The 55384-nt window shown below is 55.5% G+C and carries 53 protein-coding genes and 1 pseudogene; 32 read left to right on the top strand and 22 right to left on the bottom strand.

Annotation, left to right across the window (positions count from 1 at the left end; all coding sequences use genetic code 11):
• The 10 genes from G403_RS0116965 to G403_RS0116925 all read right to left on the bottom strand — a co-directional run.
• A partial coding sequence (locus G403_RS0116965) for a helix-turn-helix domain-containing protein (RefSeq protein ID WP_027854830.1) occupies positions 1-267 on the bottom strand: 267 nt, incomplete at its 3' end.
• Between the two features lie 40 nt (positions 268-307).
• On the bottom strand, positions 308-550 hold the full coding sequence (locus tag G403_RS0116960) for a hypothetical protein (protein ID WP_027855038.1): 243 nt from the start codon (positions 548-550) through the stop codon (positions 308-310).
• An 8-nt stretch (positions 551-558) separates the two neighbouring features.
• Positions 559-915, bottom strand: coding sequence for a hypothetical protein (locus G403_RS0116955; protein WP_027855037.1), 357 nt, complete (start codon positions 913-915; stop codon positions 559-561).
• A gap of 1 nt (position 916) precedes the next feature.
• Entirely contained in the window at positions 917-1912 is a 996-nt protein-coding gene (locus G403_RS0116950; RefSeq protein WP_027855036.1) for a hypothetical protein, read from the bottom strand.
• A gap of 52 nt (positions 1913-1964) precedes the next feature.
• Positions 1965-2213, bottom strand: coding sequence for a hypothetical protein (locus tag G403_RS25345; protein ID WP_156899729.1), 249 nt, complete (start codon positions 2211-2213; stop codon positions 1965-1967).
• Complete coding sequence (locus G403_RS0116945) at positions 2210-2467, bottom strand: hypothetical protein (protein ID WP_027855035.1); 258 nt, start codon at positions 2465-2467, stop codon at positions 2210-2212. Before G403_RS0116945 ends, G403_RS25345 begins: the two co-directional genes overlap by 4 nt.
• An 87-nt stretch (positions 2468-2554) precedes the next feature.
• Entirely contained in the window at positions 2555-2809 is a 255-nt protein-coding gene (locus tag G403_RS0116940; RefSeq protein ID WP_027855034.1) for a hypothetical protein, read from the bottom strand.
• Positions 2809-3159 carry a hypothetical protein gene (locus G403_RS0116935; RefSeq protein WP_027855033.1) on the bottom strand — a complete coding sequence of 117 codons (351 nt, stop codon included), beginning with the start codon at positions 3157-3159 and terminating at the stop codon, positions 2809-2811. Before G403_RS0116935 ends, G403_RS0116940 begins: the two co-directional genes overlap by 1 nt.
• Positions 3160-3210: 51 nt before the next feature.
• Positions 3211-3474, bottom strand: coding sequence for a hypothetical protein (locus G403_RS0116930; RefSeq protein ID WP_027855032.1), 264 nt, complete (start codon positions 3472-3474; stop codon positions 3211-3213).
• Positions 3471-3956: a hypothetical protein gene (locus G403_RS0116925; protein ID WP_027855031.1), complete on the bottom strand. Its 486-nt coding sequence runs from the start codon at positions 3954-3956 to the stop codon at positions 3471-3473. Before G403_RS0116925 ends, G403_RS0116930 begins: the two co-directional genes overlap by 4 nt.
• Before the next feature lie 625 nt (positions 3957-4581).
• Here G403_RS0116925 and G403_RS23760 point away from each other — a divergent pair.
• The 3 genes from G403_RS23760 to G403_RS0116910 are packed head-to-tail and all read left to right on the top strand — an operon-like array spanning position 4582 to position 11415.
• Positions 4582-8283, top strand: a complete 3702-nt coding sequence (locus G403_RS23760) for a PAS domain-containing hybrid sensor histidine kinase/response regulator (protein ID WP_036234310.1) — start codon at positions 4582-4584, stop codon at positions 8281-8283.
• Positions 8280-9194, top strand: coding sequence for a GGDEF domain-containing protein (locus tag G403_RS0116915; RefSeq protein WP_027855030.1), 915 nt, complete (start codon positions 8280-8282; stop codon positions 9192-9194). Before G403_RS23760 ends, G403_RS0116915 begins: the two co-directional genes overlap by 4 nt.
• Entirely contained in the window at positions 9175-11415 is a 2241-nt protein-coding gene (locus G403_RS0116910) for a two-component system response regulator (RefSeq protein WP_051299197.1), read from the top strand. Before G403_RS0116915 ends, G403_RS0116910 begins: the two co-directional genes overlap by 20 nt.
• Here the strand turns inward: G403_RS0116910 and G403_RS0116905 are convergent.
• Both G403_RS0116905 and G403_RS0116900 read right to left on the bottom strand, forming a co-directional pair.
• Positions 11412-12254, bottom strand: coding sequence for an inositol monophosphatase family protein (locus tag G403_RS0116905; protein WP_027855028.1), 843 nt, complete (start codon positions 12252-12254; stop codon positions 11412-11414). The genes G403_RS0116910 and G403_RS0116905 overlap by 4 nt on opposite strands.
• Positions 12255-12302: 48 nt before the next feature.
• Positions 12303-13697, bottom strand: coding sequence for a glutamine synthetase family protein (locus G403_RS0116900; RefSeq protein WP_051299195.1), 1395 nt, complete (start codon positions 13695-13697; stop codon positions 12303-12305).
• A 216-nt stretch (positions 13698-13913) separates the two neighbouring features.
• Between G403_RS0116900 and G403_RS0116895 the strand changes: the two genes are divergently transcribed.
• The 4 genes from G403_RS0116895 (at position 13914) to G403_RS0116880 (ending at position 19924) form a co-directional block, all read left to right on the top strand.
• The gene (locus tag G403_RS0116895; protein WP_027855026.1) at positions 13914-15260 is read left to right on the top strand and encodes a glutamine synthetase family protein; all 1347 of its coding nucleotides are present in this window, start codon (positions 13914-13916) and stop codon (positions 15258-15260) included.
• Positions 15261-15289: 29 nt separating this feature from the next.
• Positions 15290-16582: an NAD(P)/FAD-dependent oxidoreductase gene (locus G403_RS0116890; protein ID WP_051299189.1), complete on the top strand. Its 1293-nt coding sequence runs from the start codon at positions 15290-15292 to the stop codon at positions 16580-16582.
• Between the two features lie 258 nt (positions 16583-16840).
• Positions 16841-18988: a methyl-accepting chemotaxis protein gene (locus G403_RS0116885; RefSeq protein WP_027855024.1), complete on the top strand. Its 2148-nt coding sequence runs from the start codon at positions 16841-16843 to the stop codon at positions 18986-18988.
• Positions 18989-19075: 87 nt separating this feature from the next.
• Positions 19076-19924 carry an urease accessory protein UreD gene (locus G403_RS0116880; protein ID WP_027855023.1) on the top strand — a complete coding sequence of 283 codons (849 nt, stop codon included), beginning with the start codon at positions 19076-19078 and terminating at the stop codon, positions 19922-19924.
• Here G403_RS0116880 and G403_RS23755 read toward each other — a convergent pair.
• The 3 genes from G403_RS23755 to puuE form a co-directional block, all read right to left on the bottom strand.
• Positions 19869-22559, bottom strand: coding sequence for a glycosyltransferase (locus G403_RS23755; protein WP_036234307.1), 2691 nt, complete (start codon positions 22557-22559; stop codon positions 19869-19871). The two genes, G403_RS0116880 and G403_RS23755, sit on opposite strands and share 56 nt — an antisense overlap.
• A gap of 83 nt (positions 22560-22642) precedes the next feature.
• Positions 22643-26056: an ammonium transporter gene (gene amt, locus G403_RS0116870; RefSeq protein ID WP_027855022.1), complete on the bottom strand. Its 3414-nt coding sequence runs from the start codon at positions 26054-26056 to the stop codon at positions 22643-22645.
• 279 nt (positions 26057-26335) lie between these two features.
• The gene (gene puuE, locus G403_RS0116865; RefSeq protein ID WP_027855021.1) at positions 26336-27265 is read right to left on the bottom strand and encodes an allantoinase PuuE; all 930 of its coding nucleotides are present in this window, start codon (positions 27263-27265) and stop codon (positions 26336-26338) included.
• Positions 27266-27389: 124 nt separating this feature from the next.
• Here puuE and G403_RS0116860 point away from each other — a divergent pair, with 124 nt between their 5' ends.
• The 12 genes from G403_RS0116860 (at position 27390) to G403_RS0116805 (ending at position 42346) form a co-directional block, all read left to right on the top strand.
• Entirely contained in the window at positions 27390-28241 is an 852-nt protein-coding gene (locus tag G403_RS0116860; protein WP_245578384.1) for a MurR/RpiR family transcriptional regulator, read from the top strand.
• A gap of 179 nt (positions 28242-28420) precedes the next feature.
• Positions 28421-29431 carry an allantoicase gene (gene alc / locus G403_RS0116855; protein ID WP_245578383.1) on the top strand — a complete coding sequence of 337 codons (1011 nt, stop codon included), beginning with the start codon at positions 28421-28423 and terminating at the stop codon, positions 29429-29431.
• A gap of 116 nt (positions 29432-29547) precedes the next feature.
• Entirely contained in the window at positions 29548-29850 is a 303-nt protein-coding gene (ureA, locus tag G403_RS0116850) for an urease subunit gamma (protein ID WP_027855018.1), read from the top strand.
• Positions 29851-29861: 11 nt separating this feature from the next.
• Positions 29862-30167, top strand: a complete 306-nt coding sequence (locus G403_RS0116845) for an urease subunit beta (protein WP_027855017.1) — start codon at positions 29862-29864, stop codon at positions 30165-30167.
• A 24-nt stretch (positions 30168-30191) separates the two neighbouring features.
• Positions 30192-31895, top strand: a complete 1704-nt coding sequence (ureC, locus tag G403_RS0116840; RefSeq protein ID WP_027855016.1) for an urease subunit alpha — start codon at positions 30192-30194, stop codon at positions 31893-31895.
• Positions 31896-31910: 15 nt separating this feature from the next.
• Entirely contained in the window at positions 31911-32378 is a 468-nt protein-coding gene (ureE, locus tag G403_RS0116835) for an urease accessory protein UreE (RefSeq protein WP_027855015.1), read from the top strand.
• Between the two features lie 14 nt (positions 32379-32392).
• Entirely contained in the window at positions 32393-32629 is a 237-nt protein-coding gene (locus G403_RS23750) for a HupE/UreJ family protein (protein WP_036234304.1), read from the top strand.
• 3 nt (positions 32630-32632) lie between these two features.
• Positions 32633-33298 carry an urease accessory protein UreF gene (locus tag G403_RS0116825; protein WP_027855014.1) on the top strand — a complete coding sequence of 222 codons (666 nt, stop codon included), beginning with the start codon at positions 32633-32635 and terminating at the stop codon, positions 33296-33298.
• Between the two features lie 15 nt (positions 33299-33313).
• A complete protein-coding gene (gene ureG / locus G403_RS0116820; protein WP_027855013.1) occupies positions 33314-33934 on the top strand; it encodes an urease accessory protein UreG in 621 nt (206 codons plus the stop codon).
• 312 nt (positions 33935-34246) lie between these two features.
• Positions 34247-36619, top strand: coding sequence for a putative bifunctional diguanylate cyclase/phosphodiesterase (locus G403_RS24650; RefSeq protein ID WP_051299187.1), 2373 nt, complete (start codon positions 34247-34249; stop codon positions 36617-36619).
• 208 nt (positions 36620-36827) lie between these two features.
• The gene (locus G403_RS0116810) at positions 36828-38546 is read left to right on the top strand and encodes an autotransporter assembly complex protein TamA (protein WP_084404087.1); all 1719 of its coding nucleotides are present in this window, start codon (positions 36828-36830) and stop codon (positions 38544-38546) included.
• The gene (locus G403_RS0116805; RefSeq protein ID WP_027855011.1) at positions 38543-42346 is read left to right on the top strand and encodes a translocation/assembly module TamB domain-containing protein; all 3804 of its coding nucleotides are present in this window, start codon (positions 38543-38545) and stop codon (positions 42344-42346) included. Before G403_RS0116810 ends, G403_RS0116805 begins: the two co-directional genes overlap by 4 nt.
• Before the next feature lie 12 nt (positions 42347-42358).
• On the opposite strand, the gene rimO is transcribed toward G403_RS0116805, so the two are convergent.
• Positions 42359-43672, bottom strand: a complete 1314-nt coding sequence (gene rimO / locus G403_RS0116800) for a 30S ribosomal protein S12 methylthiotransferase RimO (protein WP_027855010.1) — start codon at positions 43670-43672, stop codon at positions 42359-42361.
• Between the two features lie 145 nt (positions 43673-43817).
• Between rimO and G403_RS24645 the strand changes: the two genes are divergently transcribed.
• From G403_RS24645 to G403_RS0116780, 4 genes are all read left to right on the top strand, one after another.
• Entirely contained in the window at positions 43818-44480 is a 663-nt protein-coding gene (locus G403_RS24645; RefSeq protein WP_051299186.1) for a DNA-binding protein, read from the top strand.
• Positions 44481-44512: 32 nt separating this feature from the next.
• Positions 44513-44959: a hypothetical protein gene (locus G403_RS0116790; RefSeq protein WP_027855009.1), complete on the top strand. Its 447-nt coding sequence runs from the start codon at positions 44513-44515 to the stop codon at positions 44957-44959.
• 62 nt (positions 44960-45021) lie between these two features.
• A complete protein-coding gene (locus G403_RS0116785) occupies positions 45022-45693 on the top strand; it encodes a LuxR C-terminal-related transcriptional regulator (protein ID WP_027855008.1) in 672 nt (223 codons plus the stop codon).
• Between the two features lie 21 nt (positions 45694-45714).
• A complete protein-coding gene (locus G403_RS0116780; protein ID WP_027855007.1) occupies positions 45715-46002 on the top strand; it encodes a hypothetical protein in 288 nt (95 codons plus the stop codon).
• A gap of 193 nt (positions 46003-46195) precedes the next feature.
• Here G403_RS0116780 and G403_RS0116775 read toward each other — a convergent pair whose 3' ends face one another.
• The gene (locus G403_RS0116775) at positions 46196-46570 is read right to left on the bottom strand and encodes a hypothetical protein (protein ID WP_027855006.1); all 375 of its coding nucleotides are present in this window, start codon (positions 46568-46570) and stop codon (positions 46196-46198) included.
• 226 nt (positions 46571-46796) lie between these two features.
• Positions 46797-47069: a hypothetical protein gene (locus G403_RS0116770; RefSeq protein ID WP_027855005.1), complete on the bottom strand. Its 273-nt coding sequence runs from the start codon at positions 47067-47069 to the stop codon at positions 46797-46799.
• A 425-nt stretch (positions 47070-47494) separates the two neighbouring features.
• Here G403_RS0116770 and G403_RS0116765 point away from each other — a divergent pair, with 425 nt between their 5' ends.
• The 8 genes from G403_RS0116765 to G403_RS0116710 all read left to right on the top strand — a co-directional run bounded on the left by G403_RS0116765 (position 47495) and on the right by G403_RS0116710 (position 52938).
• Complete coding sequence (locus G403_RS0116765) at positions 47495-47692, top strand: hypothetical protein (RefSeq protein WP_027855004.1); 198 nt, start codon at positions 47495-47497, stop codon at positions 47690-47692.
• 76 nt (positions 47693-47768) lie between these two features.
• Positions 47769-48809 (top strand): phage/plasmid replication protein, II/X family, encoded by a 1041-nt coding sequence (locus G403_RS0116760; protein WP_027855003.1) that lies wholly within the window; start codon positions 47769-47771, stop codon positions 48807-48809.
• A 15-nt stretch (positions 48810-48824) separates the two neighbouring features.
• Entirely contained in the window at positions 48825-49172 is a 348-nt protein-coding gene (locus G403_RS0116755; protein ID WP_027855002.1) for a hypothetical protein, read from the top strand.
• Positions 49173-49497: 325 nt separating this feature from the next.
• Positions 49498-49746: a major coat protein gene (locus G403_RS0116740; protein ID WP_027855000.1), complete on the top strand. Its 249-nt coding sequence runs from the start codon at positions 49498-49500 to the stop codon at positions 49744-49746.
• A gap of 10 nt (positions 49747-49756) precedes the next feature.
• Positions 49757-51103 carry a hypothetical protein gene (locus G403_RS0116735; protein ID WP_027854999.1) on the top strand — a complete coding sequence of 449 codons (1347 nt, stop codon included), beginning with the start codon at positions 49757-49759 and terminating at the stop codon, positions 51101-51103.
• Between the two features lie 12 nt (positions 51104-51115).
• A complete protein-coding gene (locus G403_RS0116730) occupies positions 51116-51436 on the top strand; it encodes a DUF5455 family protein (protein WP_027854998.1) in 321 nt (106 codons plus the stop codon).
• A gap of 139 nt (positions 51437-51575) precedes the next feature.
• Positions 51576-52466, top strand: a complete 891-nt coding sequence (locus G403_RS24640) for a zonular occludens toxin domain-containing protein (protein WP_051299180.1) — start codon at positions 51576-51578, stop codon at positions 52464-52466.
• Between the two features lie 229 nt (positions 52467-52695).
• Complete coding sequence (locus tag G403_RS0116710) at positions 52696-52938, top strand: hypothetical protein (protein WP_027854997.1); 243 nt, start codon at positions 52696-52698, stop codon at positions 52936-52938.
• Here the strand turns inward: G403_RS0116710 and G403_RS0116705 are convergent.
• The 4 genes from G403_RS0116705 to G403_RS0116690 form a co-directional block, all read right to left on the bottom strand.
• Positions 52928-53254, bottom strand: a complete 327-nt coding sequence (locus tag G403_RS0116705; protein WP_027854996.1) for a hypothetical protein — start codon at positions 53252-53254, stop codon at positions 52928-52930. The two genes, G403_RS0116710 and G403_RS0116705, sit on opposite strands and share 11 nt — an antisense overlap.
• 302 nt (positions 53255-53556) lie before the next feature.
• Entirely contained in the window at positions 53557-53868 is a 312-nt protein-coding gene (locus G403_RS0116700; protein WP_027854995.1) for a hypothetical protein, read from the bottom strand.
• Between the two features lie 360 nt (positions 53869-54228).
• Positions 54229-54462 carry a hypothetical protein gene (locus G403_RS0116695; RefSeq protein ID WP_027854994.1) on the bottom strand — a complete coding sequence of 78 codons (234 nt, stop codon included), beginning with the start codon at positions 54460-54462 and terminating at the stop codon, positions 54229-54231.
• 217 nt (positions 54463-54679) lie between these two features.
• On the bottom strand, positions 54680-55048 hold the full coding sequence (locus G403_RS0116690; protein ID WP_027854993.1) for a nucleotide pyrophosphohydrolase: 369 nt from the start codon (positions 55046-55048) through the stop codon (positions 54680-54682).
• A gap of 87 nt (positions 55049-55135) precedes the next feature.
• On the opposite strand from G403_RS0116690, the pseudogene G403_RS25490 reads away from it, so the two are divergent.
• Positions 55136-55384, top strand: a pseudogene (locus tag G403_RS25490) (IS110 family transposase); the annotation flags it as partial.

Below are 55384 nucleotides of genomic sequence, written 5' to 3'. Positions count from 1 at the left end.
CGGCGTAAAGGTCGTTATCCAGATATACAGCTCCCGGATCTGAGCACCGCTCAGTTTCTTGGGACGACCGGAAATCTGCTTGGCCTTGAGCGCGTCAAAGCCACCCTCGCGGTAGGCAGCCAGCCATTCATAGATTCGTGCTCGGCTCATCCCCAGCGCTTTGATGACGACTTCTGGACTCTCGCCATCCATGACCCGTTGAACGGCGCGAACGCGAATGGCTTCTAATGTTTTGTGATCAAGTTTACGACCGTCATCGTGGCGCATGTGTGTAAATATCCGATAAGCTTGGCGAACGGAGCCTACATTATAAATGATGTTCGCTTACTTTCGAACCCATTAGTACAAACTGACTGACCGGAATATTTCCTTTGTCAGTCGTATCAACCGAAGTTCGCATCATGGCTGCAACTTTGGAGAACACGTAGCTAACCAGTACCCGAAAGAACAGCCGGTCATCATTTTCAACGCGTTCACAGAGTACATCTACCAACTGCTCTGATAGCGGGTGAAAGGTCGGATTTTCGAGGTCACGCTGTAAATACTTCATTCAGCACCTCACGCTACTTGCTGGGTGGTATCTTCTGACATCGCAACATCATGGGCTTCAGGTAGATCCTCCCGCTGGAGTTCACCATTCCAGATACGCGCCAATGCACGATGAGACTTCTGAGTACCCATCAGGCTATTGATCTCGTTTACCAGATCTTGAGCTGAACGGCGCTCAGCATGGGAATGCGTTTTATTGTGATACAACCAAGCTGCATGGCGGTGCACGATAATATCGTAGTGCCACTGGGTCAGTTTGGTAGTATCCCGGTGCGTAGGAGAACGGCGTTTACGCTTAGGCGTTTCAGCCACTGGCTCAGCACTTGGGAAAATCATCGACAGAATTTTCTTGATCAGTTTGATCATGTCACAGCTCCTCAATTTCTAGTTCGCCACTTTTCAGGTATTCGTCTTTTTGTTTGCAGACAGGGAAAGCTGAACAATACTTACAAGCAGTCACTTTACCTTTAACTTCAACAACAACCCCGGTATACCCATCTTCCGCTAAACGGATATTGGCTTCTCCCTGAGTATCAAAGTTTTTAGTGGACCGGCTCATCTTGTCCTTGTTTTTGTAGTACTTCCAAACTGGGGATTTACGCCATAGATCCTCATCCGTACAGCGTGGGATTAATTCATCCGGTGCTGTTTGATATTGAGTGATCTGGCTCAGTTTGGTACGAATCCAGGCTTCAGTTGCAGCAGGGCTATCTAAAGGCAAAACATGCTCGAGTGTCCGATTTTGCGGATACCCTTTAGCACGTTCAATAGAAGCACGCTGGCGGCTCCAGTCAGTAAAAATAAACTGAATAGCCATACGGTCTTGAGTAATAATATCGGGATTGAGCCAGCGGTATATACTACCCTGCTTGATGTATTTTGCATCATTCGAATTACTCATGTAGGTGAAAACGCCGGTAGATTTAAAATCTTCCAGGCGTCCATCCGCTACAAAATCGAATTTTCCGGATACTACATAGCCATCAATATGACGCTCAGCACGGCGTTCCAGATACACAGGAATAATATCGCCGACTGCTTCTTCAGGGGTTGGATTGACTCGGACTTTATCCACGACTTTCTGTGGATAGCCCAGGGCAATTAAGCCCTCTTTATAACGCTTGAGCCAGGACTGCTCAATTTGCCCGTGAATAGCTGATCCCATTCGGGAAGGTACCAGTGAGGCAATATCAGGAATCGCATCCTGAGGCGGTACACGGGCGCTCAGAACGATCTGGCGAACGGGTTTGAGGAGTGTGGTAGCCGAGATATGGTTACTACGCTGATCATAGTCATAATCATCAGTTGTTAACCATAGCGCGACAGACAGGGGGATCCCTGTCAAATTGGTATAAGCGGTCATGGAATTTCTCCGGTGGTTTGTTAACAGACCGGGATGACCGCCGGAGGCGGGGTTATTCTGTTTCGACTGAGTCAGTCAAAAGAAACTCAATACGGTTTTCAGGGGTGGCGGGAACTACCCAGTCTATACTTAAACAGTACCGGTAATTTTCACCTTCTTTGCTGAAAAATGGAGCATGTGTTCCATCATCATCGCTTAGTTTTACCAGTGACCCTTTAGGTATTGATGGATAAATACCAATAATAGCAATAACAAGAAACAAATCACCTACTTTGTACCCACGTTCTTCACAAGGAGTCATATAATGCCTCTCATTAGTAGTACTTCCACTTTTTCTTTTTTCGTTAGTTGACGTACATACTTAGCTTCCGTGGTAAGCGATAAGTTATCCTCTAATTTCTGCACTATGACGCACAGCGTTTCCGGTTCTGCACCACCTGCAGGTATAGAAAACAAACGTTTAATACTACCTACCCTTTGGTAAAAGGTTTTATATTCTCCCCAGATTACATCATCTATTACAACAAGATCATCTGGCTTTAGATCAGTTCCCATAATGGACCTCTTATACGGTAGCGCAGCCGGTGATTTACTTTTTTAGGAATGAACCCCGGCTGGTTCACTTGTTGATAACAAGCCCCTTTACGAGGTGTGTCCACCTTTTGTTTTTTCTTGCTCATTGAGGATCTCCAAAGTACCAGTCAGCAGGTATTCAAGGCGCTCTTCTTTGGTGAGGGGACGGACCCGGTAGGGGCGTACATAATCCAGGAACTCAGGTTCCCCTGCCGGGTGAATCCAGAGATCGTTTCCAGCAAATCCACTGAACACCAGGATCCGCTTACTGCGGGACCAGACGCCTTCATCCAGTGCCAGTAGCAGGTCACCTGGTTCAAGCATCACTCCACCTCAATGTCATAGTGGAGTTCAAAGGCCGGTATAGACTCCGTAATGAACCAACCAATAGCATTTACGTAACGGCGGCCCTGGGCGATGTAACCATAGGCATGGTCCTCACCATCCATCAGAGTCCAGATCGCCATAGGATCTACTATGTGCTCTTTCAGATACCGGTCCAGATCGACGGTGAGCATTAGGCAGGAGCCCCGACCGTAGTCGTAGCCCATACCGAGGGTGTAGGGATTAGGGATGGGTTTGAAGCGCTCAGCCCACAGATCTTCTGTCAGCTTGGGTTCTTCAACCAGGGTGCCATTCTCAATGGCAATGTCGATTTCGTTGGAATAATCCATGATGGGCTCCTGTAGTGGGTATGACCACCCAACAGGGCGGAGCCCTGCTCATCAGATATGGTGATCGTAATCCCAGGGTTTGAGTCGGTGGAACCGCTCATCAGCGGCTGTGAAGAGTGCTTCAGCCCGTACATTTTTGTACTTGGCATAGGCTTTAGCTGCGGACTTGTAACTGTCTACAGCTTCATTGAAATGAATACGAGCATCGGCCGCTCGCTTTTTTACCATCAGGAGTAGGGTGTCTACTTTCTTGGCTTTCACTAACTCTGATCGGAACTGGCTCAGGTACTGCTCTTTAAGCTCAGTTGGTGTCATAGTTGTTTCCCGTCTGTAATCTCTTCATACCGTTGCTGAATAGACTTGATATTACTCACCAGATCAAGAGGAGAGTTGATATTTAAAGACTTCTTGATGCGCCTTAGGGCTGCACTGTCTTGGATGCTATCCGGCAACCCAGCATCAGATAGGGCCACTCTATCCATACCTACAATGAGCTTAGTGATAGCCCTGTTGCTTGAGCCAATCTTGATAATGCGGATGAGGTCAGCTTTCTGGAGTTCAACACGGTACTTACCTACCTTACGCGTAGGCCAACCAATCGTTTCACCTATCACCTCATCACTGATATCTGACGCATCAGCAAAGAACCCAGTTCTATAGTGATCGTAAAGGTAGTAAGCTGTCTCATTGATACGAGACAGTACAGCCCGTTTTTCTACTGGATCAACGTGATGGCTAACCTTACGGGTAACACGTTCACGGACAGTAAGTAGGTTGGATTCCCGTATCAACTTCATAGATTTCCTCTGGTGTGCCTACTGTATTTTCTCAAAATTCTAACACTAAAGTGTGTTCACAAGGTATTACTACAACCCTATACAGGGTTCACAGCACCCATGTATAACACACTTTAGTGTCAGTCATTTTTTGACTTTTTCTTTTAAAATCAGCATCTTAATAAAAACCGGTCCCTATATATTATAAATTTATAGGGGATTTATCAGATGGGAAAAGACACCCGGATGGGTGTTCTAGTGAAATAGGACATAAAGCCTACCCGACGGCTGAACGCAGTCCGCCGCGACCGGGAGCGCAGCGAAGCGAGCACCCGCAAGCGCAAGGCGAGACGGAGGTGAAGCCGGAGGGGTATAGTCACAAAATAGAGAGATGAGTGGTCATCAAATTCTTCCATTTTTTGGCATGATTTTTTATCACCCTCTCAAACTATTACAGCACCAGTACAGCAACTTGCCTGCAGGCCACGGAATACGCGGTAGTTCGATTCCGGTCCGGGGCACCATTTCCTGGTTATCCGTTCATTCCTGGTCCTTTAGTCAAAATCGAAGACCTAAACGCTTGTCGCTTAGTTGCTACGCAACTAGTATTCAGAGGACCTCCTCCTGTCGCGACAAGCTGCGCTGAATGAAGATAAAACGATCCCTCCGCTACGAATATCTGCTGCTACCTGTTGCTCTGTTATTGCTACTCGTTTTTTACTGGATCAGTGATCAAAGGAAATCCCAGATCGTTGATTCCCTCGTTAATGAGCACGCCCTGTCGCTGAATATCCAGAGTGAGTTGATCGGGCTTGAGCTGGAAGAGACGATGGCTCACCTGGCGGGCTTAAAGCGTTCAGCCGCACTGGTGCGCGCGGAGATCGACCTGATCGACCTGCAGACCGCGTTTGTCTATTTTCTGCGTAACAATCCCCGGTATTTTCAAGCACGCCTGATCGATGAAAACGGCTACGAGCGCCTCCGGGTAGACCGTCTTGAAAATGGGCTGCTGCATCGTGTTGGCGCGGGTGCCCTGGCCGATAAATCGCGTCGCTACTACAGTCAGAAAATTCTCTCGCTGGAGCCGGGCTCAATCTATATTTCCCGCTTCGATCTGAACGTGGAGGCGGGGCAGGTAGAGCGGCCTTTTAAACCGACCCTGCGTGTGGCAATCCGGCTGCGTCCCGCAGAGGCCGGCGGAAGTGGCGGTTTCCTTATCCTGAACATGAAAGGTGATCGCATCCTGGGGCATGTACAGGAGGCCAAACACTCCCGCTATCCGGCCTGGCTGGTCAATCCCCGGGGAGACTGGCTGGTAGCGCCGGAGGGCGGAGAGGCCTGGGCGTTCATGTTTGGTCGTGAATCCGGACTCAAAGATTATCTGGGAGCCCGCAGTGAGCAGCTGTACGACGGTGTTAGCCAGTCTCTGGTAGGCCCCGAAGGCACTTACTGGTTGAGTCAGCGTGTTGAGTTGCCCGATTCGTTGCAGACATCATTTTATCCTGAAGAGCGCTGGTACCTGGTGACCGGCATAACGCAAAGTGAGCTTTCGGCGGCGGTAACATCGCAGGATGAACTGGGCTTTGCCGTGTACGCCTTCCTGGTGGGCTTGCTCTCGTTGATTGGCTTCCTGGTGTTACGGCGCCATCGCAGAATGTCAGAAGAGATCCATGAGCGTGAGCTTGAGGCGAAGGTTCGCCATGCCAACAACATCGAGCTTCATCATGAGGTGGAGCGTCAAACGGCGGAGATTAACAAGGTCCTGGCATTCATCCGTTCGATAACCGACCACCTGCCTATAGTGATCGCACACTGGGATGAGAGCTTCTGTTGTCGCTTTATCAATCGAGAGTCGGAAGCCTGGTTTGGCATACCCAGTGGTAAGGCCGTCGGCAAGCATCTGTCGGAGTTTGTGGGCAATACTCTGTTTGCATCACGGCAGGAATTTTATCAGCGCGTCCTGAATGGTTTGGAAACCCGCTCACAGGTCTGGTTTCAGCGTAGTGATGGAAAGCGCTGTCTGGTCGATACACTCTACATCCCGTTTGATGTCAGTGGCGAAGAGCGCGGCTTCATCTCCGTGGCTCAGGACGTGACTGAACAGCATGAATCGGAGCAGGCGCTGATTGAGCTGAACGCCGCACTGGATCAACGCAGGGAGGAGGCGGAGCAGGCGACAAAAGCCAAAAGTGCGTTTCTGGCCAACATGAGCCATGAGATCCGTACGCCGATGAATGCGATCATCGGCATGCTGACGATTCTCCGTGAAAGCTCACTTACGGACCAGCAAAAGTCCTTTGTTGAAAAAACCTATCAGGCGTCCGATGCGCTCCTTCATCTGCTCAACGATATCCTTGATTTGTCCCGCCTGGAAGCCAATGGAGTCAAGGTGGAAAGGGTGGATTTCAGCGTCGAGGAGCTGCTTCAGCGTACCGTGGATCTATTCTCCGTCAGCGCCGACAACAAGGGGCTGGAGCTGTCCGTCGAGGTGGACCCCCGAGTGCCTCAGCGCCTGATCAGCGATCCGCTGCGTGTGGGCCAGATACTCTCCAATCTGCTGGGGAATGCGATCAAGTTTACCGGTGAAGGATCGGTTCACCTGAGTATTCATGAAATATCAAGTACGGACGCTACGACGGAACTGGCTTTTGTGGTTTCCGATACCGGTGTGGGTATTCCGCAGAACCGTCTGGTACAGGTGTTCGATAGTTTCAGTCAGGCCGATGACAGTACCACGCGCCATTTTGGCGGCAGCGGATTGGGGCTGACCATCTGTCGCCACCTGACCCACCTGTTGGGCGGGACCCTTGACGTAGAAAGCGAGCTGGGGAAAGGCTCGCAATTCACCCTGAAGTTAAGTTGTGACCTGACACCCGGTGTGCGTCGGTATGATGAGCTGGAGCTCTCCTCGGTGGAACTGCTGCTGGTGACGGAGTCCAAGACGTTGGTCCGGAGTGTAGAACGTTATGCCCATGCCTGGCATATCAACAGCGTGCCGATTGACTCACCACGGATGCTCGAAGAGCAGGTGAGTCAGCAGACTGTCAGTAACTACCGGGTGATTATCATCGATACCGATCTGTTCGCGGATCCTGACTGGAATGGGCCGGCCAGCCGTTGTCTGAGTCAATGCCGGGACGTAGAGCGCCTTGGTGTGGTGATGGTTGTGCCCGCCAGTTCCAGCGAGGACGACCTCAAGGTCTACGTGCAGGATGGGGCTACGCTGATAACACGGCCTCTAACCCCGTCCAGACTGTATGATGCCATCGTCAGTTTGCGCTCGGGGCTCGCTCAGGCACAACCAGCCGGGGCACCGATGCAACGAGGCTCATCACTGCCGCCTTTGTCGGGTGTCCGTATTCTGGTGGTGGATGATCTGGCGTTGAACCGTGATGTGGCCACCCAGCTGCTTAGCCGCATCGGCGCAAGTTTTCATGCTGTGGATAGTGGTGAAGCTGCCGTGGAGTCCGTTCAAACCCAGCGTTATCAAGCGGTGCTGATGGATGTACATATGCCCGGTATCTCCGGTCATGAGGCAGCGAGGAGAATTCGTGAGCTGGATATCGTCCAACCCAGAATCATTGCTCTGTCGGCATCGGTTCTGGATGAGGATAAACAGGAGGCCGCCGATGCCGGTATGGATGCCTACCTGACCAAGCCACTGTTACTGCGAGAGCTGCATAAAACCCTGATTGAGCTCTGTACACCGGAAGCGGGGCCCGAACCGGAGCCGATTGAGGCTGCGCAGAAGATTGAGGCCGAAAAAACGGAGGACGGACTGCCCGGCTTTATCGATCTGAACCGGGCCATGAGTCAGCTCGGGGGCGACCGGCAGCTACTTGAGCGGTGTCTGGATGCGTTCAGCAAAAGTTTTTCCGGCTTGAGCCGGGATCTGGACAGGCTTCGAGCCGAGGATGATGCGAATCAAGCGTGTGCACGTGTGCATCAGTTGAAAGGCGCTGCGGGGAATATAGCGGACACGTCTCTGGCTGAGGCTGCATCCCAGCTGGAAGCTTCGCTCAAGCAGGGGGAGTGGTCCGGGTTCGAGCAGTTACAGACACTGCTTCGAGAGCACTTGATGCGTTTGACGCCGCGTGACGAGGGACCGGTTCTACACGCCGTTAATCCGCTCGAAGACAGGAGCGCTCTGACTCAGTGGTTGGAAGAGATCGATCAAATACTTGAGGCCCATCGTGTTGTTCCCGATGACAAACTGCATGCAGTGCTAAACTCCCTGAAAGCATTGCGAATGGAAAACCGTGCACGACGCCTGCAGGATGCAGTTGATATGTTCGACTATCCCAGAGCCCAAGCCGAGATCAAAGAGATTCTGGAACAGTTGCGATGACCTATGACCACATGGATGCCACCATACTGGTAATTGAGGATGACCCGGCCAGCCTGAGAGCGATCACCGGAATTTTCGGCCAGAGCTACAACCTTCTGATTGCCACATCCGGCCGGGACGCGATTAAGCTGCTGCAACAGCCGGTGGATCTGATCCTGCTTGATCTTTATCTCGAGGATATGCGCGGTATCGACATCCTGGAGCATCTCAGGGCCGTCGGCGAGTTGGGTGAGGTGCCGGTAATCTGTGTGACTGGTTCCGACAGCACGGCGGATGTGGAGGCGGCCTTCAAGGCGGGCGCCACCGATTACATGCTAAAGCCCTACAATCAGGTCATCTTGCGCTCAAAGGTCAAAACCTTTCTCGACCTCAAGCGCAAAACGGAGCTGCTGAAAGCGGAGTCGTTTACCGACCACCTGACCAATATCGCCAACCGTCGGATGTTCCAGCGTCAGCTGGATCTGGAGTGGCGGCGGATGGCACGCGACGCCAAGCCACTGTCCATGATGCTGGTGGATATGGATCATTTTAAGTCGATCAACGATACGCTCGGGCATCAGGCGGGCGATGAATGTATAAAGCGGGTGGCAGGCCTGCTCCAGAACAACCTGCAGCGCGCCTCGGACCTGGTTGCGCGGTTTGGCGGTGATGAGTTTGTGATCCTTCTGCCCGGATCCGATCTCGGTGAGACCTTGCTGGTGGCGGAGGGGTTGCGTCGTAAAGCCGAGCATACATGCAGCGACTGCCCGGACTCCGGCCCTCAATGTCAGACCGTCACGATTACGCTGGGGTGTGCCTCGGTCGTCCCCCATGTGCAAAGCAGTCCCGAGGAGCTGATCGCCGAGGCTGATCGGCAGCTCTATGCGGCGAAGGAAGAGGGAGGGCGGAACTGTGTCAGACCCCTTCACTGAGCTGGATTTGGACGTGATCGACAGGTCTTCGCCGAGCAGCCTGCCCATGTACCGGGTTCTGGTTGTCGACGATGAACCCAATAACCTCCGTATTATCAGTGAAGCACTGAGTACCGATTATGACGTGATTGTCGCCAACGATGGTCCGTCCGCTTTGCGCATCCTGGAATCCGGGGAGCAGCCCCAGCTGATTATCCTGGATGTCATGATGCCTGCCATGAACGGGTTTGACCTCTGTTGTCGCATCAAGCAGATGCCTGGTTTCAGGCGAACACCGGTTATTTTTATTACCGCGCTGAATGATGTGGAATCGGAAGAGAAAGGATTTCAGGTCGGCGCGGTCGATTATATTCACAAGCCGTTTCGCGCCTCACTGGTTCGTGCCCGTGTTCGTACCCACCTGTCGTTTCAGGGCATGCTGGATCGGTTGCTGGAGCTTAACGAGGAACTGCAGACAAGGCTGAAAGAGCTCGATCAAGTCAACCAGACCCTGGAAAAGCAATCCCGGGAACTGCTGGTGACGCGCTCCTCGAAAAACCTGTTTGAACGCGTATTCATGAGCACCTCCGAGGGGATTCTGCTGACCGATGCCGATGCCAGGGTAATCGCCGTCAACCGTTCGTTTAGCCGTATCACAGGCTATAGCGAATCCGAGGCGTTGGGGCGCAACCCTCGGTTTTTAAAATCAGGCATGCACGATGACGCGTTTTACAAGACCATGTGGCGCTGTATACACGAAGAGGGGCACTGGACCGGCGAGATTTACAACCGCCGTAAGGACGGTGAATGCTACCCGGAGCTGCGCACGATCAGCGCTGTACACGATGATACCGGTGAGATTACCAATTATCTGGCCGTTTTCAGCGACATCACCAGCCTCAAACAGACCCAGGAGCAGGTCGATTTTCTAACCTGGCACGATCCGGTGACGCGTCTGCCTAACCGAATGCTCCTGCTTGATCGCCTCGACAATCTGCTCCGGTATTGTCATCGATCCGGCGATATAACCGCGCTGATGGTCGTTGATCTCAATAAATTTAAAGCGATCAACGAGAGCCACGGTTATCTCGTCGGGGACCAAATTGTGCGGGAGCTGGCCGCGCGACTCAAAACCTGCGTGGCTGAAGATGACACCCTGGCGCGCCTGGGAGCAGACGAATTCGGCCTGGCCCTGGCGCCGCATACCCGTTCACTGGACGATGCATCCCGGTGCGCCGACGAGGTTGTCCGCCGTATACAGCAGGCGATGATGACGCCCTTCACAATTGAAGGGGCAGGCACAATACTGCTTGAGTGCACGGTGGGTATCGTCATGATTCCGTCACCGGAAGTGGACAGTGCGGCGCTGGCGCTTCAGCATGCCGATACCGCTCACCACCTGGCCAAGACGGAGGGTGAGCCGGTGCTGTTTTTTGAGGACTCCATGGGCCGTTCGGTCCGTCAGCGCTTTCGTCTGGAGAGCGACCTGAGCCGTGCCATCGAGGGCGAGGAGTTACGCCTGTTTGCCCAGCCGCAGATCGATCCGAACGGCCACTGCCAGGGGCTGGAGGTACTGGTGCGCTGGGACCATCCCCAGGAGGGGCTGTTGCCGCCCGGGCGTTTCATTCCGATCGCCGAACAATCCAGTTTGATCGTTGGCCTGGAGCGCTGGGTGCTGAGGCAGTCTGTGGCGCTGATAGCGAAGCTGGAACAGCAGGGGCTGGCGATCCGCGTGTCCGTTAATATCTGTCCACGCCACTTCCGCGAAGCGGATTTCGAAGCCTTTGTCGGTGATCTTATCGATGCGCACGGGATCCCTTCAGGACGGCTGACGCTGGAGGTGACCGAGGGGCTGATGATCGAAAACACCGACCTGGTTATCGAAAAGATGAAGCGTGTTGTTGAGCGCGGCGCCGGTTTCTCGGTGGATGATTTTGGTACCGGTTACTCGTCGCTGGCTTATCTGAGAAAGCTTCCCATCGAGGAGGTGAAAATCGACCGCGCGTTCGTCATGCACGCTCCGGATGATCCCATGGATGCGGAGATCGTAGCCACGATTAATAACCTGGGCGAGTTTCTCGGCCTGCGGGTGGTTGCCGAAGGGGTTGAAACCGAGCGCCACGCCGCGCTGTTAACCGGGCGCTTTCCGGGAATGCACCTGCAGGGTTACCACTTCGGTTACCCGGAACCGGCGGAGGCATTGCTGAAACGACTGGTCAGCGGTGAGCAGAAGTCACACTAAGTGGCTTCGTAGAGACAGCCGCCAAACTGGTGTCGAATCGCGTCCAGAGTGGCATCGCTGTTGGCTGCGACCAGAAAGCCATCGCTGACCAGTGGTGAGTAGGGGCGGCCATCAAGAAAACCGGCTTTGCCGCCGGCCTCCTCCAGTGCCAGCACTCCGGCGGCATGATCCCAGGGTTTGGCGCTGGCGTTGATGTAGAAATCCACGTTGCCCTGGACCAGCATACGGTACTCGTGGCAGGCGCAGCGCAGTGTATGGGCGCGTCCGAAGGTGAGCATGGCGCTAGCGGCTTCCTGGCGGCAATGGGCCGGAAAACTGAACGGCGTCATAAAGCCGGTCAGTTCGGTCAGTGGTTTGGTCTCGCTCACCGTCATGGCCACCGGGCGGGTGTCGGGGGTGCAGAACCAGGAGCCACCGCCGCGCCGCGCCAGTATCCAGTCGTCCATGACCGGGTCATATAAGAGTCCGAGGATCGTCTGTTCCTGATGCATCACCGCGAGTAACACGCCATGAGTCGCCAGGCCGTTGGCATAGTTCCAGGTGCCATCCACCGGGTCGATCAGCACCGCGTATTCGGCACCGACAAGGTGTTCCAGAATCTTCGGATCACTCGCCACCGCTTCTTCACCCACGACTCTGGCCGCGGGCAAGATACGGTTTACCCCGGCCGTTATAGCGGCCTCGGCGGCTAAATCCGCCTCGGTAACCAGGTCGTGGACTGAGGACTTTACGCGCACCGCCTGCTCGGGCAAGCGGCGGAAACGGGGTGTTATCTCTGCCTGCGCAACCTGTCGGACCAGATCAACAAGGGCATTTTCCTGCTGCTGCGTAATAGCCATCCGTCTCCTCGTAAGCATGGGTGTGCGGTGACGCGTGTTTGCCGGGCGCTAGACCGTATGCAGATACCAGGTGTACTCCAGATCGGAGATGGTCTGTTCAAACTGGGTCAGCTCATGCTCTTTACAGGCGATGAATACATTCAGGAAGTCGTTACCCAGGTATTCGCGCATCATGCCCGAGCTTTCCAACTCGCGCAGTGCATCGCGCAAGTTGCCCGGTAGCACCAGTTCCTGCTGATCGTATGCATTGCCCTCAACGGGGGGAGGGGGTTCAATCTTGTGTGTTATCCCGAAGTGCATGGACGCCAGCATCGCCGCCATCAGCAGGTAGGGGTTGGCATCGGTTCCCGCCAGGCGGTGTTCGATCCGGGTCGCCTCGGGTTCGCCCCCGGGTATGCGCAGTGCGGTCGTTCTGTTTTCCACACCCCAGCAGGGCCAGGTCGGCACATAGAACCCCTGGCTGAAGCGCCGGTAAGAGTTGATGTTGGGGCAGAGGATCGCCAAGTAGTCCTCCATCGCCTCAATCAGCCCGCCAATCGCCCAGCGCATGATGTCGTTGGGTTGCTCGGTGTCCGGGTCCAGCGCGAAAACATTCTTGCCCTGAGCATCAACCAGGCTGATATGCAGGTGCATGCCGTTACCGGCCTGATCCGCGTAGGGTTTGGCCATGAAGGTGGTATCCATCTCATGGTCGTAGGCGACGCTCTTGATCACCCGGCGCAGCAGCGTGGCGTTGTCGCAGGAGCGCAGCGGGCAGTCCACGTGCTGCAGGTTGATCTCAAACTGCCCCGGCGCGGATTCGGCAACGATCGTATCGGCCGGCAGGTTCTGTGCTCTGGCCGCGTCGATGACATCGGTCAGGAAGTCCGCGTACTCATCGAGCTCGTCGATGGAGTAGACCTGCACACTTTCCGGACGCTTGCCGGAAATAGGCGATTTGGGAGGCTGCGGTCGACCGGCGATGTTTTCCTGATCAATCAGGTAAAACTCCAGCTCAAATGCGGTAACCGGCGTCAGTTCAAGCTCTTCAAACCGTTTCAGTACACTTTTAAGGACGGTGCGAGGGTCGGCATAGAACGGCGTCTGCTCATCCTCGTACATGCTCATCAAAAGCTGCGCGATAGGCCGTTTCTGCCAAGGTTCCATGGTCAGGGTGCCAGGAACCGGGTAGCAGGTGTGATCCGCCTCGCCAATCTCCAGCCCGAGACCGGTGCTTTCCACCGTTTCGCCGAGAATGTCGAGGCCGTAAAGCGAGGCGGGTAAAGCGACACCGCGCTCGAATACCTTTTTAAGTGCGGAGCGATCGATCCGCTTGCCTCGTACGATGCCGTTCATGTCGGCAATCAGAAGATCGATAAACTGCAGATCGGGATGTTGATCCAGGAATTGGCCGGCTTCGGCCGGGTCGGGTAGCTCCAACCACCCTTTGATATGTTCGTTCATTGTCCACCACCAGAAAGCTACAGAGTCTCGCAGACTCTGTCCCCTTGGAGTGAAATCCAACCCCGGGTCAAAGTCAACAATTACAGCGGCTTTAGGCCGTTACTTGTCTCTTCCGCCGATTGCTTAGCACTGACTTTGGTTGTAACGTCATGCGCAATAGCCGAACGCCGCGTGGCGCGGTTGGGCGGCGTCTGAAGCAATACACAGGGGGATTCAATGCAGCGTCTGGCTACCTGGCTCAAGGAAAACAGAGTCACCGAGGTGGAGTGTGTGGTCAGCGATCTGACCGGAATCGTGCGTGGCAAAATAACGCCCGTGGACAAGTTTCTGTACGAGCGCGGGATGCATCTGCCGGAGAGCGTTTTGCTGCAGACGGTGACCGGTGACTGGATCGATGACGATATCTACTACTCGCTGCTTGATCCGGCGGATATCGATATGGTGTGCCAGCCGGACCCGGATGCGGTTTTCCTGCTGCCCTGGACTCAGGAGCCCACCGCTCAGGTGATCCATGATACCTACGACCGGGATGGCAACCCCATTGAACTGTCGCCCCGCAACGTCCTGAAACGGGTTCTGGCACTCTATGATCAGCAGGGTTGGAAGCCGGTTGTGGCTCCGGAGATGGAGTTTTACCTGACCAAACGCAGCGATGATCCGGATGTGCCATTACAACCGCCGATAGGCCGCTCAGGACGCCCGGAGACCGGGCGCCAGTCGTTCTCTATCGAAGCGGCCAATGAGTTCGATCCGCTGTTCGAGGATATGTACGACTGGTGTGAATATCAGGGGCTGGAGATCGATACCCTGATCCACGAAGAGGGGACCGCGCAGATGGAGATCAACTTCCTCCATGGCGACCCACTGATGCTGGCCGACCATGTGCAGGTGTTTAAACGCACCATGCGCGAGGCCGCGATGAAGCACAATGTGCTGGCTACGTTTATGGCTAAGCCGATCACCAATGAGCCGGGCAGTGCCATGCACCTGCATCAGAGTATTTTGGATGTAAACACCGGGCGCAATATCTTCAGTGATGAAAACGGTGAGATGAGCCAGCTGTTCCGCTATCACATCGGCGGTATGCAACGTTACATCCCGGAACTTCTGCCGTTGCTGGCGCCCAACGTCAACTCGTTCAGACGCTTTCTGCCCGACACCTCGGCACCGGTCAATGTGGAGTGGGGCCATGCCAACCGGACCTGTGGCCTGCGGATCCCTGAATCCGATGCGGACAACAGGCGCCTGGAAAACCGCCTTGCAGGCGCCGATGCCAATGCGTATCTGGCCATCGCAGCCAGCCTGTTGTGTGGCTATATCGGCATGATGGAAAAGGTGGTTCCTTCCGCACCTTGCCAGGGGCGGGCCTACGATTTGAAGAACTTCTCCTTGCCGACCACCATTGAAAGTGCGGTCGAGGAGATGGAGCAGTCGGCCGTTGCCCAGCGCTACCTGGGACGCGCGTTCACCGAAGGCTATGTGGCGGTGAAGCGGGCAGAGCACGAAAACTTCAAACGTGTCATCAGTTCGTGGGAGCGTGAGTTCCTGCTGCTCAGTGTCTAACTGCGTCGTTTTGTTGCGGAGAGCCTGTCATGGCCAGTATCAGCGATACCCGTTATCCCCCGTCTTACTATGCGGCTTCCGCGAACAATCCGCTTCAGGCACCCGCCCTTGAAGGGGATCAGGAGACCGAAGTCTGTGTCATAGGCGCCGGTTACACGGGGCTCTCGACCGCACTGCATCTGCTGGAGCAGGGGCACGATGTGACCGTTGTTGAAGCGGCAAGGGTGGGTTGGGGCGCATCCGGGCGCAATGGCGGCCAGATCGTTAACAGCTATAGCCGGGATATCGATGTGATCGAGCGCACGGCAGGTGCGCGAGTGGCCACTGAACTTGGTGCTATGGCCTTTGAAGGCGGCCGGATTATCCGTGAGTTGATCGACCGCTATGACATTCAGTGTGATCTGAAGCAGGGCGGTATTTTTGCGGCCCTGAACAGCCGGCAAATGGAGGAACTGACCAGGCAGAAGGCGCTCTGGGAGCGCTATGGCTATAAGCAACTCCAGCTGCTCGATGGCGACGGAATACGGGACAAAGTCGCGACACAGCGCTATGTCGGGGGACTGCTGGATCAGGGGAGCGGTCATATTCATCCGCTGAATCTCGCACTGGGCGAGGCTCGGGCAGTACAGAAACTGGGTGGCCGAATCTATGAACAGTCTGAAGTGATCGCCATCGAACGCGGTGTCAGGCCGGTGGTTCGCACCGCTCATGGACAGATTCGGGCACGTGTTCTGGTAATCGCCGGTAACGCCTATCTCGGGGGTTTGGTGCCCGAACTCAAGGCCAAATCGATGCCCTGTGGCACCCAGATGATCGCGACCGAGCCCCTGCCTGACACGCTGGCTGCCTCCTTGATACCCGGTGGCGAGTGTGTCGAAGATTGTAACTACCTGCTCGATTACTACCGTCTTTCTGCAGACCGGCGGCTGCTCTATGGCGGAGGGGTTGTCTATGGTGCCCGCGATCCGGCGGACATCGATCGGCTGATACGGCCCAAGATGCTGCGCACCTTTCCTCAGCTTGACGGTGTGAATATCGAATACCGCTGGACCGGCAATTTCCTGATGACGCTTTCACGTCTGCCTCAAGTGGGGCGTCTGGGCAACAATATTCTGTATTCCCAGGGTTGCAGCGGCCATGGTGTGACCTACACCCACCTGGCTGGGCGGATCTTGAGTGAGGCGATTGGCGGAAACACTCGCCGATTCGATGCATTTGCCTCGCTGCGGCATTACCCGTTTCCCGGCGGGCACTTGCTCCAGGCGCCGTTCAGTGCATTGGGGGCCTGGTACTACACGCTACGAGATCGTCTCGGTCTATGATCGATTTTGGTGCATGGCTTTGTTTTGTCTGCAATAGGTGGAAATAAAAATTTATCACTGGTAGGAATAATGCCCATTTATAATGAATGGTTATAAAAACGCACCAAATAAAACCTGAAATCGTCTAAATAATAATCAGTTTGCGCTTCTATGGTGCGTTCATGCGGGTTTTAGTCCTCTAAGTGTCTGTTTTATAGTGCACCTTTTTGGCTCAGAGCTTGCTTTGTTGTCTCCGTCATTTTCTTGATGAGGTATGCAATGAAGTCGCTTAAAAGCCACCAGATGAACCTGTCCCCCGCTGAACGCCGCTGGCTACCCTGGCTCGGGGCGACCGGAAAACTGAAGATGCGCTGGTCCTGCTGGCTGAACCGCGATGCCACCGAGGTGCTTGAGCATACCTTTGAGGGTGTCGCCCGGATTCGGGTGGGACTGCTTCAACGCTGGGCGCGCACTCAGTGGAGCCATCTGGAGAGCCTGGCTGATCAGTTGGCGGATCACTACCCGGAGATCGATGCCGATCTGTTTAACGCCAAGCTGAAACAGGCTGATGATTTCTCGGAGCTGTTTTTTGTCCGAGCTGACGGTCAGATCGCCCACTCCACGCTTGCAGGGCGCGCGGGTTCTGTAGTTCGTGATGAAAAAGCCTTGTCAGAAGGGCTGAAAAGGCCGTTCCTGCACGGCCCGTATACCGATCCGCTGACCGAGCAGATCGGTCCTTCAAGCTCCAAGTTTCATGATCAGGTCACGCTGATGTTCTATCAACCGCTGATTATCGACTCCGAGGTGAAAGGCTGTTTGTGTGGTCGGGTGCCGAACGATGTCATCGGTGATCTGATTCAACGTGAAGCCGGTCATATCTATCCCGAGTCCGGCGACAACTATCTGTTCATGGTGGAGTCCCACTTCGACCGGTCCATCGCTCAGGGGATCGCTTTGTCACGTTCGCGCTTTGAGGATGATACCTTTGCCCACGGCGAGAACCTGAAAAGCGGTATCCATACCGACTTCGGGACTGTTCAGGTCCGCAAGCACACCGAGTTCGAGATCCGTTTTACCGACCCGGCTACCGGTCAGCTTCATCCCGGGGTTCGAGAGACGATCCGTAACGGTGAAAATCTCTATATTCTCTACCCCGGTTACTCCGATTACCGGCACATTCCGGTGATCGGTAAAGGGGTAACCTTTCAGATGCCCGGGTCCCCCGACCGCTGGGGGATGATGTGCGAAGCCGATCTGGAGGAGGTGTACCGCCGTCGTTCCGTCAGCTATAAGCAAGGTCGACTGCTGACGCTCATGATCGGTGGCGCCTGGGGTGTCAGTTCAGCAATTCAGCATCTGGTCGAGATGCCGGACTGGTCCTCCTACTTGATGCAGGGCGGTATGATGGCAGTTGCCGCGCTCGGCTATATGGCTTTTGGACCCAAGCGGTTGGCGCGCCGGATGGGACGGATGACCGATGTGATTCGGACGCTAGCCGAAGGCGAGGGAAATCTGCGCCAGCGTATCGATACCGAGCGTATGTCCAATGATGAGACCAACGATCTGTCGCGCTGGATCAACAGCTTTGTCGATAATCTGGATGCTATCGTCGGTCAGGTGATCAAAGCCGCTGACGGGGTCGAGAAGAACAGCAACATCATGCAGTCGCGCAACCAGGTCGCCCACCACTCGGCCAATAAAGTGAATCAGGCGATCGACGAAATGATGGGGCTGGTCTCCCAGCAGCTGGAAGATATCTCCCGAGCCTCCATTACCGCAGGCGAAATGCGCCAGGCGATGGAAGAGGTGGTCGAGGAAGCGCGTCGCAGCTACGAAAGCGCACGTGCCGGCACCCAGACCATACGCGATGTGGTGGAGACCTCCGCGCAGCGTGTTCAGGGTCTGAATGAGAGCACCTCGGAGATTGGTGAGATTGTCGATGTGATCACGGATATTACGGCGCAGACCAATCTGCTGGCCCTGAATGCAGCCATCGAGGCCGCGCGTGCCGGCGAGCATGGGCGGGGCTTTTCGGTGGTGGCCGATGAGGTACGACGGCTGGCTGCGCGGACAGAAGCCGCAGCTCAGGATATCGGCAGCAAGATCGAAAGCATTCAGAACGAAAGCGGTGATGCCGTTCGGTTTATGGAAAAGGGGGTTGAAGATGTGGACCAGAACCTGCGGATGACCCAGGATGCATCTGCCGATAACGCCCGCCTGCACGATCTGGTCGAGCAGATGTTCGATATCATCAAGCATATCGATGAGAACAGTCAGCGTAATGGCGAGACGGCGCAGGGCGTCTCGCAGATCAGTACAGAGATGCGCGCGTCGATCCGAGCCCTGCAGACCAGCTCTGATCAGACCCGGATTACCGCCGATAAACTGCAGCAGCTGGTGGGCTCGTTTGAAGTCTCAACGCAGTGAGCAACCGAATAACACCCTGTATAGTATGTACGTTAGACGAGGGGTAGGCCTGCCGGTTTTAAGGCGGGCATGGATAAGGGATGAAGGATGAATATGTTAGCCAAGCCCGCTGGCTGGGAAGCGCTGCTGCGGCTCAGGTACGCACAGCGCGGCGGTTGTACTCGAATAATCGAACGTGAGCGGCACGGCCCTCTGGCAGTCCAGCGCCCGTTTTACCCGGAAGGCGAGGTGTGTCACACCTATCTGCTGCACCCGCCGGGCGGGGTGGTTGGGAGTGACAGCCTGGATATTCGGATTGCGGTGGAGGCCGATGCCAAAGCCCTGATTACAACACCCGGTGCGACCAAGTTCTACCGCTCCGGTGGTCGTCTGGCAACCCAGGTGCAAACCCTTGAGGTCGCAGCAGGGGGGCTGCTGGAATGGATGCCCCAGGAAAATATCTTCTTCCCTGATGCCCGGGCGCAGGTCGAAACCCGCATTGAGCTTGAGTCCGGGGCGGCGTTTATCGGTTGGGATATGCAGTGTTTGGGTCGACCCGCCATCAGTGAGGCGTTTGATACCGGAGCGGTCAACGCATCCACCCGGCTGTCGATTGATGGCGAACTGGTGCTGATTGACCAGCTTCGCACTCAGGGGGAGCGCCTGATTCAGGCGGCCTCCGGTATGCGCGGTTACCCGATGCAGGCGACCATGCTGATCGTGCCGGGTTGGGACCCGTCCCGCGCCGACGAGATACTCGATCAGGTCAGGGCGCAGGTCGAAGCCCACTCAAGCGGATTGGAAGCCGGTGCGACATGGGTTGATGGCGTGATTGCCGTTCGCCTTCTGGGCCCCGGTACGGAGCCCATGCTGCGGCTGTTATCTGCGATCTGGAGCGCTGTCAGGCCGTTGTTGGCGGGGCGAGCTGCAGTGCCGCCTCGGATCTGGTCAACCTGACCGGCGGCTCCATTCCCATGTCCCGTAGCAGATCGCTCAGGATGCGCTCGGGCGCGTAATCCAGGCAGCGTGCCAGGGCGCCCACTCTCAGATTACCCTGGGCGCCGGGGTTGGCGAGATAGGCCACCGCCTGTTCCGCCATGTCGTCCAGAGAGTTCGCCAGCAGTCCACTGCGACCGGCCTGGATGATCGAAGCGGGTCCTTTGCAGTTGTATGCCAGAGTGGGCAAACCCGAACGCATCGCTTCCAGAATGACGCACCCGAAGGTGTCGAAACGGGAAGGAAGCAGCAGCAGATCGGCCTGCTGGTAAAGCTGAGGGATCTGGGACTGCTCCAGCCAGCCGAAAAACATCGCCTCGGGCAGCTTTTTGCGCAGCTTCTTTTCCGCCGGTCCGCTGCCGGCAACCCAGAGCTGGGCACCGGGATGCGCTTCCCTGATCTGCTGCCAGATAGGGGCCAGATCCATCACTCCTTTCTCTTCGCTCAGGCGGCCTACATACAGCAGGATCGGATGATCATTCTCAACGCGCGGTACCAGGCTTGCGGTTGAGGTGCTGGTATTTGCCCAGTGAGCGGTGAGTTTGACCCGTTCCTCAGGCAGGTCTATTTCCGGGCCCGTCAGCCAGGAGCGGTGTTCATCATTCAGCGCAAAGATTCCGTCGAACTGATGATAAAATGCACGAATCAGGCGGCGAATGCGATCCTGAAAGTGGTGATCCAGCCCCGTCTTTCGGTTGATAAACTCCAGCCAGTCTGTGTGCATATAGAACCACGCCGGTACCGAGTAGGCATGCTTTAGATAGAGGGCCACGGGCCCCATGCAGAGTTCGGTGGAGCAGATAATGCGGTCATAGCCGCCCTGTTCGAACAGTTTCTGCACCTCGAGCAGGTCCGGTACATGGATGGTTTGCTCGCCCAGCTGGTTGAAGTCAAACGAGCTGATAGGGCGGATCACCTGGAGGTGCGGTTGCGGTTTGAGAGTGGGGTGACATACCAGCAGATCGATCGGCAGTCCTTTCTCCTGCACCTGGGTCAGGGTGTCGCGCAGGGCGGAGGAAACCCCGTTGCGATCCGCAAAGGTGTCGGTTAGCCAGAGAATCCGTTGCGGATGACCGGGTATTTCCAGCTGCTCAGCAAGCTGATCCAGGAATCTTCGGTTACTGTAGAGAACACGGGTACTGGCGAAGGCGGCGCCAGCGACAACTCCGGCCGATAGGGCCGGAAAAGTGAGCTTGTCCAGCAGCTTTGCCAGATCCACCTGTGACATATCCCGCCCGTTACTCTTCTCCGATGAGAACAGCGCCCGGAAGTAGGAGGGCACCTCCAGCATACGGACCATCTCGTCGACCGGGATTGATGACAGGGCGTGGGTGTCCAGCTTATCCAGCTCGTCATGAACACGGCTGAAGAATGTTTTACTGATCTGTCGATGCAGGTCCGGTATCGCTTCACGCAGCACTTCCGGAAACCGTTCGGGGGTGTCGCGCTGCGTGCGTGCGATCTGCTTGATCAGTTTAAGGGTGGGTTTAAATTCACTGGAAACGCCGAGATTAACCAGCATCTTGGGCTTTTTACCCTTGAGTGCCTGATGAAAGGTATCCAGAAAGGTGAGTGTGTATTTGTGCCGCTTCAGTTCCTGCAGCACATTGCTCAGGCCCAGGCAGATTAAACGATCCTTCAGCGAGCCCTTGTGCAACAACATTCGTATCAGGCCCGGATCTTCCATATTGAGTACCACTTGAGCGAAGTAGTCCAGGAAGGTGGTGGTCAGTTTTTCCTCCTCGCCGACAAACCCGTAGGGGGCGATGCGTCCGTCTTTCAGCGCCTCCAGCGCCAGCTCGGCCTTGCTTGCTCCGGCCGATAGCCTGGCTTGCAGGTCCGGGATCTCCAGCAGCGTGCCGCAGCGACCGGCAAAGAGACCGTTATGATCATCGGAGCCGCCGGTCAGTCGTTTGCGATAGGGATCGCGACAGTAATCGTAGGGATTCAGGTTATGCTTGCGTGCCCAACGATCGATCTTCTCAGGCGTCAGGCTCTGTACCCAGCGTAGCGTCAGCAAGTTCTGCCAGTAGCCGCGCTGGCCGTTGAGGACTTCAAAGCGCTCGAACAGCAGTGCAAAGCGCTCCAGAACCTCGGTGGATACGCGGTTGCCATGACTGTAAAAAAACAGGGGGTGGGGCAGTACCGTGGGCAGGTCCTGCTGACGGGCATAGGCACAGAACGCGTAAATGTCGTGGCGCAAGTCGTTCAGCATCTGCTCCTGTTGCGGAGAAAATCCATAGATCAGTACATGGACGCTGAGCGCCTCGCCGGGAAAGTGACAGGTGAACTCACAGCCGGTGAGTACCGATTGGCCCGCTTCAATCAGCGACCAGCAGGAGCGTGCATTATTGTGGTTGGTAACGGTTATAAGGTCGGTTCCGGCGCGGTTTAGTGCGTTCACCAATTGATCGGTTTCCAGCCAGGTTTCGGGTAGCCGCAGTAACCGGCCCCAAAGCTCATCAGGGATATCGCTGTTGCGGTCATGGCAATGCAGATCGATCCGCAGGCGGTTATGGGTATCCACACCGCCATCGGCCTTACTGAGGAAATGTTCGTATTGGTCGCGAATATCGCGGTAGAAGGAGGATGGCATCAACGGGCTCCACTGGGTATTCAACGCTCACCCAGCTTAGCCCCAACAGGTTGCGTCACGGTGACAGTGGCCGCTTTGCTAAATCAGCGAGGCATCACGCGGACCTGTCCCAACTGCTCCAGAGGGCTGGGTGCGCTGAGCAGGTATCCCTGTGCGAAGTCGACGCCTATCTGACGCAGCAGTCCCAGTGTTTTCTTATCTTCGACAAATTCTGCGACGGTCTTGAGACCCATGATATGAGCGATGTTGTTAATCGATGCCACCATCGCCTGGTCAATCTCGTTATTGGCCAGGTCGCGAATGAAAATACCGTCGATCTTCAGATAATCCACCGGCAGTTTTTTCAGATAACCGAAAGAGGAGAGGCCGCTGCCGAAATCATCCAGTGCAAAACGACAGCCCAGCGACTTCAGCTCATTGATGAACGCGCGAGCCGCTTCCGGGTCTGACATGGCGGCGGTCTCGGTGATCTCAAAGCAGAGGTAGTGTGCCGGTATCCGGTGACGTTCAATGTCGCGTTTGATCGCTTCCAGGCACTCGACGTTGCCAATGGAGACGCCGGACAGGTTGATCGCGCACTGGATCGGGTTGTTCTCTGCATGGAGGCGATCGCCGAGCCAGGCCAGTGTGTTACGGATGACCCACTGGTCGATCTGGGGCATCAGGTCATAACGCTCGGCAGCGGGGACAAAGGCGCCGGGAGGAATAAGGCTGTTACGCTCATCAAGCATCCGCACAAAGATCTCGATATGCGGTGCCGCGGCGGTATCGGGTTTGAGTGGTTCAATGGTCTGGAAGAACAGACGGAAGCGGTCGGTATCGATCGCCTGCTGAATGTTTGCCGCCCACTGCATCTGTCCTTTGCGGTGGCTGAGCTCACTGTCATCGGGCTCATACAGATGGACACGGTTACGCCCGGCATCTTTGGCGGCATAGCAGGCAGCATCGGCCAGACTCAGAAGTTCATCCAGTGATTCACAGTCGGGGCCAAACGGCACCAGGCCGATACTGACGCCGACAGAAAATACCTGTCCCTCCCAGGGAAAGCGGAAATCCTTGACTGTCTGGCGCAGCTGTTCGGCGATCAGGCGGCCGCGCTCCACCGGACAGTTACCCAGCAGAATACCGAATTCGTCGCCGCCAAGGCGGGCAAAGGTATCATTCTGGCGCAGTATCGGTTTGAGCTCCTGCGAGAGCTGGCGCAGCAGGGCATCACCCGCCCGGTGACCACAGGTATCGTTGACCAGCTTGAACTGGTCCAGATCGAGGTAGCAGATCAGGTGTTCGGTTTTATCAGCACGAGCCGCGATAATCAGTTGATCGAGCCGCCGCTCAAACTCGCGCCGGTTGATCAGGCCGGTTAACGCGTCGTGAACCGCCTGGAAGGTCAGCTTGGCCTGCAGTTCACTGTTCTGGGTGATGTCCTGCATGGCGATGACCCAGCCCACGCCCCTGCCGGACGCATCACGCAGGGGGGCGCAATTAAGCTGCACCAGAGCGCGTTCACCGTTCGCGCCCAGCAGCCGCAGCTGGCGGTACTCACCGGCGGGTTCGCTATCACGGCAGAGCGCAGCGATAGAGACGTTATCGCCCGCTTCATGCTGAAGTCGGATTACCTGATCGATGGGCTGGCCGAAGGCGTCATCGGGCCGCCAGCCCGTCAGCGTCTTGGCAACCGGGTTCAGGTAAACCGTTTTCATATCCGCATCACAGGTGATGACCGCCTCAGTGATCGCTTCCAGGGTCACCTGCGCAAGCTCGGAGTGGCGGTGTAAACGTTCCTCCATCCGTTTCCGCTCACCGATGTCACGGATCACGGCGCTGTACTGAACGCCCTCTTCGGTGGGGCTTGCCGAGGTGGTCACTTCGATCTGAAGGGGTTGGCCGGCGCCATCGCGGCCGATCAGTTCATGGGGGCCTTCGTTCTGGCTGGTGGCAATCAGTACAAATAGCTTGTCGGTCTGGATACGCGGATAGAGTGCGCGGCACTCCTCGTGCAGCAGGACGCCGACCGACTGCCCCACCAGTTGATGGTGTTTGCGTCCGAAGATGGATTCCGCACCGGGGTTAACACTGGTAATGATGCCCTGTTCACTGAAGGTGATGACGCCGTCGCGCATGTCTCTCAAGATCAATCGCGTCCGCGCGACCATGCGGTTGAGTTTGCTCATCACCTGATTGTACTTTTTTGCGATTTGGCCCACCTCGGTGAAGGGCTCTACCGGTACCGCGCGCTCGGTGTTGCCACTACGCTCCTGCTCGTTCATGGCGTTGAGCAGGTCGGTCAGCTCGGTGGACGCGCCGTGCTCTGAGCTGTTGAGGCCCTCATCCTCCGCGGCATCGGTTACCCGAAGTGGGGTAAACCGGCGCAACACCAGCAGGAAGGCCAGTGACAGTGAAAATGCCCAGGCGCCGCAGATCAGGATCCCCTTGATCTGAACCAACAGCTGTTCAGGGCGGGTCAGGCCGGTACCGAGAACTGACGCGTCGCCGAACAAAGCGACAGCCAGCGTGCCCCAGATCCCGGCGGCCAGGTGAACCGGTGTGGCTGAGATGGCGTCGTCGAGCTTCAGCCGGATTAACAGAAGCTCGGTCAGGCGCATGCACAGTGCGCCAACGCCCCCGATTAACGCCGCCTCAAGGGTGCTGACGGCGTGGCACCCGGCGGTAATGGCGACAAGGCCGGCCAGGGTTCCGTTGATCGTGAGTTGCGAAGTCTGATTGCCTACGGGCTGGTAGTGCCCCAGCAGCATGCCGGTAATTCCGCCCACTGTCGCGGCGATCAGTGTATTCACGATGATGCCGGGGATCGCCTCGGAGAATTCCAGAGTGCTGCCGCCGTTGAAACCGATCCAGCCGATGATGAAAAACATCATGCCCAGCATGGCGAAAGGCAGGTTGCTGCCGGGTATCTGGTTCACCTTGCCATCGACAAACCGGCCTTTACGGGGGCCAACCACAATGATGGCGGCCAGTGCTACCCAGCCTCCAAGGCTATGGACGACGGTACTGCCTGCAAAATCCACAAACCCCTGGGCACCCAGCCAACCGGCGGGGCCGGACAGGGCGCCGCCCCAGGCCAGGTGACCGAAACCGGGATAGACGATCAATGCGATCAATGCTGTCAGCAGCACGTAAGTACTGAAGCGGGTTCGCTCGGCTATCGCACCGGATACGATGGTGGCCGCTGTGGCACAGAACGTCAGCTGAAAGAAGAAGAAGCTGGCGGTCCAGAAGCTCAGGCTACTGAAATCCGCTGCGATTAATGAAAAATCAAGATCGAACCCTTGGTGGGCGCCAAACATCAGATTGAAGCCCACCAGCCAGAACAGCACAGTGGTTACCAGCAGGTCAAAGGCGTTTTTAAGCGCCACGTTGATGGCGTTTTTACTGCGGGTCAGCCCCGACTCGAGACAAAGAAAACCGCCCTGCATGACGAGCACGAGAACAGCGGCAATCATCAGCCAGAGTGCATTGAACGCTTGTTGGTCGGACACTATCGATCACTCCCTGCCTGCGCCCCTCCCGAAGGGCGGGCAGCAGGCGCATCTCCCTCTTATAACCGGAGCAATTTATACGCCATAGTGACAGAAAATTCTGTCGGGCCGGTCAACACGGGGGCTGTAGCCTGATGCCATTGAACTTTCAAACCCCCTGGTCGTTGAAAAACCACCATTTTGTAGCATCTTTGTCGGACTTTTGAGCCACAACGGTGCAGAGAGTGAATATAACCATACATAGTGTATGCGTATAGGCTGGCTAAACGCGCTTTTTAGCTACACCTTTGCCGGCGGGTGTTCGCTGATCCAGTGCCGGGCAATATCGACGCGACGCGTTACCCAGACATCGGGATGACGTTCAACATGATCCAGGAAACGCTGCAGCGCTCTGAACCGGCCCGGGCGACCGACCAGACGGCAATGCAGGCCCACCGACATCATCCTTGGTTGAAGTGCGCCTTCTGCGTACAGCGTATCGAAACTATCACGCAGGTAGTTAAAGAACTGGTCACCGTCCGCGAACCCCTGGGGAGACGCAAAACGCATATCATTGCAATCCAGCGTATAGGGTACCACCAGGTGATCGTGTGACTCGCCGTTGGTGGTCTCGACCTGAGTCCAGAACGGCAAATCGTCGCCGTAATAGTCAGAGTCGTACAATAGCCCGCCATGCTCAACGACCAGCCGGCGGGTGTTAGGGGAGTCACGTCCGGTATACCAGCCCAGTGGTGCGGTTCCGGTCAACTCGGTAATAATTCGCATCGCCTCCTGCAGGTGGCGGCGCTCTTCATCGGCCGACATCTCCTGATAGTGGATCCAGCGCAGGCCATGACTTGCGATTTCATGTCCCGCCTCGATAAAGGCCTGAGTGACCTCCGGGTTGCGGGCAAGCGCGGTTGCCACGCCGAATACCGTGAGTGGTAGTCCGCGCCGATCAAACTCCCGCAGAATACGCCATACGCCGACGCGGGATCCGTACTCGTAAATCGACTCCATGCTCAGGTGGCGATCCGGGTAGGGTTGGGCACCGGCGATCTCGGAAAGAAAGGTTTCAGCATGGGGGTCTCCATGCAACACGCAGTTCTCACCACCCTCTTCATAGTTCAGAACGAATTGCAGGGCCAGGCGTGCCCGGCCGGGCCAGCGAGCGTCGGGGGGCTGTTTGCCATAGCCGATTAGATCACGCGGATAGGCTGAATCTGACATCGCGTCACTCCTTATACATCGTATTTTAAGGTCCGGGGTGTTGACTCCCTGTCCGGACCGCTAAGATAGTTCGTTTGATGGCCATCCCGCCACCGGGGCTGGCCCGGTGTGCATGAGGCCTGCTGTGACCGAACCGACCATCGATGAAAAACTGCAACTCCAGTATGACAGTCTGACACCCCGAGAGCGGCTGATCGCTGATTTTATTCTGGCGCACCCGGAAGATCTCGCGCTCTTTAATACCGCGGAACTGGCAAGGATGTGCGGTGTGTCCAAGGCAACGGTGAGCCGGTTGTTCAAGCGACTCGGCTTTTCCTCATTCAGGGAAGGGCGCGAGTTGGCCCGCAAGCTCCGTCATCAGGGTGTTCCGGTTACCGAAGCGAAAGTCGATACGGTGGCTTTCGATACTCATCTGCATCAGGAAGAGGCCAATCTGCACCGTCTGTTTCAGTCCCTGGATACGGCACAGGTGGATGGTCTTGTCCGTGCACTTGATCAGGCCCGGCGTGTTGTTGTTCTCGGCTTTCGCAACAGCTATCCACTGGCACTGCATCTGCGTCAGCAGTTACAGCAGATTCGCAGTTCGGTTCAGCTCGTCCCTCAGCCCGGACAAACCCTCGGTGAAGATCTGGCTGACCTGGGGCCTGATGATCTGCTGATCGTGTTCGGCTTCCGCCGCCGTCCCAAGGGGTTTGATGCACTTCTGCGCCAGCTTTATCGGCTCGATACGCCCTGGGCGCTGGTTGCCGACGAAACCCTGGCCCCGAATGGCACCTGTGCGAACTGGTGGTTCGAATGTCGAATAGATTCGCGTTCCGCGTTTGATAGCTACGCAGCCCCCATGTGTCTGGTCACGCTTCTCGTCAATCGTCTCTTGCATCAGCGGCTCGAGGTGGGCCGTGAGCGCATCGCCAAGATCAGCCATTACTATGACGCCCTGGACGAAATCAGTCTCGGGGTACCGGATCTGACCTGAGCCTTCAGCGCGGAGCCGAAACATATAGCTGAAGGTTCCTCTATAGTGTTCTGGCAGCCACTGCAGCCGAGATGCAGGTGCCAGTGTCTGTTATTGATTTGGAACTAATGTTGCACGTAATATTAAGTGAAACAAATAATCCAATTCAAGCATGTCACCGACATCAGTGAGGAATAACCGTGGAATTTATCGAAGCACAAGCGCCCGCCGAGCTTCCTCTGTTTACTCAAGGGCAACTGGATCTTGCTGATCCTCGGCTGGGTGCCGAAATCGTCTCCTGCTCAGATCAGTTTTTTGCACCTGCACCGCGGATGCTCGCGCCGGAACCTGCGCGGTTCTACCCGGATCGTTATGATGATCACGGTAAATGGATGGATGGCTGGGAAAGTCGCCGGCGCAGAAACGGTGGCCATGACTGGTGCATTGTTAAACTCGGTGTCGCGGGCGTCATTGCCGGCTTCGATATCGATACCAGCTTTTTCACCGGTAACTTCCCCCCCGGCGCTATGGTTGAGGCCTGTCTGGTGGAGGGGACACCGGATGCAGCAACGCAATGGACAGCGATTACACCCAGTGTGTCCCTGGGGCCTGACGCGCATCACTTTGTCGCCGCCGAGGTTGTGGGAACCTGGAGCCATATCCGGCTGAATATATTGCCAGACGGTGGCGTTGCCCGGCTTCGTGTCTACGGCTCTCCGGTTGCCGAGCTCAATAACGGGGATGCGGTTAACTTGGCTGCCCGCGAGCTGGGGGCACGTGTGCTGGCCTGGAACGATTCACACTACGGCGACCCCAACCGCATTCTGCTGCCTACGCCCGGTGTCAATATGGGCGATGGCTGGGAAACACGGCGTCGGCGGGAACCCGGCAATGACTGGTGTATCGTGGCACTGGCTGCGCCGGGCGTGATCGAAGAGTTCACCATCGATACCGCTTTCTTCAAAGGTAACTATCCTGATAAATGTTCGGTACAAGGCGCGTTGGTGGAAGCGGGGACCGATGAGTCTCTGATTACACAGAGTATGTTTTGGGATGAACTGCTCCCGCCGCAGAAACTCTCTGCCGACTCAGTGCACCAATTTGGTGCCGAAATGGATGCACCAAAGCGGGTCACGCATCTTCGAATCAATATTTATCCGGATGGCGGTATCAGTCGCTTGCGCGTCAAAGGCCGCGTTGACCGGGGGTAACCCCGGAAAGACGGGAAAATATTGATGCATGTGATTGATTTGGAATGCATATTGCTTGGCCTGCTGTCTAGCTGAACAAGAAACCGTAACACTGCCCGGTTATCAAGAGGACGATCATGGAGCTGTCACCGAGAGAGAAAGACAAGTTGCTGCTTTTTACTGCGGCGCTGCTGGCGGAGCGGCGCAAGGAGCGGGGGCTCAAGCTCAATTATCCGGAAGCGATGGCCTATATCAGTGCGGCCATTCTCGAGGGTGCGCGAGATGGGCGCAGCGTCGCTGAATTGATGGATTATGGACGCACCCTGCTGGCCCGTGACGATGTCATGGATGGGGTCGCGGAAATGATTACCGAGGTTCAGGTTGAGGCCACATTTCCGGACGGTACCAAGTTGATCACCGTTCACGAACCGATCGTCTGAAGGAGCACAGGATGAAACCCGGAGAGATCATCACCGACCCCGGTGAAATCGAATTGAACGTCGGCCGTGCCAAGGTGACTATCGAAGTTGCCAACACCGGTGATCGCCCGATTCAGGTGGGCTCCCATTTCCATTTCTACGAAGTGAATGACGCATTGCGTTTTGATCGCGAACAGGCCCGCGGTTATCGACTGGATATCGCAGCTGGCACGGCGGTGCGTTTTGAGCCCGGCCAGAGCCGCACGGTGGAGCTGGTTGAGTACGCGGGCGCACGGGAAGTCTATGGATTTCAGGGCAGGGTGATGGGCGCACTTTAAGCCCCAGACTACAGGAGTAAGAAGATGGCGACTATTTCCCGACAGGCCTACGCGGAGATGTTTGGTCCAACCACCGGTGACCGGGTGCGGCTGGCCGATACGGAACTGCTGCTGGAGGTGGAGAAGGATTACACCACCTACGGCGAAGAGGTGAAATTTGGCGGCGGTAAAGTGATTCGTGACGGTATGGGGCAGGGGCAGCGCCCCAGCAGCCGGACCATGGACCTGGTGATTACCAACGCACTGATTGTCGATTACTGGGGTATCGTAAAAGCGGATGTGGGTATCAAGAGCGGACGCATAGCGGCGATCGGCAAAGCCGGTAACCCGGATGTGCAGCCGGATGTTTCCATCGCGATCGGGCCGGGTACTGAAGTCATTGCCGGTGAGGGACAGATCCTGACGGCCGGTGGTATCGACTCCCATATTCATTTTATCTGCCCACAACAGATTGACGAGGCGCTCTGCTCAGGCATCACCACCATGCTGGGTGGTGGCACGGGGCCGGCGACCGGTACCAATGCGACCACCTGCACACCGGGGCCCTGGAATATCCACCGGATGCTGGAAGCTGCAGATGAGCTGCCGATGAACCTGGGCTTCCTGGGTAAGGGTAACGGCAGTCTGCCCGAGGCGCTGCGTGAGCAGGTGGCTGCCGGTGCCATCGGATTAAAGCTGCACGAGGACTGGGGTACGACACCGGCCGCCATTGACTGCTGCCTGAGTGTGGCCGATGAGATGGATGTACAGGTGGCGATTCACACCGATACGCTCAACGAAGCGGGCTTTGTGGAAACAACCCTGAAAGCGATCAACGGTCGTGTCATTCACACCTATCACACGGAAGGGGCCGGCGGCGGCCACGCGCCGGATATCATCAAGGCGGCGGGTGAGAATAATATCCTGCCGTCTTCCACCAATCCGACGCGTCCCTACACCGTGAATACCATCGACGAGCATCTGGATATGTTGATGGTGTGTCACCACCTGGATCCCTCCATCGCGGAGGATGTAGCCTTCGCGGAGTCCCGTATTCGCCGGGAAACCATAGCCGCTGAGGATATTCTGCACGATCTGGGTGCGTTTTCGATGATCTCTTCCGACTCTCAGGCCATGGGCCGCGTCGGTGAGGTGATTACGCGGACCTGGCAGACGGCCCACAAAATGAAGGTGCAGCGCGGGGCGTTGACCGGTGATTCGGAGCGCAACGACAACAGCCGTATCAAACGCTATATCGCCAAATACACGGTTAACCCGGCACTGACCCACGGTATTGCTCATGAGGTGGGTTCAGTGGAGGTGGGTAAGCTGGCTGACCTGGTGTTGTGGAAGCCCGCCTTCTTTGGCACCAAGCCCAGCATGATTATCAAGGGCGGCATGATTGCAACGGCGCCTATGGGCGACCCGAACGCATCAATTCCCACACCGCAGCCCGTACATTACCGGCCGATGTTCGGTAGTTTCGGCAAAGCGTCCCAAAGTACGTCCATGATCTTTATGTCACAGGCAGCGCTTGCCGCCGGAGTGCCTGCTCAGCTCGGACTGCGCAGCCTGATTGGAGAGGTTCGCGACTGCCGGTCGGTGACCAAGGACAAGATGATACTGAACAGCTACCAGCCTCGGATCGAGGTCGATTCACAGACCTATGAAGTGCGTGCCGATGGCGAGTTGCTTGTCTGTGAGCCGGCAACAGAGCTGCCGATGGCTCAGCGTTACTACCTGTTCTGATTTGGGAAACTGTAAATGATACGACTGACCTCCAAGGCTCCAGCAGATCAGGCGGCCACCGCCAGCTTGAGCTTACCGATAGACTCGCGTATTCGCAGCCGACTGCGCGTCACGCTGGATGACGGGCGTGAAGCGGGCCTGTTCCTGCCGCGGGGCTTGATCCTGCGCGGAGGCGACCGCTTGATCAGCGAGTGTGGCGAAGTGGTGGAGATACGGGCTGCCGATGAGTCGGTTTCAACGGTGCGCACCGGGGACAGCCTGCTGCTGACACGCTGTGCCTACCATTTGGGTAACCGTCATGTGCCGCTGCAAGTGGGCGAAGGGTTTTTACGCTATCAGCATGATCATGTCCTTGACGACATGGTGAGAGGCCTGGGCGCAGAAGTGCTTGGCGAGCAGGCTCCGTTTGAGCCGGAAGCCGGTGCATACAGTAGCGAAGGGCACCATCACCACCATCATCACAGCCACGACGAATCGATATAATTCAGGAGAGCACAATGCATAAGTTCGCAGGAGCGTCCGTTCTGGTCGCTTTTCCCTCTTTGGCACTGGCCCACGAAGGTGTTCATGGCGGGAGTTTTTTTGCCGGGTTGGGCCACACCTTGACCGAACCTGATCACCTGGCGATGATGCTGGCCCTTGCCGCGGCGGTGGGTGCAGGGTTTGCCCTGCGTAAGATTTTGCGCAAACGCAAAGCGCGCAAGGGCGTCTTGTCCGCAGCCCGTCAGGAGTAAACTGTGCTTGCCGATCTGCGGCTCTACCAGCTCATCAGTCCGGCCTTGCCGGTGGGTGCGTTTACGTATTCCCAGGGTTTGGAGTGGGCGATAGAAACCGGCTGGGTTGAAAGCGAGCCGTCGCTTGAGCGTTGGCTCTCATCCACGCTGGAACACAGTGTGCTGTCGCTGGAAGTTCCGGTTTTGCAGCGCCTGTGCACTGCACTGGCACAGGATGATAGTGCTTCATTCGATCATTGGTGCCAGTTTCTGATCGCCAGTCGAGAAACCCGTGAACTCCGCGCTGAGGAGCGCCAGCGCGCTCAGGCTCTGGTTCGCCTGCTACCGGCGCTGGATGTGACTATCCCGGATGCGCTGCAGCGCTCTGCGAAGCAAACGCAGTTAGCCGGTATGGCTCTGGCCGCCTCGGCCTGGTCGATAGAAACAAACAGCTTGTGTCGTGGCTTTGTCTGGAGCTGGCTGGAAAATGCGGTTATGGCCGGTGTCAAACTGGTGCCGTTGGGGCAGACCGCGGGGCAGCGTCTTCTCTTAACAATCAGTGAAACGCTGCCGGCCTTGCTCGATACGGCGATGCGGCTGTCGGATGATGCTATCGGCAGCTCAACTCCGGCGCTGGCGATAGCCAGCGCCCGGCATGAAACCCAATACTCCCGGTTATTCCGATCCTGATTGAGGAATTTAATAATGAGTGAATATAAAGCCCCCCTGCGTATCGGGGTTGGCGGTCCTGTTGGTTCGGGCAAGACCGCGTTGTTAGAGGTTCTATGTAAGGCGATGCGTGATCACTACAGTATCGCAGTCGTGACCAACGACATTTACACCCAGGAGGATGCCAAGATCCTGACGCGCGCCGAAGCGTTGCCCGCAGATCGAATCGTTGGTGTTGAGACCGGGGGGTGCCCGCACACGGCGATTCGGGAAGATGCTTCGATGAACCTGGCCGCCGTCGAAGATCTGGCGCGTCTCCATGGCGACTTGGATGTGGTGTTCGTCGAGAGCGGCGGCGATAACCTGAGCGCCACGTTCAGCCCTGAGCTGGCTGATCTGTGTATCTATGTGATTGATGTGGCTGAGGGTGAAAAAATTCCGCGTAAAGGCGGCCCGGGAATCACCAAATCGGACCTGCTGGTGATTAACAAAATCGACCTGGCTCCCTATGTGGGCGCGGACCTGTCCGTGATGGAGGCTGATACCCAACGGATGCGCCCTGAACGGCCCTATGTGTTTACCAACCTCAAAGAGGGTAAGGGCTTACAGGAGATAATCGAGTTTATCGTTCGTCAGGGTATGTTAGAAGCGGCTTGAGCAAAAGCAGTGTAGGAATATCGCTACACTAAAGGGGAGTTGTATTTAAGTGGCGTTAAACGCATCATACTTCTCCCCGGCCAGTCTGACGGACATTGACTAGGCCCGTGGGGAATACAAATATAAAAAATCGCAGGGTCCAAATTTTTATGCTGTGTCAGACCAGCGTAGTGTCGTGCCGGAGTGTGCGATCTAGTTTCGCTTCTTTATTGTCCCTTTCGTTTGATCTTCCTTTACTGACCGTGCGAGATGGTACATCCGCGTGCTGTCAGCTTTCCAACTCCCGTCTGGCTGTGCAAGCGAGCTTTGTCCATGCAGGATAGGGTTAACCTGCACCCACGTCGGCCGGTACACGTCAAGCTGGCAATTTTGCTGATGGTCTCGCTGGTTGTCGTTCTCGGTGGCAGCTTCCTTTATACCAGTTATATGGCGCGTGACAGCTTCCGTTACGACCTGGATAACCGGGTTGCCCGGCTGGAAACCTACGCAGATCTGCTGACAGAGCCGGTTGCCCAGGGACGACAGGAGCAGATAGAAGCCATTCTCGATCTGGTTATGGATGAGGCCGATACACTGCGCCTTGAGATTCTGAACGCTCAGGTTCAGCCGTTAACCGAGCGTCTCTCGTCGGACTTCGGCAGGGTGCAGGTCGAAAGTCGTTTCGTTATTCCGCTGATCGCCGGGCGCGAAATGGGGGAGGAAGCCGGCTGGTTTATCGCTGAAGTTAGCGCGCAGACGCTTTATCTGGCCGAGCGGGAGCGGTTAGAGGATACCTTTCTCACATTGATTCTGGTCGCCGTCGCGCTTTCCGCCGCGCTGTTCGTTTTTCAGACGCGCGTGGTCAACCGGCCGTTACGAGAGCTGCTGTTCGCTATCCAGCGGGCGCGGGAAACCGGCGATTTTATCCGTGCAAAATCACGTGGTTCCGGTGATGAGTTTGGGATAATAATAAGTTCATACAATGAGTTACTGGATGAACTTGATAATAAACATAACTCCTTAAAGGAGAGTGAGACGCGGTTTCGTAATCTCTACAACCAGACGCCGGCGTTGCTGTTTACGTTGCTGCCTGACGGTCGCATCCAGAGTGTCAGCGAACACTTTCTGATCCATCTGGGTTTCAATGAACGCGATATTGTGGGCCGTTCGATCGCGCACCTCGCCTGCGATGAAAAAGAGCTGAATACGCTCCGTGACGAGTTAAAACAGGTGACACCCGACACCAGCAGCGAGTGTTATCTGCAGGTGCGTGATCGGGCCGGCGAGGTCCATTCCATGCGAATAAACCTTACAGCCAACCCGCAGGGGCAGGGTGCGCTGGCGGTAATGACCGATATCACTTCGCTGGATGAGGCGCTTAGCACCATCGAGCGGCAGGCTAATTTTGACTCTCTGACGACACTGCCGAACCGGCATTTCTTTAAATTGATGCTGGCTGAGCAGCTTACTTCCGATCAATCGCTGGAGCAGGGGCTCGCGCTCCTGTTTATCGATCTGGACCGCTTTAAATACATCAATGACACCCACGGCCACCATACCGGTGACAAGCTGCTGGCAGCGGCGGGGCAGCGTATTCAGCACCACCTGCCTGCCGGTGACTTTGTCGCCCGCCTGGGTGGCGATGAGTTTGCCGTGCTTCTGCATGGACGCAAGGAAGAAGCTGCCCTGTTGCAGCTTGCTGAAGGTATCGTCGAGGAGCTTGAGCGGCCTTTCGAGATCGATGAGCGGCGTTTGCATATCTCGGCTTCGATCGGGATCGTGGTTCATAAAACCCGTGATACGTCGGCTGATTCCCTGTTACGCAGTGCTGACCTGGCGATGTATCGCGCCAAGGAGGAGGGGCGCAGCCGGGCTCGCGTGTTCCTGCCGGAGGATGAAGAAAGGACTCGCAAGCGGATGGATGCCGAGACACTGGTGCGTGATGCCTTGGCGAACGACTGGTTCGAGCTCCATTATCAGCCGGTGGTCTATCTGAAAAGCCAGCGCGTTGTAGGGGCGGAAGCGTTGATTCGTCTGCGTCATCCGGAACGGGGCCTGTTGTTCCCGGGCGACTTTATTGATGTGGCCGAAGAGACCGGGCTGATTGTTCAGGTCGGGGAGTGGGTCTTGCGAGAAGGGTTACGACAACTCGCGACCTGGCATCAACGACATCACAGCCAGGCATATCTGTCGATTAACGTCTCGGGTCAGCAGTTTATGGATAGTCGTTTTGTTGACCTTCTGCGTGAGGTGCTTGAGGCGCATGAGATAGCTCCCGGCTACCTGATCCTCGAAATTACAGAGTCCATGCTGATGCATAACACCGCGCATACACTGGATGTGATGAATGCGCTTAAGCGCTTGGGTTGCCTCCTGTCCATTGATGATTTCGGCACCGGATATTCATCGCTGAGTTACTTGCAGAAGTTCCCGCTGGATATTTTGAAAATTGATCGCTCCTTTGTCATGGATATAGAAGAGAATCAAACACACCACGCGCTGGTGGGGGCGATTGTCACCATGAGTCGTGCTTTGAACCTGAAAGTGATAACGGAGGGGGTTGAGACGCAGCAACAGCTTGAATGTCTTCAGGCGCTGCGTTGCGAGCTGGGTCAGGGGTACTTTTTCTCCCGGCCAATTCCCGCGGGGCATTTTATCGCCCGGTACTTATCGGATCCGGAGCATACCCACGTAGGCTTCGGTTAAAAAAATGCCCGCCCCGGTGGAGGGGGCGGGCAGAGCCGTGAACGGGTGTCGCACTGCAGTCGTTTCACCCGATGTGTGCCTGTCAAAGCAATTGAATAATAATGCGAAGGATTCGCATTTGCAATATATTTTTACCAATTACGCTGAAACGACGGGCCCCCTCAGGTTAGAATTGGCGCAAACAACCGATTCGGGCAAGCGTGACTGAATGACCCCAACTGCCAGAACTCTACTTCTCTCTTTGAGCCTGCTTTCCCCGGCGCTCTATGCGGACGTACGTGTCGAAGTGCCGGATCTGCCTGCTGAGCTACAGGACCCTGTGCGCAATGCACTTCCGTTAGTACGCGAAGAGGGAAGCCTCAGTGCGGCGCGTGTGCGCTACCTGCACTCCCGCGCAGATGTTGCGATACACCGGGTTCTGAGCGCGTTCAGCTATTTTAACGCTGAAATCGAAAGTCTCTTGAGTCGTGATGGCGAGGATTGGGTCGCGACCTATCGGGTGCAGCTTGGGCCTCGAACGGTTATTCATGACACGACCCTTGATGTGTTGGGTGAAGCATCAACCCAGGCTCGGTTTCGGCAATGGATGGCGGACCCGGCGTTGCGTGTGGGTACGCCGCTCGATCAACCGGCCTATGAATCGCTAAAAAGTGACCTGCTTGAGCGTGCCGCGAGTGCGGGCTTTTACGAGGCGCGCTTTACGCAGTCGAAAATAGCGGTTGATCCGGAGAACAATCAGGCACACATCACGCTGATATTTGACTCGGGCCCCCAGTACCGGGTGGGTGTCTTCCGCTACAGTCCAGCGCCCGTCACTCAGTCGTTACTGGAGCGCTACGAAACCTTTAAGCCAGGCGATCCTGTCAGCACCGAAGCGCTGCTGACGATGCAGCGAGGCTTGATAGACAGTGATTATTTCAGCCTGGTCGAGGTGCAGCCGCGCTGGGAGGAAGCCGATGCGCAGCAGCAGGTGCCCATTGATGTATCGCTGGAGCCCAATAAACGGACGGCTTATCGACTGGGTGCAGGCTATGGTACCGACACCGGGGCCCGGCTCAGTGCGCGGCAGAATCGACGTTGGGTAAACTCCCTGGGCCATCGCATGGACACCGTGCTGCGCCTTTCGGAAGTTACCAATACACTCAGTAGTCGTTACGAAATTCCCGGCCCGGATCCCATGACCGATCTATATATCGTGCGTGCCCTCTATGAACAGGAGCAAACTGACACAACCGATACCGAAAAATGGGTGTTGGGGCTGCAGGAGCAGAAAATTCGTAACGGTCATCGATTCACCTACGGTCTGTCGTTGGAGGAGGAAAGTTTTACCTTTGGCCGCGATACACAAACCACGCGATTACTGGTGCCGGAGTTTGGCTGGCAGTATGTGAATGCGGATAACCGGCTCTATCCCAACCGGGGCTACCGCCTGGACTTTTCCCTTAGCGGAGGCAGTGAAACACTCCTGTCCGATACCGATTTTGTGCAGGCGGAAGCCGGTGTCAAAGCGGTGCAGTCGTTTGGTGAACGCTGGCGGCAGCTCGGCCGTGCAGACGTCGGTGCGACTGCGGTCACTGACTTTTCGGTTCTGCCCTCGTCGCGTCGCTTTTTTGCCGGTGGCGATAACAGCGTTCGGGGCTATGGCTATAAGCGACTGGCACCCAAGGATAACGACGGTGATGTACGCGGTGGTCGTTACATGATCACCGGTAGTGTGGAGGTTGACTATCTGGTGAAGGAGAACTGGCGAGCGGCGCTGTTCTGGGATACCGGTAACGCATTTGATTCGATCGACACCCCGTTGGTCAGTGGGGTCGGTGTCGGGGCTCGATGGCAGTCGCCAGTGGGGCCGGTGCGCATTGATCTGGCGAAACCGCTGGATGATGACGGCATTCGCCTGCACTTTACGCTGGGGCCGGATCTATGAGTGCGCTCCGTATAAGCTGGAAAGCAGTGCTGCGCCGAGTCCTTTTGGGGCTTTCGGTTCTACTTATTGTCCTGATCAGCTCGGTGGCTTTGTTAATTGGCAGTGACACCGGTACTCAACTGTTGCTCAGTCAGGTGGAGAAACGAATAGCGGGTCTGAGTCTGGATGGCGTGTCCGGCAGGTTGGTCGGGCCGCTTGAGCTTGAGCAGGTGAGCTATCGCGATGACCAGGGTACGGATATTCAGCTTGGAGCCATCGGCTTCGACTGGAAGCCGATGGCGCTGTTTTCGCGCCGCGTTGAAATCAGCCGATTCTCCCTGGCTCAGGGGCGGCTCGCGTTGCCTCCCGCCGACCCTGAACAGCAGGCAGCGGAGGATACGCAGAAGGGCGGGCTGCCGGACCGGATTCAGTTACCGGTTTCCGTGGTCGTTCACGCTTTAGATATCGGTCCGCTCGAGATCGTAAATGGGGAAAGCGTCCAGCGTATTGATCGGATTGAGCTTGACGCCAGTGCGGAGGGCGATACCGGACGTTTGAGCCACTTCTATATACGTCACCCGCAAGGCGAGCTGAGTGTGCAGGGCAATATCGCACTGGCAAAGCCCTATGCGTTAGACCTGACCAGCGATATCCGCTTTCGTCCTCCGAATGCAAGCGGTGGAGAGGTCGTACTGAGTGGCGAGCTAAAGGGAGACCTGGAGCGTCTTGCAGTGACTCAGTCGGCGTCCGGTTTAATTGATGCACAGTTGAGGGCGCACGTGGACAGCGCGCTCGGCGAAGATCCGCAATGGTCCGTTGCGTTGGAACTGATCGATGCGCAGCTGTCCGAGCTGGATCCGGCGCTGGCGCAAACAGGCTTGTCCAGTCTTGCGGCAAATCTGGATGCCAGTGGTGGTCTTGCACAGGCTAACCTGGAAGGGCAAGTCCGTTTTGAACAGCAGATGCTGGGCAAGGGGGTTCTGGACTTGTCGGCCAAGTGGACGCCCTCCTTAGCGACCTTGGCGTCTTCGACACTCGCGCTGAACGGGGGTGAGACCCGCCTGAAGGTTAATGGCGAGGTGGAAGGGCTGGATAGCTCTGCGCCCTCGGTGAATGCCAGGCTCCAGTGGGAAGGGGTTCGTTATCCGCTGCAGGGCGAGTCTGTCGCGTTGCGCTCACCGCAGGGCGAGCTGTTACTGTCCGGGCCCTTTGATAACCTCAATACACGTATTAACACAGAGCTCCAATCTGTTGAAATTGGGGAGGTTTCTCTGAAGGGGCAGGCCCAGGTATCACCCAGTGGTGCGGACAAAATTGGTATTGAGGCCGATCTTTTAGGGGGTCGCGTTCTGGTGGACGGAAAAGCGGGTTGGGCCGATGAAACAAGCTGGCAGCTCAAGCTTGAGGCGCAGCAGGTTCAGCCGGGTTTGCAATGGCCGGACTTGGATGGCGAGCTGAATTCCCGGCTTGCGGTGGAGGGAAGGCTCGATCCCGCGCTGTATTCCCGGGTTCACATTCAAAGCTTGGGCGGGCAGCTGAAAGGCCAGCCCCTGTCAGGAAGCGGGCAGGTCGTTGTTCAGGGCGCGGCGATCGATGTCAGTGACCTGCAGCTCGGCTGGGGCGAGGCGCAGTTAGCTGCAGCGGGGCGTATCGATGAACAGCTGGACCTGAGTTGGTCGCTGGATCTGCCATCGCTCGACAGTCTTTTACCGCAAGCCCGCGGCGCGTTGCGTGCGAAAGGAACCTTGGCTGGATCGCGGGTGTTACCTCGAGTCGATGCTCAGCTTTCGGCGCAGAACCTGCGCGTGAATCAGCTACGACTGAATGCAGCCGAAGGTCAGGTGGCTTTCGATGCAAGCTGGAAACATGACGCGGATATCCAGCTGTCTGCCCGCGGGCTTGCGCTGCCGGGGCAGTCTATAGAACAGATCGACCTGTCCTTGAAAGGGCCCCAGCAGGCACTCGTTACTCTGCTGAGTGTCGATAGCGACAAAGGTGGGGTTGAACTCCAGATTGAGGGTAGTGCCAGCATGGAGCTGCCGGCGTGGCGTTATAAAGGCTATCTGCAGCGCCTCGCCTTGAGCCCCGTGGGACTGAATCCATGGCAATTAGAGGAGCCCGCGGCGATAGACCTGGGGAGTAAGCGTTATCGCCTTGCTCTCAGCTGTCTGGTTCCAGAGGCGCTGGGCGGGCAAGTCTGTGTAAACCTGGATCACCAACCTGCTGTTGCTCGAACGGATGCTGAGCTCGAAGTGCAGGCGCTGCCGTTGACGGTGCTGGCTTCGTTTTTGCCGCCGTCGCTGCTGCTTGATGGAGAGCTTGAAGCGAATGGCGGCTTCCGTCAGCGGGGTGATGCAATCAGCTATCGAGTCAATGCCCGGCTTCCGCGCGCCCAGATTGACGCGCCGGATACCGATCTGACGCTGGGCTTTGATGGTTCTGTCCTCGAACTGACTGGAGATTCGGACGCCGTTAAAGGGCGTCTGGATGTGCCTTTGTCCGGCCTGGATGGACAGATCAACGGCAATTTCAATATCAAGGATCCGGCGGGTACGCAGTCCCTGGCCGGTCAGGTAAAGGTGGATCTTCCTGATCTGCGCCCGCTTGGTGTTCTCAGCCCCGGCGTGGTCATTGATAAAGGGCGTGCCGATGTCAATGTTACAGTCGCAGGCACCCTGGCGGCCCCCAGAATCCAGGGTGATCTTCAGGTGACAGAGGGGGTGGCTGAGATCGCGGCCGCCGGGATTCGTATCGAAGATGCGCAGCTACGTTTGAGAGATGATCCCGAGCGCAAAGAGCGGATGCAGCTTACAGGTAGCTTGAACAGCGGTGACGGCTCACTGGCCCTGGATGGGTTCGTTGAGCCGTTGGCCGGGAGGATCGAGCTGGCCCTGAGAGGTGATCAGTTTACGGCCATGAATACCCAGGAAATTCTGGTTAATATTTCTCCTGATATGGCCATCAGTGGCTCGCCTGACGGGGTGCGTGTGACCGGTGAGCTCAATGTGCCGCGCGCGCTGATTCAGCCGCCGAAGCTGGGACCGTCATCAGTGGACCCTTCCGCTGATCTGGTGGTGAAGCGCGATGGAGAACCGGAAGATCCTCAGGCGTTCGATACCGAGCTTGATCTCCGTATCGTGCTGGGTGATGACGTCCGCGTGGATGCCTTCGGTTTTGATGGTTACCTCACCGGAGCGTTGACGCTGGAGCAGAGTGCCGGAAGTCCGGCGCGGGGTACCGGGCGTGTGGGTGTCCGGACCGGCGAGTACACACTGTATGGTCAACAGCTTCAGATTAGCCGGGGGAGTGTGCTCTTTACCGGTGGCCCGGTCACTAATCCGGGGCTGGATCTGCGTGTTGCCCGCGACGTGGATGATGTCAGTGTCGGTGCGCTGGTGGGCGGCACTTTGCGCAATCCGGCGCTGGAGCTGACGTCGAGCCCGGCGATGCCGGATAACAGAATATTGTCCTACCTGTTGCTGGGTCGTGCTCCGGGTTCTGCCTCGGCTTCAGAGCAGGAGTTGCTGATGAAAATGGCGCTCTCGCTGGCGACCAAAGGGGGCAATAATCTGGTTCAGAACCTACAGGGCGCGCTCAATGTGGATGAACTGGGTATCAGTTCCGGTGATACCGCGGAAGACACATCGCTGTATGTGGCCAAGCATCTGTCGCCGGATCTCTATATCAAATACGGTATCGGGCTGGTGGAGCCGATCAATACCTTCCTGATTCATTATCAGCTCACTGATCGCTGGTTCCTGGAGACAGAAACCAGCGGCGAGGCCAGCGGCGGCGATCTGATCTATAGCTTTGAGCGCTAGCCCGGTATCCTTTTATACCGGGTGTGCCCACATGTCGTATTCGTCCGCTTCTTCAACCTCAACCAGTAATCGCTGGCCCGGCGTCAGGTGAGTCTGGTTGTCGAGGAATACCTGGCCGTCGATCTCGGGTGCGTCACCCTGGGAGCGGCAGACCGCGCCTTCTTCAACCACCTCATCGACAATGACTTCGATGGTTTTGCCGACTTTCGCCTGGAGGCGGGCGGCGCTGATCCGTTGTTGGACCTCCATAAAGCGTTCCCAGCGCTCCTGTTTGACGGCATCTTCTACCGGGTCCGGAAGCGCATTGGCGGCGGCACCCTCGACCGGTGAATACTGGAAGCAGCCCACCCGGTCCAGCTGCGCCTCTTCAAGGAAGTCGAGCAGAATCTGAAAGTCCTGTTCGGTCTCGCCCGGAAAGCCGACGATAAATGTCGACCGAAGTGTCAGCTCGGGACATTGGCGACGCCAGTTCTGGATGCGGTCCAGTACTTTCTCCGCATGTGCGGGTCGGCGCATATTCTTGAGTACCGCAGGTGAGGCGTGCTGGAACGGAATATCCAGATAAGGCAGGATCTTGCCCTCGGCCATCATCGGAATGATTTCGTCCACATGCGGATAGGGATAGACATAGTGCAGGCGTACCCAGATGCCCAGCTTGGCGAGCTCTTCGCAAAGCTCCTTCATACGGGTCTTAACGGGTTTGCCATCCCAGAAATCGAGTTTGTACTTGGTATCGACACCGTAGGCGCTGGTGTCCTGGGAGATAACCAGTAACTCCTGAACGCCGTTCTCTGCCAGCCTGCGCGCTTCGCTCAGCACGTCACCCACCGGGCGGCTCACCAGGTCTCCACGGAAGGAGGGGATGATGCAGAAGGTGCAGCGGTGGTTGCAGCCCTCGGAGATCTTCAGATACGCGTAATGTCGCGGTGTCAGCTTGATACCGGTATCAGGCACCAGGCTGGTGTATGGGTCGTGTACCGGTTTTGGGGCTACTTCGTGTACCTGCTTCATGACCAGGTCGTACTGGTGAGGCCCGCTGACTGCCAGTACCTTGGGATGTACTTCTCGGATCAAATCCTCTTTGGCGCCGAGACATCCGGTAACGATCACCTTTCCGTTCTCCTGAAGCGCCTCTCCGATGCTGTCGAGGGATTCCTGAACCGCGCTGTCAATAAAGCCGCAGGTGTTAACCAGAACCACATCGGCGCCGTCGTAGGAGGCACTGATATCGTAACCCTCCGTACGTAGCTGAGTCAGAATGCGTTCTGAGTCGACCGTGTTCTTGGGGCAGCCAAGGCTGACAAAACCGACTTTGGGAGCGCTCATGCACTGGATCCTCTGGAGTTGCGGTGGGTGATCGCGCGGATTCTAGCGGAAGTTGTCGGTTCAATCGATAAAGCGTCTTGGAGAAGGGGTGAAACATGCTAATATTGGCGAGTAATACATATCAAATGATACGTATGGTGTATTAATGGAACAAAAAGCTTCAACTCGGGAGAAGGTGTTTGATGCGGCCGATGCGTTGCTTGAGGAGGGTGTTCGGCCGACTCAGCAAGCTGTGCGAGAGCGCATTGGAACCGGCAGCCTGACAACAATCAATAAGGCGCTGAATGAGTGGTGGGCTGCGCTCGGGGACCGGATACAGCGTCGGCGACAGCACCCGGAGTTGCCTGAGCCTGTTCTGACCGTCGCTAATCAGTTGTGGGATCGGGCGCTCGCCTACGCCGAGAACCGGTTTGAGGAGCAGCGACAGTTACTCCAGCAGCGCGAGCGGGAGTTGCGCGAGCAGGCTCAGGTGGCGCAGCAGGGCGGTCATCAAGCACTGCAGGAGCTGCAGTCCCAGAATGGCCGGCTGCTTGAGCGGTGTGAGCTGCTCTCCGATGAAAAGCATGCACTGGAGCAGAAGCTGCTCAAAGCGGATGAGCAAAGCTATCGCATGGGGGCTCGCGTGGATGAGCTTGAGCACCAGCTTCGCCAGCAGAGGGCGATGTCGGGTGAGGGTGGCGGTAGCGAGGCATTGATTGAAGCTCGGGTGCGGCTCAGTATTCAGGACGAAGAGCTGCAGCGTTTGCGTCGATTGAATGATGAGCTGAATCGTGAAAATGCTGCGCTCAGGCAAAAAATTGAAAAATAGCGTTAACACTTTGACCTATCAGGCTGATATTTATGGAACTTCATATCGATATAGACGATGGTCAGGAGCAGATAGTAGCGCTCATTGCTGGGGCGTCGCCCGGTGATACCATCTGCTGTAAGCGTGATTCGCAGTTTGAGACCTGCAAGCAGGCTCTGATTAAAGCCAAGCTGGCCGGTGTTACGATCTGTTTGTTGGATCAGGATGATTATGTGATTCGGCAAACTTCAAGCAAGAAGCGTACGCAGGTCTCCGGCCCTCAGCTGAATGATCGGCAACTGGCAGTGATCAAGGCCCTGGAAAAGGTCTTGTCGCACTGCAAGAAGGAGGGCGTTACGCTGATTGGTTACAGTGATGAACTGGTCGCCTTGCCCTCGGGTCTCGTTGGTAGTGAATTGGCCTCGGCGTATGCGGTTGATGTGGATGCTCATGGCAGCTATCGCGGGGCTGATGGTATTGATTCGTTGTTGTCTACCTGATTAGAATCGAGACTAGTGAGCGCGGCTTTTCGGTGGCGCATCCTGCTTGAGAGAAAGACTTAATGAGTCAGGCGATACGCGTTCTACTGGTTGACGATCATTCGATTGTCAGATTTGGCTACCAGCAGTTGCTGATAGCCAGGAGCGGGGTTGAGATTGTTGGCGAAGCCGACAGCTGCGCATCGGCCATGATGCTCTATCGCTCTCAGGAGCCCGACGTCGTCATACTCGATCTGGCAATCCCCATGGATAGCGATTCGGAAGAGGTGCAGTCCACTGCAGGTGGCCTGGAAGCTATTCGTCGCATACGTAGCTATGATCCGCAGGCGCGCATTCTGGTTGTGTCCGGGCTTGATTCCAATCCTTACCCTCAGCGAGCCTCCCAGGCTGGCGTGCTTGGTTATGTGACCAAAAAAGCGGCATCTACTGATCTGTATCCTGCAGTTGTTCGGGTTGCGTCGGGTGGTGAGTATTACTCTAAATCCATAGCGCAACTGGTTGATTGCGAAGAGGAAGCTTACGAAGATAATCAGCTCTCTCAGCTTACCGGGCGAGAGCTTGAAATATTTTCGATGATTGCCGAAGGGCACAAGGTTAACCAGATTGCATCGATTATGCATGTCAGTCCAAAAACCGTTCATGCTCATCGCGCGAACCTGCTGCGCAAGCTTGGTATTAACTCCAATTCTGAAATCATTCAGATGGCGATGCGTGCCGGCATTCTTCAAACCTGATGGTCGGCTGAGTGGCAATGCATGACTGAGCCTAAAGATGCGCCTCAAGAACAGCAGGTCAATGACTCTCTGTCGCTTTGGCAACTTATTCAGTTGGGGGATAGTGTCAGGCTGGAGGCGGACCTGGTCGTTGAGGGAAAGACGCTGCTGTCGGTCAGGCGTTACTACGAAGTGATCGGCAAATCGTCGCCTGAAGATGCGTTTCATTGCCTGTATGTGCAGTCGGACTTAACCGGGGAGGTGGTCGAGCTGTTTCCGGGCTTTATCGCTGACTACCGCTCGCCGGATGAGCCTCCGCATCAGGCCTGATGGCTAAAAAAGAAAAGGGGCACATGATCCATCATGCACCCCTCATTCGGCGTTCCTTAAACCCTGCGGCACCATGCTCCTGCATGCATCCTGCGTCCTTTGCCGCTATCTGCCATCCGTCTGTTCATGCCCTGAACCGGAATCCATGGGTCTATTATGGCGCTGGCTGAGAAAATGGATATAGGAGTTTTTCCTAATTTTCGTTTTCAGAGGCTCTTTGGAAAGGCCACATCATAAGCGCCCACGGCGTTAGTGCCGCTTGAATCATTGAGTTCATCTGATTCTGCATGGCCTCCAGAGCCTCTATGTAGATCTCAGCGGGCGCAGAGAGATCAAATTGCTCGGCAGTTATCTGGCCGTCCTGGAGTGTCTTGCGCTCGCCATGGATCGATGTCTGTCCGCCATTCAGGCGTATTTCGATACGCCGGTAGTCAATCATCAAGCCCGGCATGACGCTGGAGAATACCCCGAGACCTGGAAGCAGGTTGTTGGCGACTGTCGGGTACGTGTTGGAGGTTGGTTCCAGCTCCTGGTTTTTCGTTGTGGAGAGCGTTTTGGTCTGAGTCATGGTCTGTCTCCGATTGTGATAGCCAGCGTTGTTATGCCACTGGAATGTTAAAGCAGTTTAAAGCCCGGTGCGGGCTAGCGCCAGCCGGTTTAATTGGGCTGCGACGGAGGTTGGCTGGAGCTGGTTGGTAAGGATTCGCTGATCTTGAGGCTCCTGTTATGCCTCAATATAATAATTCGCATAATGTATATTGTGGTGCATCAGCAAATCCCTATAAGGTCTTGATTTAGCTGGCTATTTTTTTCTCCATTTCCTCCATCACCTGTCTGGTTTCGAGATCCTCTATCGTTTCTTTGAATCGCCTCATTAACGCCACACCCGGATCTATTCCAGCGAGTTTAGCAGCTCTAACTATTTGTTCTGGCGCTAGATTTTTCCTTCCTGCTCTTACCGCTGATATGAATTGCCTAGAGACTTCAAGCGCTTGGGCAGCTTTGTAGTCCGAAGGTATTCCCTGTGCTTCTTTCATGGCGTCAACAAGGATGATGCTGTAGCCCATAACGCACCCCCTTTGTTGAATTAGAGTAATCTTAGTTGACGTTACCCGGTTGGACTACGGGGCCAAGTGGTTTACAGGGTACTTTCGGTTGACTAATGTTGTCTCCCACTGGTTTACACCTTTGGAGGCAACGGACATGCGTTACCACTCTGCTTACCAATTCGGTCGAATTGTTTACCACTCTGAACCCACCCGCTGCCGGCACTGCTCCGGCTCCTTGGCGCTTTACTACGGTACGACCTGGCACCTGGCCTGCGTTCAATGTGGGAGGGCGGCTGAATGACCGCTTTTGCTTTTAGCAAGGGGAAATCCGCGAAGCGGATCGGCGGCGGCGAGCGCAGCTCGACGGGGGAAGCCCGCGCAGGGGTGGGAACCGGCGTTTTTGCCTGGCACTTGGCCTGCGTTCAATGTGGGAGGGCGGCAGAATGATCATTCCCCTGATCCCCAAGCGCGTTGCTGGTTTTCTGCTCTTCGAGATGGGCGTCATCGCTGCGTCTGTTGTTGTGGGTGGTCTGATGGTTTTGTCGACTCCCGGTTATTTCGTCCAGGTGGTCGGCGCTTGGTTTCTCGTTTTTAACCTCTTTGGTTACCTCATGCTTTGCTATGACCGAGGTGTGAAGTGATCCGGGCGGCCAGATCGTGGGCGTGCAGTGTAGTAATACTGCACGTTTGTCTCACTTTTGAGACTCGGTGGTCGTTATGATTGATTGGATCACCTGCAAAATCCCTTGTACTCACGCACCTATTCAGTCCGGTCAGGTCATGAAACTGACCCCTGAAGGTGAGATTGAGTGGTCCAGCGTTTGCCGCACTCAGGTGGAAGGTTCCTTTGATACCTCTATCGCTGTTCGCTCTCAGGGTGGCGATGGCGAAGGTCACGCAACAGAGCTCCATTTTTCTGGTAACCCGGCCAAGTTTCTTCAGGGTCACAACATCATCGGCGGTGATGACATTTGCCACCTGGTTGAGATGGCAATGCAGCGTGTCGTTATTCAGCTCACTGATGCCGAGCTCGTTACGCCGTTCTTCCAAAATGCTGTCGATTGGCAAGCGATCCGAGAAGGGCGCTTCGAACTCGACATGTTCGATGTCAACTACATGTACCAGCTTCCCTCGCGTTCCGACGTTAACGCCTGGCTTCGTGCTGCTGAGTACTGCTCTCACACCCGGCACGGTCGCCCGCGTAATGACAAGGGCACCGTTTACTGGGGTAAGCACTCTCGTCGCTGGTCGATCAAAGGTTACGGTAAGGCTGCGGAAGTCGAAGGGAAGGGTAAGCACAAACTCCCTGACCATCCACGATTTAAACCACTGCGCGACTGGGTTCAAGACAAGCTCCGTTTAGAGCTTCGCCTTCGTCAGTTAGAGCTGCGAGACCTCGGCATCAAGTATGCCTTCCAAGTGCCCCCCGCTCGGGTACGTGAACTTTTTTCCGAATATATCGGGAGAATTGAAATGACTGAAAAAATGACGCTTAGCGATGATGTCGCTTTAAAGCTCCCGCGTTCTCTGGCCGGAACCTATCACCTTTGGAAAGGCGGCCACACTCCTTTTGATGTTCTTCCCAAACCGACGTTTTACCGTCACCGGAAGCGTCTTCTCGAGTTTGGTGTTGATATCTCAAACCCCCCGCCTTTCGCGTCGGGTAATAACGTGGTGCCCTTGGTTCGGGTGCTTGAAGCCAAGCCTGTCGAGATTCCCGATTGGGCCTTTAAAAACCGCTTAGTTGCGGTCGCATAAACAGGAGAAATCCAGATGTCTTTTAATAATGGTTATTTTGTTATTGGCAACTTCCACTCTGTTCAATCAGAGCCCTGGAGAAACGATGAAACGAAATTCAATCATCGGATCATTTTGAATAATCCGTATGAAGATCAATTCGGCAACCCGCAAACAGAAGTTATCCGGGTCGATATCTCTCAGGAAGATTTACCGACACTTCAGGCTCAGGCAGGCCGCATTCAAGGTCAGCAAGTAATGGTCCCCGTCGTTTGTAACGCCCGTAAAGGGGGTAGCACCGGTGCCTGGCTTTCTGTGCGGATGCCGAAAGGTTCAAAGCTGCTTTTCCCGAACGCGCAGTCTCAGGAACGGAAGGCGAGCTAATGAACCCGACAATCGCTTTCTTCTCAACGTTTGCGCTCGTTCTTTGCGCCGCTTTGGTCCCGGAAATTGCTTACTCCGCGCCGGGTGATCCGCTCACGATCGGGGACGCTGAGAGGATGGCGACCGAGAGTAACACCGTCATCGCTGTTTCTACGGGTGCTCTCGCCTTCATGTTGGGCTGGGTAGCGGGGTCCTCGTCATGACAGTCGAAGATTTCGTTGCCGAGTACGGCGGAATGTTGATGGCCCTTTTCGCGTCGGGGTGGGGCATCGGCTTTTTAATCACAATGACCCGGCGTTACTTCGAAAAAATTTAGGAGTCTCTTATGAGCATGAAAGATCGTTTCACCCAAGCGTGCACCAAATCAGCTGCGTTCCGCGCGTCAATCATCGCGGGCCTCACCGGTCTGGCCTCTAGCGCCAACGCAGCACTTCCGGCCTCCATCGGTACTGAGCTGACCGCTATCGAGACCGACGCCCTGGCGCTGGCTGATCTGGTGTGGCCGGTGGTCATTACCCTGTTCGGGGCGTTGATCCTGTTCAAGCTGTTCAAGCGTTTCGGTTCTCAGATTTAAGGGGACCGTTATGTTACTCCGGTTATTCCAGCGGGCCGGAGCAATCGGGGCGGCTTCGGTCGCCCTTTTTGTTTCCATGGTCGGCAGTGCATACGCATATAACGGTGCGGCCGTTAATGTTTATTCCGTCAATAACATTGGAAACGATAAAGGCTATTTCGAAGCGGATTATCATTTTCAAAAAAAATGGGCCGCTGATGATCCTAATTTTCCCGGTAAAACCGCTTACGTAAAAAAACGGCTTCGTGTTCCGAAACGCGGAAATCCACTTTCTTGGGTAAAGAAAAATCCCCTTGAAATAGCTGTCACAGCTGCGGTTTTCGCTGCCGGCTGGTCGATAGATGAGTTAACAGGTCAGGTTGTTCGTCCCGCTGGAACTGCCTCTTATTGGGCTAATTCGTATTATGAAACTCGCGGTCAAACATGGTTTTGTCAGGCAACCACTATCGAAGGTTGTGCAGCAGTTTTGCCCAGTTCAAATAATGTGCTTGCACGTAATGTGTCAATTGTCGAACAGGGTGATCCTTCCTCTAATACTCCTGGATTGATACGGTTTTACGTCGCTGAATGGGGTACGTGGCATGATATTGTTGTTAACTTTGAGCCTTGTACCGACCCCGTTGGCGCTCAGTACTGTGCTCAGCAAACTGGTGTAGAAGTGGTACCAGATCAAGAGGTTTGGGAAATCGTTGATGCTGTAGCGGATGAAGCAACACAGACCCAATTGCGTCCTTGGGTCACAGACCCCAACGGTAATCCTTATATTTACCCCGAGGTAGCTGACGCCCAGGATGAAGTTAGAGTCGGTGTGCCTGGTGCTGCTGCGTTACCTGAAGCGGCTATCGTAAACAATCCTCTCGAAGGTCAGGGTCTTGGCATCGATGGTATGCCTGTCGAAGAATCTCCAACACCCGAAGTCGAAACAGAAACCCCGTTCGAATTGCCGACTGATTATGCCCGTGAGCAGACGTTACAGGAGGCTAAGACTCAGCTGGAAGAATCAAAGGGGTTTTTACAGGAGCTCAAGGAAACGCTTGTCGATGGTAAAGACATCCCAGAAGAGCCAGACATTATCGGTGATAGTCCAGCCGATGAGGCGTACAAGAATTTGACCGATGAGTTCGACACGCTCCCTGATATGCCTGATCTCGGTATCAATCCCGATGTTGGTTTTCAGTCCTCGGGCACGTGCGAAACCATCACGTTCAATTGGGACGGTGCATCGGTTGTATTTCCCAGTACATCCCAGTGTTCAAAGCTCCAGACCGCGCAAGATATGCTCGGTTGGTTCATTTACGTTTTAACGTTTTTCGGGATCGTTCACATTATTCTCGGCGCTCGCAAGGGCGCGGCGTAGGAGGGCGGATACATGCAAGCTATCGCAGCTTTAATCACCTGGATTGCTTCAAGTTTCACTGGCTGGGTAGCCGGTACCATTTCGGCAAAGATCGCGGCGTCTCTCTCATTGATCGCCGTTTACACCTCGATTTTCGGTGTGCTGATCGCCGCATTGATGGGACTGATCGGCGGCATTGAAATGGCGGTTAACGATGACCTGTCTCGGGCAATGTCTTGGTTCGTACCTGATAACACTATCGCCTGTATCGGTGCCGGCATGTCTGCCTGGGTGGTTCGGGCCACGTTTGAGTATCACGCGGCCATTATCCGGCTTTGGTCGTCGGCGCTGTAAAGGAGGGTTGGCTGATGCTTTTACGTTTCGCGATTTACTCCCTGTTTGTTTTCCTGGTTGTTTTCCTGGTGGGATTCTCGCTAGGCATGGTGTACTCGGATTTGCAGTGGTTCGACATCATAGCTGAGGTATCACAGTCATGATTTTTCGTTTCGTGACCGGTCGTCTCGGTACCGGCAAAACCATGGTTAGTGTTGGTGTCGCGATGTCGTACCTGAAAAAAGGGCGAATGGTTGCCACTAACGTTGACCTGTATCCCGAGAACTTCGGCGATAAGCGTAATAAGACCGTTCGAATTTACCGGCTCCCGGATCATCCCAGTTCTGATGATTTGAAGGCGCTCCCACCGGGTAACGCCACACTGGTACCGGGTCCTGACGGCTCGTTGATTCCGGGTCCCAATTACGACCCCGCGGCAAACTCGTTGTTGCTCCTGGATGAACTGGCCCAGTTTCTCAATACCCGGAGTTACACCAATAAAGACCGGCTTAACATCATCTCTTTCCTGGTATTGCTCAGAAAACGCGGTTGGGATGCTTACTTTATCGTTCAGCACATCGATATGGTTGATAAGCAGATCAGGGAAGCACTCGCGCAAGAAACCGGTTACTGCCGCGATATGTCCCGCTTACCCATCCCGATCCTCGGCTCTTTGACCCGCAAACTCACCGGAAAGACACTTCGTTTCCCGAAAACCTTTCGTGTGACGTTCCGCGATGGTTATTCGCCGGATGGCCTTAAGATCGAATCTAAAACCATCAGCGGGGCGGTTAAACGGTGTTACAACACCGCGCAGGTGCTGGATGCTGAGTATTCTCCGCCCTGGGCTATCAAACATCACGGCACAGCCGGGGTTCACATGCTGCTGCCTGCCTGGCACCTGGAGGGCTACAAACTGCCACCGAAGGTATCGTTTTGGAGCCGTTTCGTGTCTCGCGCTTTAAAGGTTTTTGGGTTCGTCGTTGTCATTCTGGCGTCCATCCTTTCCCTGATCACGCCGTCCAGCTGGTGGCGTGCGTCCTATCAGTGAGGTCGATATGGATTATTTTTTAATCGCACTGCTGTTTGTTGCTATATTCGTTACCGGGGTGATTCGCGCCCGTCAGATCGAAGAAGAAGAAGGTTTCGATTGACCTGGACGCGCCTCGGGGTCGACGACTCCGGAGGAGTCCCCGAGGCGTGGAGGGGTCAAAACCCCTTAATCGTCACAGCTTGGCGGGGTGATCGTCCCCGTTTCGTAATAGCAGGGAGAGCAGGGCATGTCATTACAAGATCGGGATTACATGAAACAGGACCGCAGGGACCGTCAGGCGAATGTGGATCGGTGGAATTTGGGCGACTGGAGGAAGGAGGCGCACCCCACGCAGTTAGCCCGGGCCCGAAAAAACCGCAAACACGACAAATCCACGGAAGAGCTTTACACCATCATCCGCAGCCAGCGGACACAGCTCATAATCTCGGTCGGGCTCAATGCGTTGTTGCTTTATCACCTTATGTTCTAGCCCTTAGTTGCTCGATCACTTTTACTTCTTCCGGCGTTAGCCACATTTGCACTTCACCCCGCGCCTGGCGGCGCTGCCGCTCGGCTGCTTTTCGTTCCGCCGCTGTCATAGCCCCCGACTTGAGTTTCGGCTTTCGCCCTGGCTTTTTTGGTTCGTTAAAATCATCACTTCCAGGCGCTGGCTTGAGCTCGTCCGTCTCGTAATCAATATCTAGCTCGTATTGCTTGCAGTAATCTGCAAACTGCTCTTTTGCGCTCGGCCACTCTGGTTTTAATCCGTATTTCTCGCAGAACATTTGATAGGCGGTTCTTTTCATGTCGTTCTCCATTTCGTGACTGTCACTATATTCATTATAGCGTGACCGTCACAAAAAGCAATTAAAAAGTGTGATTGTCACGAAATAAATTAAGGGAGTTCGCTCAGGCCCGGGCATGCTTTTACGCGTTAGCGTGATAGGCGGCATCACGTTGTTAGATCAGTGCACCATCGTTGATCCGCCGATACCTTGACCGCGGCGATCGCCAGGACTACAGACCCAGCGACCGCCATTGTTCGTAGATGCACTGACGAACAAAGCTCTCGGGTGTTGATCAGATCGCTGACCTAACAGCCCCCTGATTAACCGCTTTTTAATGCTTTCAGATACGGTATACCCATGATTTCACCCACGGTGTACCGATATCCCTGCGGATCCACCAACGCACCTGGTTCGATCTGCCAGCCATCCCAGCCGGGAATTAGCCCGAATATCTTCAGTTCCAGCATTTCCCGTTGTAGCGGTGTTAGCCGTTGCTCGGCGATCATCCGGTAAGCCGTCGCCCTGGATACACCCAGAAGCTCTACCAGATCAGACGCCAGAAGGTAGCGAGCATGGTTACCGCAGCGAGAGATCAGGCGGAATTTCAGCATTGATGCAGCGTTATGTTTCATTTTTTTCGATCCTTGATTATGAAAGTTTCTCATCGACTCTTAGGAGTCATTGGGATCGTAGCGGAAGGATTTGGGGAGGTTTTGCGGTGTGGTTGGTGGGTATTCGCTGATCTGTGATGTCCTGTCATGTCTCAATATGCAACTTCGCATAATGTATATTATGTTAAATTATGTATATTCGTGTGGAGGTGGATTCGTGGATTGATGGTTTGTGTCCTTCTTGGCTCTGGCATGTACCCTCACCCCGATGTTCTGTTGCGATAAACCGCGCGGAGAGTCGCCAAGATTTAAGTTTTGCGGGCTGAGTGTCGTAGATTTCAACGTAGCGCGTCATGGCATTAGGCTCTCGTTTTCTGTGCTTCAGAATAACAGCTGGTAAACGAGCACCGCATTGAAGCCTAACGAGATGATCAGCTGGATACGTAAGCTACGGATAATTGCGTAGAGTTCTTCCTGGGGTTTAACCGCTTGTCCATTGCGTGCCTGAGTTCTATTGGTCGGATGAGCTTCTGCGCGCCAGTCACCCAGATTCCAGCGATCCTTGTTTGCTTTGCGCTCGCGGTATTCCTGAAGTTTTTCGACATCCTTGTTCATCTGAACTCCTTTGCAACAAATTAGTGGGAATCCGGGACGTTCTCTAGCGATGCTCACCGCAGCGGACGCTCTCCGGGTTTCGAATATTTCGCGCAGCCTAATTCTTGTAAATCAATAAGATATAGAGTATTCGTAATCTACTTATTAACTTCTGTCTTTATTCAAAAGCAAATCAAAAGCCACCTGTGGAAATTAGTGCGATAACCGCGGGCGTCATTCATTTGTTCGTCTCGTTACGGTAATGGGTATACTTCCGGGAGCTACCTTTCACCTCTTGTGCGGGGTATTTTTTTGCGTTTTTAACCATCTTGTCTTGGCAAGCCTGCTCAATATCGATGTTCAATTTTCCTGCGAGGCGAATAAGGTAAAGTTGCACATCCGCTATCTCGTCGCGCACCGCTGAAAGCGACTCCTCATCCAGCTCTGACGACTGGGCTTCGGTCGTCCATTGAAAGCACTCTTGCAGTTCTGCCGCCTCAACGGTTAAGGCCATGGCGAGATTTTTGGGTGAATGAAACTGATCCCAGTCTCGCTCTTTGGCGAACTGCTCCATGGCTTCGTTAAGATGTTTGAAAGGGTTCGACATTAGGGAAATGGGATGGACTCCCCCTCCTATGGCATTTATGTGCCAGATTGGTAGTTGACTCAACCAATCGTAAAGAAGGAGCCCATCATGGAAATTATGCGTATTGGTCTCGACTTGGCCAAGAATGTTTTCGAAGTCTATGGGGTTGATGAGCAGGAGCGACCGGCTCTGCGTAAGACGCTCAAGCGCAGCCAGGTAATGAAGTTCTTCGCCCAGCTTAATCTTTGCATTGTTGGTATTGAAAGCTGCGGTAGTGCCCATCACTGGGCCCGAAAGCTCCGCAGCTTTGGCCATGAAGTCCGGATGATGGCCCCTCAGTTCGTGGCGCCATACCGA

The organism is Marinobacterium litorale DSM 23545 (assembly GCF_000428985.1).
Taxonomy (GTDB): Bacteria; Pseudomonadota; Gammaproteobacteria; order Pseudomonadales; family Balneatricaceae; genus Marinobacterium_D; species Marinobacterium_D litorale.
The sequence above is the reverse complement of the archived record's forward strand: the minus strand, read 5'-3'. Positions and strand labels throughout refer to the sequence as shown.

Excerpts from the sequence above, each read along its gene's own strand:
- G403_RS0116950 (WP_027855036.1), bottom strand. The coding sequence starts at position 1,912 with ATGACCGCTTATACCAATTTGACAGGGATCCCCCTGTCTGTCGCGCTA.
- G403_RS0116690 (WP_027854993.1), bottom strand. The coding sequence starts at position 55,048 with ATGTCGAACCCTTTCAAACATCTTAACGAAGCCATGGAGCAGTTCGCC.
- G403_RS23760 (WP_036234310.1), top strand. The coding sequence starts at position 4,582 with ATGAAGATAAAACGATCCCTCCGCTACGAATATCTGCTGCTACCTGTT.
- G403_RS23750 (WP_036234304.1), top strand. The coding sequence starts at position 32,393 with ATGCATAAGTTCGCAGGAGCGTCCGTTCTGGTCGCTTTTCCCTCTTTG.
- G403_RS0116880 (WP_027855023.1), top strand. The coding sequence starts at position 19,076 with ATGAATATGTTAGCCAAGCCCGCTGGCTGGGAAGCGCTGCTGCGGCTC.
- G403_RS0116915 (WP_027855030.1), top strand. The coding sequence starts at position 8,280 with ATGACCTATGACCACATGGATGCCACCATACTGGTAATTGAGGATGAC.
- G403_RS0116895 (WP_027855026.1), top strand. The coding sequence starts at position 13,914 with ATGCAGCGTCTGGCTACCTGGCTCAAGGAAAACAGAGTCACCGAGGTG.
- G403_RS0116710 (WP_027854997.1), top strand. The coding sequence starts at position 52,696 with ATGTCATTACAAGATCGGGATTACATGAAACAGGACCGCAGGGACCGT.
- G403_RS0116790 (WP_027855009.1), top strand. The coding sequence starts at position 44,513 with ATGGAACTTCATATCGATATAGACGATGGTCAGGAGCAGATAGTAGCG.
- G403_RS24650 (WP_051299187.1), top strand. The coding sequence starts at position 34,247 with ATGCAGGATAGGGTTAACCTGCACCCACGTCGGCCGGTACACGTCAAG.
- G403_RS0116755 (WP_027855002.1), top strand. The coding sequence starts at position 48,825 with ATGTCTTTTAATAATGGTTATTTTGTTATTGGCAACTTCCACTCTGTT.
- G403_RS0116740 (WP_027855000.1), top strand. The coding sequence starts at position 49,498 with ATGAGCATGAAAGATCGTTTCACCCAAGCGTGCACCAAATCAGCTGCG.
- G403_RS0116810 (WP_084404087.1), top strand. The coding sequence starts at position 36,828 with ATGACCCCAACTGCCAGAACTCTACTTCTCTCTTTGAGCCTGCTTTCC.
- G403_RS24645 (WP_051299186.1), top strand. The coding sequence starts at position 43,818 with ATGGAACAAAAAGCTTCAACTCGGGAGAAGGTGTTTGATGCGGCCGAT.
- G403_RS24640 (WP_051299180.1), top strand. The coding sequence starts at position 51,576 with ATGATTTTTCGTTTCGTGACCGGTCGTCTCGGTACCGGCAAAACCATG.
- G403_RS0116770 (WP_027855005.1), bottom strand. The coding sequence starts at position 47,069 with ATGGGCTACAGCATCATCCTTGTTGACGCCATGAAAGAAGCACAGGGA.
- G403_RS0116780 (WP_027855007.1), top strand. The coding sequence starts at position 45,715 with ATGACTGAGCCTAAAGATGCGCCTCAAGAACAGCAGGTCAATGACTCT.
- ureC (WP_027855016.1), top strand. The coding sequence starts at position 30,192 with ATGGCGACTATTTCCCGACAGGCCTACGCGGAGATGTTTGGTCCAACC.
- G403_RS0116935 (WP_027855033.1), bottom strand. The coding sequence starts at position 3,159 with ATGGATTATTCCAACGAAATCGACATTGCCATTGAGAATGGCACCCTG.
- G403_RS0116925 (WP_027855031.1), bottom strand. The coding sequence starts at position 3,956 with ATGAAGTTGATACGGGAATCCAACCTACTTACTGTCCGTGAACGTGTT.
- G403_RS0116885 (WP_027855024.1), top strand. The coding sequence starts at position 16,841 with ATGAAGTCGCTTAAAAGCCACCAGATGAACCTGTCCCCCGCTGAACGC.
- G403_RS0116905 (WP_027855028.1), bottom strand. The coding sequence starts at position 12,254 with ATGGCTATTACGCAGCAGCAGGAAAATGCCCTTGTTGATCTGGTCCGA.
- G403_RS0116765 (WP_027855004.1), top strand. The coding sequence starts at position 47,495 with ATGATCATTCCCCTGATCCCCAAGCGCGTTGCTGGTTTTCTGCTCTTC.
- G403_RS0116700 (WP_027854995.1), bottom strand. The coding sequence starts at position 53,868 with ATGAAACATAACGCTGCATCAATGCTGAAATTCCGCCTGATCTCTCGC.
- G403_RS0116940 (WP_027855034.1), bottom strand. The coding sequence starts at position 2,809 with ATGCTTGAACCAGGTGACCTGCTACTGGCACTGGATGAAGGCGTCTGG.
- ureA (WP_027855018.1), top strand. The coding sequence starts at position 29,548 with ATGGAGCTGTCACCGAGAGAGAAAGACAAGTTGCTGCTTTTTACTGCG.
- G403_RS0116845 (WP_027855017.1), top strand. The coding sequence starts at position 29,862 with ATGAAACCCGGAGAGATCATCACCGACCCCGGTGAAATCGAATTGAAC.
- G403_RS0116730 (WP_027854998.1), top strand. The coding sequence starts at position 51,116 with ATGCAAGCTATCGCAGCTTTAATCACCTGGATTGCTTCAAGTTTCACT.
- G403_RS0116695 (WP_027854994.1), bottom strand. The coding sequence starts at position 54,462 with ATGAACAAGGATGTCGAAAAACTTCAGGAATACCGCGAGCGCAAAGCA.
- G403_RS0116930 (WP_027855032.1), bottom strand. The coding sequence starts at position 3,474 with ATGACACCAACTGAGCTTAAAGAGCAGTACCTGAGCCAGTTCCGATCA.
- G403_RS0116760 (WP_027855003.1), top strand. The coding sequence starts at position 47,769 with ATGATTGATTGGATCACCTGCAAAATCCCTTGTACTCACGCACCTATT.
- G403_RS0116785 (WP_027855008.1), top strand. The coding sequence starts at position 45,022 with ATGAGTCAGGCGATACGCGTTCTACTGGTTGACGATCATTCGATTGTC.
- G403_RS25345 (WP_156899729.1), bottom strand. The coding sequence starts at position 2,213 with ATGACTCCTTGTGAAGAACGTGGGTACAAAGTAGGTGATTTGTTTCTT.
- G403_RS0116960 (WP_027855038.1), bottom strand. The coding sequence starts at position 550 with ATGAAGTATTTACAGCGTGACCTCGAAAATCCGACCTTTCACCCGCTA.
- ureG (WP_027855013.1), top strand. The coding sequence starts at position 33,314 with ATGAGTGAATATAAAGCCCCCCTGCGTATCGGGGTTGGCGGTCCTGTT.
- G403_RS0116945 (WP_027855035.1), bottom strand. The coding sequence starts at position 2,467 with ATGGGAACTGATCTAAAGCCAGATGATCTTGTTGTAATAGATGATGTA.
- G403_RS0116955 (WP_027855037.1), bottom strand. The coding sequence starts at position 915 with ATGATCAAACTGATCAAGAAAATTCTGTCGATGATTTTCCCAAGTGCT.
- G403_RS0116775 (WP_027855006.1), bottom strand. The coding sequence starts at position 46,570 with ATGACTCAGACCAAAACGCTCTCCACAACGAAAAACCAGGAGCTGGAA.
- G403_RS23755 (WP_036234307.1), bottom strand. The coding sequence starts at position 22,559 with ATGCCATCCTCCTTCTACCGCGATATTCGCGACCAATACGAACATTTC.
- puuE (WP_027855021.1), bottom strand. The coding sequence starts at position 27,265 with ATGTCAGATTCAGCCTATCCGCGTGATCTAATCGGCTATGGCAAACAG.
- G403_RS0116900 (WP_051299195.1), bottom strand. The coding sequence starts at position 13,697 with ATGAACGAACATATCAAAGGGTGGTTGGAGCTACCCGACCCGGCCGAA.
- G403_RS0116705 (WP_027854996.1), bottom strand. The coding sequence starts at position 53,254 with ATGAAAAGAACCGCCTATCAAATGTTCTGCGAGAAATACGGATTAAAA.
- G403_RS0116735 (WP_027854999.1), top strand. The coding sequence starts at position 49,757 with ATGTTACTCCGGTTATTCCAGCGGGCCGGAGCAATCGGGGCGGCTTCG.
- ureE (WP_027855015.1), top strand. The coding sequence starts at position 31,911 with ATGATACGACTGACCTCCAAGGCTCCAGCAGATCAGGCGGCCACCGCC.
- G403_RS0116890 (WP_051299189.1), top strand. The coding sequence starts at position 15,290 with ATGGCCAGTATCAGCGATACCCGTTATCCCCCGTCTTACTATGCGGCT.
- rimO (WP_027855010.1), bottom strand. The coding sequence starts at position 43,672 with ATGAGCGCTCCCAAAGTCGGTTTTGTCAGCCTTGGCTGCCCCAAGAAC.
- G403_RS0116805 (WP_027855011.1), top strand. The coding sequence starts at position 38,543 with ATGAGTGCGCTCCGTATAAGCTGGAAAGCAGTGCTGCGCCGAGTCCTT.